Below are 57,671 nucleotides of genomic sequence, written 5' to 3'. Positions count from 1 at the left end.
GACGCTGACCTACGCGCTGGGTGCGGGCCTTGCCGGCTTCACCGGCGTGCTGGCCGCGCCGATCTATCAGGTCTCACCGCTGATGGGCACCAACCTCATCATCGTCGTCTTCGCCGTCGTCGTGGTCGGCGGCATGGGGTCGATCATGGGCGCCATCGTCACCGGCTACATGCTGGGTATCGCTGAAGGCCTGACCAAGGTGTTCTACCCGGAAGCGTCCAACATCGTCATCTTCGTCATCATGGCCTTTGTGCTGCTCATCCGCCCCGCCGGACTTTTCGGAAAGGACGCCTGATATGTCCAAAGCCACTCACAACCCGACAGCCGGCGCGATGCCGCAGGCCGAGGTTTCCGCAACCGCTGGAACCATCAAGACCGTGCTGATACTGGCAGGACTGGCCGTGCTGATCGCTGCACCGATGTTCGTTTATCCGATCTTTCTGATGAAGCTGCTTTGCTTCGCGCTGTTTGCCTGCGCCTTCAATCTGCTGATCGGTTACACCGGGCTGCTTTCCTTCGGCCATGCGGCATTTTTCGGCGGCGCTGCCTATTTCACCGCCTATTCGGTGAAGGAATGGGGCGTCACGCCCGAGATCGGCCTCCTCATCGGCATGGCGGGTGCCGCCCTTCTTGGCCTCGTCATCGGCTTTTTCGCCATTCGCCGGCAGGGCATCTATTTCGCCATGATCACGCTTGCCTTGTCGCAGATGTTTTATTTCTTCTGCCTTCAAGCACCCTTCACCCATGGTGAGGACGGGTTGCAGGGCGTGCCGCGTGGACACCTCTTCGGCCTTCTCGATCTCAACGCGCCGCTGAACATTTACTACACGGTGCTTGCCGCCTTCGTGCTGGCACTTCTCGTCATCTGGCGTTTCGTCAACTCGCCCTTCGGCATGATCCTGAAATCCATCCGCGAAAACGAGCAGCGCGCCATTTCTCTTGGATACAGCGTGCAGCGTTACAAGCTTGGTGCTTTCGTCATGTCGGCGGCGCTTGCCGGTCTTGCGGGCGGCCTGAAGGCGCTGGTGTTCCAGTTCGCAACCTTGACCGATGTGGCCTGGCAGATGTCGGGCGAGGTTATCCTGATGACCCTGCTCGGCGGCATTGGCACCATGATCGGCCCGATCTTCGGTGCGGGGCTTGTCGTCGCGCTGCAGAACTATCTCGCGACATCCGATTTCCCGGTCACCATCATCACCGGCCTCGTTTTCATGGCCTGCGTTCTGGTGTTCCGGCGCGGTCTGATCGGTGAATTTTACGCTTCGCGGCTCGGGCGAAAACTGGGTTTTCAGCACCGGGGATAAGAATTTTTTGAAACAGGGGGAAGGCTCCTCCGCGTCCGGGGCGACGCGGCAAGGGCGCCCCATGGAGAATAGCATGGCGGAATTTGACTATATCGTCATCGGAGCGGGAAGTGCGGGATGCGTTCTCGCCAACCGCCTCTCGAAAGACCCGAACAATCGCGTCCTGCTGCTGGAAGCGGGTGGCAACGATAATTATCATTGGATCCATATTCCGGTCGGTTATCTCTATTGCATCAACAATCCGCGCACCGACTGGTGTTTCAAGACGGCGGAAGAACCTGGGCTTAACGGAAGGTCGTTGATCTATCCTCGCGGCAAGGTTCTCGGCGGCTGCTCCTCCATCAACGGCATGATCTATATGCGCGGTCAGGCCCGCGACTACGATGTCTGGCGTCAACTCGGCTGCGAGGGTTGGGGATGGGATGATATCCTGCCCTATTTCCTGAAGTCGGAGGATTTTTATCGCGGCAAGGGAGACATGCATTCCACCGGCGGCGAATGGCGGGTGGAGAAGGCGCGCGTGCGCTGGGATGTGCTTGATGCCTTTCAGCAGGCGGCAGGTGAGGCCGGCATTCCTGCGACCGAAGATTTCAACCGGGGCGACAATGAAGGGGCCGGTTATTTCGATGTGAACCAGCGGTCGGGCTGGCGCTGGAACACGGCCAAGGCTTTTTTGAAACCGGCGCTTGGCCGCCGGAATTTGACAGTCATGACCAAGGCCCATGTCAAGCGTCTCATTGTCGAAGAGGGCCTGGTCACAGGCGTCGAGTTTCACCACGACGGCGTCTCGAAAAAGATGCGTGCACGGCGCGAAACGGTGCTTTCGGCAGGTGCAGTCGGTTCACCGCACATTCTGGAGCTTTCCGGCGTTGGCCGGGGCGACGTGTTGCAGGCCGCCGGTATCGACACAGTGACGGAAGTTCAAGGTGTGGGCGAGAACCTGCAGGATCATCTGCAATTGCGCATGGTCTATAAGGTTTCAGGCGTCCTGACGCTGAATGAGAGGGCCTCCACCCTGTTCGGAAAGGCAAGGATCGGCCTCGAATATGCTCTGACCCGCTCCGGGCCGATGTCGATGGCGCCGAGCCAGCTTGGTGTCTTCACCCGTTCCTCTCCGGAAAAGGAGACGGCGGATCTGGAATATCATGTCCAGCCGGTGTCACTCGACAAGTTTGGTGATCCGGTTCACACTTTTCCCGCCATTACAGCAAGTGTCTGCAATCTGCGGCCGGAAAGCCGAGGCTCAGTGCATGTGAAAGGACCGGATTTCGCCATGCAGCCGGAAATCCGACCGAATTATCTGTCGACGGAAGGCGACCGCCGGGTAGCCATCGATTCCATGCGGCTGACGCGCCGCATCGTCAACCAGCCCGCCTTTTCGCGGTTCAAGCCGCAGGAATACAGGCCCGGCCCTACTTTTGAGAATGACGACGATCTGGCCCGCGCTGCGGGCGATATCGGCACGACCATATTCCACCCCGTCGGCACCCTGCGCATGGGCTCCGATGCCGAAAGCGTTGTCGATACGCGGCTGAAATTCCGCAAGCTTGCAGGGCTGCGTGTGGCGGACGCATCCGTCATGCCGAGGATCACGTCCGGAAATACCAATTCGCCAACGATCATGATTGCCGAAAAGGCTGCCGACATGATCCTTGCGGATAATCGCTAAGAGGAGCGTTCCCATGAAGACCGTCGCTTTTATCGGACTTGGCCATATGGGCCTGCCGATGGCCGCCAATCTCGTCAAGGCCGGTTATGCCGTCAGGGGGTTCGACCTTTCCGAAGCATGCCGCGCGGCGGCGAGGGAGGCCGGAATTCCCGTCGCTTTTGAACCTGCCGAAGCCATTGATGCGGCAGAAGTGATCGTAACCATGCTGCCGAAGGGGGAACATGTTGTTTCGGTATATGGTGATCTGGTGCAGAAAATAGCTGCCGGAACGCTTCTCATCGATTGCTCGACGGTGGATATGGACAGCGCCCTGAAGGCACACGAGCTTGCCGCTTTCGCCGGTTGCCCCTCCGTCGACGCGCCTGTATCTGGCGGTACGGGCGGTGCCAGTGCCGGCACCTTGACCTTCATGTGTGGCGGCGAGGCCGAGGCTTTCTCGGCGGCCAAGCCGGTGCTGGAAGCCATGGGCAAGAAGATCGTCCATTGCGGCAAGGGCGGCAACGGCCAGGCGGCCAAGATCTGTAACAACATGATCCTCGGCATTTCCATGATTGCGGTTTCCGAGGCCTTCGTGCTGGGCGAAAAACTCGGCCTTTCGCATCAGGCGCTGTTCGATGTCGCCTCCACCTCATCGGGTCAATGCTGGTCGCTCACCACCTATTGCCCGGTGCCGGGACCAGTGCCGACATCACCTGCGAACAATGATTATCAACCGGGTTTCGCTGCGGCGCTGATGCTGAAGGATTTGCTACTCTCGCAGGCGGCCGCGAGTGGAGCCGGCGTTGCCACTCCACTTGGCGCCGCAGCATCGACGCTTTATGAGAACTTCGTGGGTGAGGGCGGTGGCGCGCGTGATTTCTCCGCAATCGTCGAAATGCTACGCGGAGGCGAGGCATGATGGACGCCACGCCGTCGGATATTCTGTGGGTACCGCCAATGGAAAGGCTGGAGCACTCGGCGCTTTTTGCCTTTGCCACAAGGACCGCATCGCTGCATGGGCTTTCGGCTGATGATTATTCCGGCCTGCTGCGCTGGTCCATTGAGGCACCGGATGCCTTTTACAATGCCCTGTGGGACGAGCTGGGGATCATCGGCACGCGCGGCGAAAGGGCCTTCAAGCCTGGCGCGACCATGCGGGAAGCCGAGTTTTATCCCGGCGCGAGGCTCAATTATGCCGAAAACCTGCTGCGCGATGCCGATGAACGCTTGGCGATCATCGCCCATCGCGATGATGGCACGCGGCGTGAAATCAGCCGCAGGCAGCTTTATGCGGATGTCTCCCGCATGGTGCAGGCGCTTGTCCACGCTGGCGTGAAGGAAGGCGATCGTATCGGCGCTATCGTCACCCACGATATCGAGGCGGTCGTCGGTTATCTGGCAACGAGCGCCATCGGAGCCATCTGGTCGTCCTGTTCACCGGATTTCGGCCCGGCGGGAGCGTCCGACCGGCTCTCGCAGATCGATCCGAAAATCCTCATCGCCGTGCCGGAATACGGTTATGCCGGCAAGCGGATCGATGTCGGACCGACCATCCGCGCGGTGGTGGAAAGCGCTGCCCCTCAAAAGATCGTGCTGATTGGTGACGTTGTTCCCGCCAGCCTTTCCGATCTCGGCTGCGTGACGTTGAATGATTTCGTTTCGCCCTTTGAGCCGGGTGAAATCGCGTTCAACCGGCTGCCGGTCAAGGCGCCGCTGGCGATCCTTTATTCCTCCGGCACCACCGGCAAGCCGAAATGCATCACCCATTCCGGCGGTGGCCTGCTTCTTCAGCATATGAAGGAGCAGAAGCTGCAATGTGATATCAGGCAAGGCGAACGTTTCTTCTATTTCACCACCTGCGGCTGGATGATGTGGAACTGGCAGGTGTCCGGCCTGGCGCTTGGCGCCACCCTCGTCACCTATGACGGCAACCCCGGTTATCCGTCGCCCGCGCGGCTGATCGATCTCATCGACGCCGAACGGATCGCGACCTTCGGAACATCGGCCAAATTTATCGACGCATGCCTGAAGGCAGGGTTGAAACCGCGCGAAACCCATGACCTTTCATCCCTTCGGACAATCCTTTCCACCGGCTCGCCGCTCATCCCGCAATCCTTCGATTATATCTATCGCGACTGGAAGGCCGATCTGCATCTCGCCTCCATTTCCGGCGGCACGGATATATGCGCCTGTTTCCTTGGCGGCAATCCGCTGCAACCTGTTCACCGTGGGGAGCTGCAGGGCGCGATGCTCGGTATGGATGTCGATACCCTGGACGATGAAGGCCATCCCGTTCGCGGCGTGGCGGGTGAGCTCGTCTGCCGCAATGCCCATCTTTCCATGCCGGTCAAATTCTGGGGCGATGAGGACGGTTCTCGTTATCAGGCTGCCTATTTCGATCGCTTCCCGGGCATCTGGGCGCATGGCGATTTTGCCGAAATGCGTGCCACCGGCGGATATGTCATCCACGGGCGCTCGGATACGACGCTCAATCCCGGTGGGGTTCGCATCGGTACGGCGGAAATATACCGTCAGGTGGAAGCAGTGCCGGAGGTCGAGGAAGCGATTGCCGTGGGTCAGGACATTGACGGTGACCAGCGGGTTATCCTCTTCGTGCGCCTTAAAGAGGGTGCAGCGCTGACGGAGGAACTCGAAAAGACCATCCGTACGCGCATCCGCTCGGGTGCTACGCCACGGCATGTTCCGGCAAGGATCATTGCCGTCACGGCCATTCCCCGTACCCGCTCGGGCAAGATTTCCGAAATCGCAGTTCGCGACACCATTCATGGCAGGCCGGTGAAAAACACCGACGCGCTCGCCAATCCCGAAGCGCTCGAGCTTTTCCGCAACCTGCCGCAACTGAAGGATTAGGATGATGGAGGATCAACCGAAAACCGTTCTGGTCACCGGCTCCACCAGCGGCATTGGCCTTGCCATCGCCAAACGTTTTGCCGAGGCGGGATTTCTCGTCGCCGTCCACGGCATAGAAACCGTGGAGGCGGCGACGCAGGCACTGGAGGCGGTTGCGAAGGTAGCGCGGCACCGGCCGGTCTATTTTTCTGCCAACCTCGCCAATTATGAAGAGAGTGCACATCTGCCGGAAACCGTCATTGCCGAATTCGGTCACATCGACGTGCTCGTCAACAATGCCGGTATCCAGAAGGTCGCGCCGATCGACGAATTCGATTTCGCCGATTTCTCCCATATTGTCGCGATCTCCCTCGACAGCGCTTTTCATACGATCCGTGCAGCCCTGCCGGGCATGAAGGAAAGGGGTTGGGGGCGCATCGTCAATATTGCTTCCGCGCACGGGTTGCGCGCCTCACCCTTCAAGGGTCCCTATGTGGCGACGAAACATGCCGTGGTGGGCCTGACGAAAAGCGTGGCGCTGGAAGTGGCCGAACTTGGAATTACCTGCAACGCCATCTGCCCCGGTTACGTCTGGACGCCACTCGTCGCGGCGCAGGTTGCCGATCAGGCGCGCCTGCATGGCATGGGCGAGGATGAGGTGGTGAAGAAGGTGATGCTTGCGCCGCAGCCGACTCGACGTTTCGTGCAGCCGGAGGAAGTGGCGGAGATGGCGCTTTACCTCACCGGCGATATGGCGCGCTCCATCACCGGCACCACCATTTCCATCGATGGCGGCTGGACCGCTAAATAATTTTCGCGCATCCGGCTCAAGCGAACGATCTGCCATCCTTCCGGTATTGTGAGGCGATTTCAATACTGTATAGTTTTGCGTGCGGCGGGGTCAGCGCCGTGTTCACGGAACAGCGGTATTATGAACACAGGGTTTTCGGAAGCTCCGCTAGCGCGCTCGCGTTTCGATACACGCCATGTGCCGAAGCGCGACGCCATGGCGCTGTGGCGGGATTCGATCAACGTGCTTTTTGATGCCCGCCTGCGCAGATCGCAGGATGACGGGTTTTTTGCCAGTGTCGATGCCGCCTTCATCGGCAATGTCGCGCTTGGCCGCACCCAGTCCTCGGCACAGGATTTCGACCGCTCGCGCCACAAGATTGCCCGGGACGGGATGGACGGCTTTCTCCTGCAATTTTACGCCAGCGGCCAAAGCATGTCGCGGCGCGGAGCGGGCGAGACTGCCGGCCCGGGCGATCTCTACATCATTGACATGGCGCAGCCGCTGGCCACAGCCACAACCGATCACGATCATCTGAGCCTTGTCGTGCCGCGCCGGCTGCTGGAAGGCAGGCTCATCGGTTCCGGCAATAATCACGAGCGCGTGCTGCCGGCCGGTTTGCCCCTGGTATCTCTGCTGCGGGAAACGATGACCAGCGTTTACCGCCACTTTGACGTCATGAACGCCAATGACGGCGCGGCCACGGTCTCGCCATTGCTGGAGCTTGCCGCGGCTGCCATCAATAATCATGTCCGGGAAGACAATGCGCAGGGTGTTCAGCGGGCGCTGCGAGCATCCATCAGGCGCTATATCGACAATCACCTGCTCGATCCGGCCTTGTCGGTGGAAAAGGTCATGGGCGAGTTCGGCGTATCGCGACGCACCGTCTACCGGCTTTTCGAACCTCTGGGCGGGTTTTCGGCCTGCATCACCCATAGGCGCCTCGAACGGGCAATGGATTTCCTGCGGGCGCCGCAGTCGGCCCATATGACGATAGCTGAGGTGGCGGCGTCCTATGGCTTCACCAACCCGGAAAATTTCAGCCGCGTTTTCAAGAAGACCTTCGGCCTGTCGCCGCGTCAGATGCGGCATTTCGCATCCGAAAACCGCGATACCATACCGGATATTATCAAACCGGATAGCGCAGAATGGACACGCTGGATCGTGCAGCTCGGTCGCTGACGCGATTGTTTCGAAGCCGATCTGACACTGTATGACGGAATGTTGGCACAATCCGACCATTCGTTCCGCTTGTACCTTCGCGGGGATGCGCTTGCGCGGCGGGCGTGCCACAGTGCGGACGTTGTTTTTAATAGATATTTCGCCTGACAATCATGATGATACGAATTCTCAATTTTCTGGAGATGCTGCCCGTATGGCGGGTGCGTCGCCGCGACACGACAAGATACCTCGAAGCCGCCGGCGACCAATGCGACTTTGAAACGGCGGGACCACCGCTGTGGCTGTCGATTTCTGAAAACCCGCCGGACATCCAGTGCGAAACCGAAGACGTCAATCGCCGGCCACCATTCTCGTGGCTGGGGATTGGGCAAAGTTTCAGTGCGGTCGATGAGTTCGACGGTGCCGGTTGCGATAGACTTGCGGTCGCAGAGTACGGCTAAGCTGATTTTGCTGTCTGGAACAAACTGTGTCCCTGTGAATTAAATCACCAGGGTTATAGGGAGTGAGAGACATGGCCAGAGAAAATACCAGCTATCTTGGCGGTCGGCATGATCCGAAAAATGAAACGGCAACGCGGGCGCGGCAAGGGGTAAAAGGACGTCCGGTTCTTGTCATCCTGGTTGTCAGTCTGCTTCTCGCGCTGGTGGTCTGGACGGTCGTCGAATATGCGGTTTTCGAACCCGACGAGAACCGGCCGCAAAACGCTCAGACGGAGACTGTGCCGGCGCCACAAAACCCATAACCAGCATGCCGTGAAATTTTTCACGGTGAATGTTGAGTTTGTATGGAACCAGATTGCCCCCAATTCCATTTCACGCAAAGTGACAGGAATCGGGGGTTTCATTCATGGCAGTCACCGTTACTGCGGTTATTCTATCGCTGATCGGCCTTGCGCTGTTCGGTTTCGGCTCTCAGCTCGTCATGTTGGGCGGGAGCTTCTATTACGTCCTTTCCGGTATGGCCTTCCTGTTGACAGCCATTCTGCTGTTCAAGCGTAACCGGGCAGCTCTCCACGTCTATGCCGTCTTCATTGTCGCGACACTCGCCTGGGCACTCTGGGAAGTTGGTTTCGACTGGTGGCAGCTTGGGCCGCGGGGTGGCATCGTCATTCTTATCGGCCTGTGGTTGCTGGTGCCTTGGGTCAGGAAGCCTCTCGGTTTTTCAAGCCCGACAGGGCTGAATTACGGCCCGAATGCCTGGCCACTCGCGCTCTCGGTTCTCGCCTCCATTGTGGTGGCGGGATATTCGATGGCGCAGGATCCGCATGACCAGGCAGGGTCCTTGCCAGAGGAGAAGGTGGCGTCCGCTCCGATCTATGGCGGCGACGTGCCGGATGGCGATTGGCATCAATACGGCCGCACGCCTTATGGCCAGCGCTATTCGCCGCTGACGCAGGTCAATGTCGATAATGTTTCGCAGCTGAAGGAAGCGTGGCGGTACCAGACCGGCGACGTGAAGCTACCGGATGATGTGGGTGAAACCACCTATCAGGTAACGCCGCTCAAGATCGGCAATACGCTTTATATCTGCACGCCGCACAATTGGGCGATCGCCATCGATGCCGCCACCGGCAAGGAAAAATGGAAATACGACCCCAATGTCGGTCTTAACCCGGACCGCCAGCATCAGACGTGCCGCGGTGTTTCCTATTATGCCGAACCCAATGCCGCACAGGGCACCGCCTGCGCCCAGCGCGTTTACCTGCCGACCTCGGATGCGCGGCTGATTGCGCTTGATGCAGCGACCGGTCAGATCTGCACATCCTTTGCGGATCAGGGCGTGCTGCATCTGGAACAGGGCATGAAATACAATCCTGCCGGTTATTATTATTCGACCTCGCCGCCCGTGATCGCGGCGGGCAAGATCATCATCGGCGGTGCGGTGAACGATAACTACTCCACGCAGGAACAGTCCGGCGTCATCCGTGCGTTCGATGTGAACAGCGGCGCACTCATCTGGAACTGGGATTCCGGCAATCCGGAAAAGACCGAGCCAATTGCCGCAGGCGAAACCTACACTACAAACTCGCCTAACAGCTGGTCCGTGTTGAGTTACGACGAGGGGCTTGGCCTCGTTTACGTACCCCTCGGCAATCAGGTGCCGGACCAGCTCGGTATGGGTCGCAGCGAGAATGTGGAGAAATATTCCTCCTCCATCGTGGCGCTCGATATCAATACCGGCAAGGATCGCTGGGTGCGCCAGACGGTTCATCACGACCTCTGGGATATGGATGTGCCGGCCCAGCCGGTGCTGCTCGACATCACCAAGAACGGTCAAAGCGTTCCCGCACTCGTCGGCCCTACAAAGCAGGGCGATATCTACGTTCTGGACCGGCGCACCGGTGAGCCGCTTCTGCCGATTACGGAAGAACCGGCACCGGGCGGTACAATCCCTGAGGACTTCAGCTCCCCGACTCAGCCAACCACCGCGCTGTCGTTCAAGCCGGAGCCGCTGAAGGAAAAGGACATGTGGGGCGTCTCCATGTTCGATCAGCTCGCCTGCCGCATCCGCTTCCATCAGCTGAACTATCAGGGCCGCTATACGCCGCCCTCGCTGAACGGCTCCATCATCTATCCCGGCAATTTTGGCACGTTCAACTGGGGCAGCGTCGCGGTCGATCCCGAACGTCAGGTCATGTTCGGCATGCCGACATACCTTGCCTTTACCTCGCAGCTCGTGCCGCGCGCCGACATCCCGCCGAAGGGCCAGGACGAGAAGGGCAGTGAGCAGGGGCTGAACCGCAATGACGGTGCGCCCTATGGCGTCTTCATGGGACCGTTCCTCGGTCCGCTGAAAATCCCCTGCCAGGCACCGCCGTGGGGTTATGTCGCGGGTGCCGACCTGCGCACCGGCGATATCGCCTACAAGCACAAGAACGGCACGGTCCATGACATGACGCCGCTGCCGTTGCCCTTCAAGGTGGGCGTACCGGGCATTGGCGGGCCGATGATTACCAAGGGTGGCGTGGCCTTCCTCGGTGCTGCCGTCGACAACTATCTGCGCGCCTACAACCTCACCACCGGCAAACAGCTCTGGGAAGCACGTCTGCCGGCTGGCGGGCAGGCAACGCCCATGACCTATGCGCTGGATGGCGGCAAGCAATATGTTGTGATGGTTGCGGGTGGTCACGGCTCGGTTGGAACCAAGCCGGGCGACTATGTGATCGCCTATACCCTGCCGTAAAACGAGGCGGATTCAATCAAACAAAAAAAACCGGAATGGGTGACCATTCCGGTTTTTGCTTGTGCAGTTGGAAAAGGCGATCAGGCCGCCTTTTTTTGTGCTGCGGCATTGATCGATGTCTTGGCAAGCGCGCTCAGCGCATCGTCCGTCTTGGACTCTTCCTTTAGCGTCGCATCCAGCAGGGTAACGGCATTGGCATGACCAAGCTTTTCGGCCCATGCCTTCAGGGTGCCATAACGGGCGATTTCGTAATGTTCGACCGCCTGAGCCGAGGAAATGAGACCGGCATCGAGAGCTGCTGTGCCCTTGAAATCGTCCATGATCTCTTCACCCTCGGCAATGATGCCCTGGATGGCCTCGCAGGTCTTACCCTGCGCCCGCTTGCCGATGATCTCGAAAACTTCCTGCAGGCGTTCGATCTGGGCCTGCGTTTCTTCCTTGTGCTTTTCGAAGGCCTGTTTCAGCTTCGGGTCTGTCGCTGCCCGCGCCATTTTCGGCAGAGCTTTCAGGATCTGCCTTTCGGCGTAATAGATATCCTTCAGCGTATCGTAAAACAGGTCGTCGAGTTTTTTCTCGGCCATTGGTTCTTCTCCCATGGTGTGAAAGTGCGTGATGTACGCCATTGCGCACTGGAGACAAACCTTTCGGAGCCCCTATGGTTCCGGCTCTGTTGCGCGCAACGTTTTATATTCCAGCAGACGCTCCGCCGCATACGGGATGACGAGGGGGCATCAGTCGAAACGGAAGAGATCGGCGTCGGGATCCTTGCCACCATTAACGGCGGCGGCGACTATCTCGGCGGCGATCTGGCTGAAGGTGATGCCGTTGCCGCCAAAGCCCATGACGGCATAAACGTTCTTCATGCCGGGAACCGCGCCGATCAGCGGCAGGCCCGTGGTGGTCGTGCCGAAGCCGGCCGCCCAGCGATATTCGGGTTCGCCGATGTCGACGCCAAGAAGCTTTTCGATCTTGCGTTTGATTGCATCCGCCTTGGAGGCAAGCTTGCTCTCAGACAGGTAGGATGTGGAGTTCTCTTCATCCTCACCACCGGCAATAAGGCGCCCGTCCCGGTCGGTGCGCAGGTAGAGATAGGGATCTGAAGCCTCCCAGAGGATGTGGCTATTCAGCCAGTCCGGCAGATCGATACCCTTCGCACTCGCCAGCGCCCAGGTGGAGATGATCTGGTGTTTCGGGCTTTCGAGCGATTTCAGGAATTCGTATCCGGTGCAGAAAACGATATTGCGCGCGGAAATGATTTTGCCCTGTGCTGTGGCGACGACCACCTCGTCACCGAGATTTCGAAGATCAGTGATTTCAAGTTGTGAAACGATCTCCGCGCCGGCGCCTGCTGTGTGGCGCAACAGGCCCGCCGTCAGCTGCGCCGGATTGGCGGAAGCGGAGATATCGCTGAGGATCGCCCCTGTCCGCTCAATCGCATAGTCGTTTTTAAGTTCTGCGGTGTCGAGAAAGCGGGCTTTGATCCCGGCCTCTTCGCGCGCTGCCGCTTCGGCCTTCAATGCACGCAAACCCATTTCGTCTCCGGCAAGATAAAGCGCCTGTTTGCGCGCCATGCTGCAGGAAATGCCAAGCGAAGAAACGATTTCCTCCAGCCGCAGCACGGCGCGCGCGGAGCGCTGCCACGCCCGATCAGCAGCATCCTTGCCGATCATCTTTCTGAGCTCGATGAGGGGTGTGTCGATCTCGTGCTGTATCATCGCAGTGCTGGCGACACTGCTGCCCATCACCGGATCACGCCGGTCGACGATCAGCATGGATTGCCCCGGTCTCTGCAACGCATGGGCGGCAAGCGCGCCGCTGATGCCGGCGCCGACGACGATCGTATCGTAATGGTCGGAACTCGGGGTATTTCTGGTGCGGAGGCCTATGCGTGGCGTGTCGGCCCAAAGGGGTTTCGATTCCCTGAGGTCGCGTTCCTTCGTCAGTTCCGATGTGGGCATAGAGTTTTCCTGAAAGGTGCAGGGCATTTACGGTGGAAACGCCTGGCGGGTTACGTCTGGAAAATGCGAACAAACAAAGACAGAGAGCGCATCCAGCCATTTTGGATAGGCCGGATGCGCTCTGGTTTTTTTCCGCTTTACTGCCCTTAGGCAGCGCGGCGCTCGTGGTTGCCTTCTTCGACCTCCTCGATGATTTTGGCGACGAAGGCGTCCAGATCATCGGGGCTGCGAGACGTGATGATGCCCTTATCGGTCACAACCTTTTCGTCCTTCCAGTTGGCGCCGGCATTTTTCAGGTCGGTTTTGATCGACCAATAGGAGGTCGCGTCACGACCGCGCAGGGCATCTGCTTCAACCAGAAGCCAAGGGGCATGGCAGATGGCAGCCACGACCTTGCCGGATTTGACGAAATCTCGCACCACGTGCATTGCATCCTCGTCATGACGCAATACGTCCGGATTGATCTGGCCGCCGGGCAGGACGAGTGCATCGAAATCATTGGCGCTGACGTTCTTCGCGGACATATCGACGGCGATGCTGTCGCCCCAGTTCTTTTCGTCCCAGCTTTTGATCTCACCATCCTTGATCGAGGCGATCTTGACGTCCGCGCCCTTGGCCTTCAGCTGATCATAGGGCACGCGCAGTTCCGAACGCTCATAGCCGTCCGTTGCGAGAATGACGATTTTTGCATTGTTGATGGTAGTCATGTCTGTTTCCTTCCTGTTTATCTGTTTTCGTCTTTGTCCGAATTCACGGAGGGCAGAAAAAACTCCACATCCTCACGGCGCTCCGGATCGAGCTTTTCGATATTCGTTTGCCAGAACGTCTCGGCTTCTGCCGGTTCGTCTTCCCATTGGCGCACGAAGGTCTTGTTGTCGTCGATCATGACCTGACGGGTGCCGCCGAGCCGCAGATATTCTTCTGCAAGTTTACGCGTTTCGGTCTTTTCCATGTCGCGGTTCCTTGTGCGTGAAAAGCGGGGACGGAGGGCGCCGGATGGGTAAGAAGCTCGGCTGCCATTTCGTTGGCCACCGGGAGAAAACGGAAAAATCCCGATGTTCTTCAGCTCCATCGTGTCCGTTTGACACGGCGGCCCTCCTGCCAGAACAACGTGAGCTTTCCGGTATGGTTCCGCATTTTTTCAGGCGGATTCTTGCCGAGGACAAATGTATCGCGCGCAATTTTTATCGGAACAAACCGGCAAGTCGTGCTGTTTTACCCTAGATGCAGGGGAGGCAGCATGACAGCCAGACACAGTGACGGCGAGTATCGCGGCAACGACGAAAACAAGGGTTTCTGGTCGATCGACTTCGGCAATTCACCGATCATCGGCACGGCCATTCATGATGGTCATCTCATTCGCCCGGACATAGCCTCCCTGATGGCTCTTTCCGCCGACCAGCGGCTGAGAGAGGAAGACCCTTTTACCGGCGAGATGATCGCGGGAATGACAAACCGCATTGTCGTTCACCATTCGCGTTTCGAAATCGATCTCAACCGGTCCGCCGATCAGGCAGTTTATCTGAAGCCGGAACAATCCTGGGGGCTGGAGGTCTGGAAACAGGAGCCGCCGGAAGAAGCCACCCGGCAATCGCTCGATTTTCATGCCGACTATTACGCAATGCTCGAAGCAGTTCTTTCAACCGTCGAGCGGCGGCATGGTGCTTTTGTCGTGCTGGACATACACAGCTACAATCATCGCCGGCAGGGCGCTACAGCGCCGCCAACGCCACAGGCGGAAGCGCCTGATATCAATATCGGCACATTTTCCATGGATCGCAGCCGCTGGAGTGACGTCGTCAGTGCGGTGGGCCATCATTTCGCGACAGCCACCATCGGCGGACGCCGCCTTGATGTACGCGAGAACGTCGCCTTTCAGGGCAAGGGTGAGCAGACCCGGTTTATTCACGAGCGTTTTGCGCAGAACGGCTGCGCCATCGCAGTGGAGTTCAAGAAATTCTTCATGGACGAGTGGACCGGTAAGCCGGATAAGCGCGTTGTTTCCGATATTGGCGACGCTATCACCGCACTTCAGCCGGTACTCGAAGAGTGCCTGAGGGCGCGGCGATGAACGTCTCCTCGGCGCGTAGTGAACCGTTACCGGTTATCGAGCTGGTAGACGATGTCGTCGCCTGCCTTGAGGCCGGCAAAGCCGTCCGTCGTGATGTCGGAAAGAACGGCCGGCTGCATATCGACCGGCCGCTGCCGTTTCTTTGCCTGCATCTAACCGGTGGCTCGAAGGACCTTGCGGCCCGCGATATCGCCTCTGCGCATGCATCTTATCTGATCGCATCGAGCATTCAGGAGGCTGCACCCCTGATTGCAGCCGTCGGCACGGCCATGCGCGAACGTTTCGGCGCCTTCATGGTTCTCGATATCGGCGAACTGGAACACGACATTCTGCTCGCTGACGATTCACCTTTCCTGCCGCATTATGAGGTTTCCGTCTCGGCAACATCTGAGCCGGAAACGCAAAGTGCCCGCCGTGTTTTCATTAAGGCGGTTTGTGATGCCGAAGTGCGTTTCCGCACGCCCCGCATAACCCGGCCGGAACCGGATGCCGATCCGATCCTCAGATTTCAAAATGCCGGGCTTGATTTTCCCTGCATCAGCGTGCGTTTCGCGCCGATCTACCGACAGCCTGAATCCGGCGCCGATTATCCCGGCCTGCGCGAGACGATGATTGCGGATATTTTCGATGCCGGCCTTCAGGCCTTCTCGTCATTCGCTGCCGGTAAAGATGCACTCAAGGTTACCAGCCATCGCGCGCTCGGCCGCAAGGCCTTCGTTGATGCCGTCAGACGCGCCGATCGCTCAATAGACGACATCGTCTCGTCCTTTGATTTTCTTCTGTCCGTGACGCCGATCAATGCCCGCCGGGCCTTCGAGGAATTTCGCGACGGCAGCTTCCAATATGCGCCGCGCCTGCTTTACCGGCCGCTCGGCGTTGACGTCGAGGAGCAGAAACGCAAGCTCTATTCCGTCGTTTTCGATCATCTGGAAGACCCGGTGCTCTATCATCTCTACCGGGAGAAACAGCAGGAGATCGATCTGCAACTGACCATGCTCGCCAATCTGCATCGCCGTACTTTCACCGATTTCTCCCGCGCCCTTTACGGTGCCGTCGAACCCGCGCTTCTGACGCTGGCGCTCAAGGTGCTTGCCGATTGCCCACGCAAGGATGAGAGCGGCGAAATCGCCATGGTCGATTGTTATGCGGTCGCCAAAAAATCGCGCGAGATGATCGAGACCTATCTGGCAGAGGAGCCCGAATTCAAGGCGCGTGTCGAGATCAGGGATGACCTGCCGCCTGGCCTGATGGTGACGGGCGAGAAGCTCCTGATTTCTCGCCACACCGTCATGGAACAGCGCCGGGTCGAGGCCCTGCTGTCGCATGAGATCGGCGTGCATCTCCTCACCTATTTCAACGGTTCGTTTCAGGGCCTCCGGCTCTTCCGCACCGGCCTTTCCGGTTACGAGGGCGTGCAGGAAGGGCTGGCGGTGCTGGCGGAACATCTGGCCGGCGGCATGACTCGCGAGCGCCTGCGGCTGATCGCCGGCCGTGTCGTCGGCTGCGCCGCCATGCTGGACGGCGCGACTTTTGTTGAGACGTTCCAGACTATGACCCGCGATCATGGTTTCGACGAGGCCGGCGCCTTCAACATGGTGCTGCGCATCTATCGTGGCGGCGGTCTTTCCAAGGACGCGATCTATCTGCGTGGGCTTGCGGAGGTGCTGGAGCATCTGCGCAAGGGTGGCGCGCTCGATCCGTTCTGGATGGGCAAGATCGCCGCTGCCCATTTCCCGGTGATGCAGGAGCTTGCCTTGCGCGGCCTCTTGCGTCCGCCGGGCGTACGTCCCGCTTTTCTGCTGCCGGCCAAGGCCAATGAGCGGCTGGAAAAGATACGGGCCGGATTATCCATCGCCGAACTGGCGACATTGTAATATTACAGGAGGGGCTTATGCGTATCGCATTTTTCGTCAATTCCATCGAAACCGAGGGGCCTACTTTCGCAACCGGCCTGCTGGCCATGGCGGCGCTCAATCGCGGTCACGAGGTGGTGTATCTGACGCCTGGCGATTTTACCTTGCGCTCGGATGATAGCCTGACCGTACACGCCACCGTTCTACCGAAGGCCAAATACAAGAAAGCCGATGCTTTTCACGCGGCACTTCAGGACAAAGCACTGGAACGGCGTACCATGGATGTAGAGGAAATCGACGCGCTGATGCTGCGCAACGATCCCTCGCTGGATCAGACGACGCGGCCATGGGCGGTGCATGCCGGCATTCTGTTCGGGCGGCTGGCAGAACAGCGCGGCGTTGTGGTTCTGAACGACCCGGAAGGATTGGCGCTGGCGCAGAACAAGCTCTATTTCCAGAGCTTTCCGGAAATCGTACGCCCGACCACGATCATCTCGCGCAATGTCGATGAAATACGCGCATTTGCGGATACCCACCCTAAGGGTGTCATCGTCAAGCCGCTGCAGGGTTCAGGCGGCAAGAACGTCTTCAAGATCGGCTCCAGCAAGGAGGCCAATCTCAACCAGATTTTCGAGGCGGTCAGTCTCGAAGGTTACTTGATCGCACAGGCCTATCTGCCGGCCGCCAAGGACGGCGATATTCGGTTCTTCATGATGAATGGCAAGCCTCTGATGCGCGACGGACAATATGCGGCTTTGCGCCGCGTTCCGGCAAAAGGCGATCTGCGCTCCAACATTCACGCCAAGGGCACTGCCGAGGCCGTGAAGGTGACGGATGAGATCGTGGCGCTTGCCGAAATGATGCGGCCGAAGCTGGTGGAAGACGGTATGTTCCTGGTCGGGCTTGATATTGTCGGCGACAAGATACTGGAGGTAAACGTGTTTTCGCCCGGCGGTCTCTCCAACATTCGCGACCTCACCGATGTCGATTTCAGCGATACGATCATCGAAGCCGTGGAAACCAAGATCGCCATGCAGAGCGCCTCCGGCGGTATGCTTTCAAATCGTCTTCTAGCGACGCTTTGATTTATTCGCGCAGCTCTGTCGACTGCATGTCACGATACCAGGCGACGAGGGCCTTGATGCCCTCCTCGACCGGGGTTTGCGGCACATAGCCCGTCAAGGCCCTCAGAAGATCGGGTGAAGCGAAGGTGCGGGGGACGTCTCCCTTCTGCATCGGCAACATGTTGCGGATTGCCGGCCTGCCGACCGCCTTTTCGACCGTTTCGACAAAGTGCATCAGCTCTACCGGCTGGCCGCCGCCAATATTGACGATGCGGAACGGTGCGTGGTGCGACAGCGTGTCGGTGACGCCTTCCTCAGTGACCCGGTTTTCCTCGGACGGAATGACCTGGCTCAGCCTGACGATACCTTCAACGAGGTCATCGATATAGGTGAAGTCGCGGCTCATATTGCCTTGGCCGTAAATATCGATCGGCTCGCCGTTCGAGATGGCGTCGACGAATTTGATTGGCGCCATGTCCGGCCGTCCCCACGGTCCGTAAACCGTGAAGAAACGGAAGGCTGTGGTGGGCAATTTGTGGAGATGGGCGTAGCTGTGCGCCATCAATTCCATCGATTTTTTGGTGGCCGCATAAAGCGTCATCGGCTCGTCGGCCTTGTCGCTTTCCGCAAAGGGAATTTTTTCGTTGGCGCCGTAGATGGAGGAAGTCGAAGCCAGCATTAGGTGTTTGACACGCAGGTTCTTGGCAAGCTCCAGCATGTTCCACGATCCGATGAGATTGGAATCGATATAGGCGCGTGGATTTTCGAGGCTGTAGCGAACACCCGCCTGCGCGGCGAGGTGAATTATGATTTCCGGTTCGGCAGCCTCTGCCGCGCGCTTCAGCGCATCCGTGTCTTCCAGCATGCCGATTTCGGCCCTGAAACCGTTGGAGCGGGAAAGGATCGCATGGCGTTTTTCTTTCAGGCTGACATCGTAATATTTCGTCATGCCGTCGAAACCGGTTACGAAATGGCCAGCATCAAGCAGCCGTTTGGCAACGTAAAAACCGATGAAGCCCGCGGTGCCGGTAACCAGATAACGCATGATGACTATATCCCAAATCCGTTGGTGCGTTTGCGGCCGAACCGAAGCGCAAAAACCGTTTTAATGAAACTTCGAAGCCGAAACCGCTATTGGCCCTTGTCGGAACTGCTGTCGTGTGGGCGGCCAATGCCGGCATAAACGAAGCCGTGCCCGGTGACCTCGTCCGTGCGGTAGATATTGCGCAGATCAACCAGAACGGGGGTTTTCATGATGGCCTTCAGGCGCGGCAGATCGAGTGCGCGGAACTGGTTCCATTCCGTCACGATCACGACGGCATCGGCGTCTTCGGCAGCCTCGTAGGGACCGCTGGCATAGTCGATATCCTCGATGACATGGCGGGCATTCACCATTCCCTCCGGATCGTAGCCGACCACCTTGGCGCCGCCGTCCTGGAGGGTCTGGATGATGGCAATTGCCGGGCTGTCGCGCATGTCGTCGGTATTGGGCTTGAAGGTCAGGCCAAGGACGGCGATCTTCTTGCCGCGGACGTCGCCACCCACCGCGTTGATGACCTTGCGGCCCATGGCGCGCTTGCGGTTGTCGTTGATGGCAATGGTGGTCTCAATCAGCCGCACAGGGGCGTCATAGTCCTGTGCGGTCTTGGCAAGCGCCAGCGTATCCTTGGGGAAACAGGAGCCGCCATAACCCGGACCGGCATGCAGGAACTTCGCGCCGATGCGGCCATCGAGGCCGATGCCGCGCGAAATATCCTGAACATTGGCGCCGACCTTTTCGCACAGATCCGCCATTTCGTTGATGAAGGTGATCTTCATCGCCAGAAAGGCGTTGGCGGCATATTTGATCAGTTCCGAAGTGCGCCTGGTGGTGAAGAGCAAAGGCGACTGGTTGAGATAGAGCGGACGGTAAACCTCCGTCATCACCGGGCGGGCGCGCTCGTCGGAAAGACCGACGACGATGCGGTCCGGTCGCTTGAAATCCTCGATGGCCGCGCCTTCCCGCAGAAATTCCGGGTTGGAAACCACGGCAAAATCGGCCGAAGGGTTTTCTTCGCGGATGATGCGTTCCACCTCGTCCCCCGTGCCGACGGGAACGGTGGACTTGGTGACGATGACGGTGAAGCCTTCAAGCGAATGGGCGATTTCTTTCGCCGCCGCATAGACATAACCGAGATCGGCGTGGCCGTCGCCGCGCCGCGAAGGCGTGCCGACCGCGATGAAAACGACATCGGCATTGGCAACCGCGGAGGAGAGATCGGTGGTGAAGCTCAATCGGCCCGCCTTGGCGTTGTTGGCAACGATGACCTCCAGACCCGGTTCGAAGATCGGGATATGGCCGCTTTTCAGCGCTTCGATCTTCTCCGGCATCTTGTCCACGCAGATCACGTCATGGCCGAAATCGGCAAAACACGCACCGGAAACAAGGCCGACATAACCGGCACCGATCATCACTATCCGCATTCTTCTTCCTTTCGGTTCGTGAGGCGATGTTCGCGCAGCAAGCTTCAGGCGAAATCAGCGGGTGCAATCACACCACATTGTTTAGCCGCCTTCACGCTTGCCGCCAAGCGCCACGATCAACACGGGCTAACCTCTTTCCGTGACGGTGATATGATGGCGTCAACGGGACAAATTTGCCGCACCTTGCGGCCATCTGCATCGATGCGGTCGGATCGGGTGTTTTTGCGGCTTTTGCGGCTTGCACTCATAGGTAGCCGGGTCTAGCCATAGGGTGAGGATCAAATCTGCCAGACTGTCTGTCCCTTAAGGGGCGTCCGGGTTGCTTTAAGCGGCCGGGGTGCGCTTTGCGTTGCGGTCGCTGTTCGGGGAAGTTCAAATGCAAAAGGGTTTTCTGCTCGGTCTGTTCGCTTATGCGACCTTTTCCCTGGGCGATGCCACGATCAAGTCGCTTGGATCACAGATCAGCGTTTTCGAGATCGGCTTCTTCAGCATCCTGTTTTCCGGCATCTTCATCTTCTTCAGCAAGCCGCGTGAGGAAAGGTGGCGTGAATTCTGGCGCATGAGCCGTCCGTTTGCGGTGCACGGGCGGGCGATTTCCGGCCTGTTCGCCGGTATTCTCGGTATCTATGCCTTCACAACCATTCCGCTGGCCGAAGCCTATGCGCTGATCTTTCTCTCACCGCTGTTCGTGACAGTGCTGTCGGCTGTCGTATTGAAGGAAGATATAGGGCCATGGCGCTGGGCGGCCGTTCTGGCCGGCATCGTCGGTGTTCTGCTCGTCGTGCGGCCCGGCTTCAAGGCGCTGGAACTCGGGCACGTCGCAGCCATCGGTGTCGCATTCCTGGCGGCGATGACCATCGTGCTGCTCCGCTCGCTTGCGGGCAAGGAGAAGCGCACCTCGATCATGGGCGTGCTTTTGGTCTACGGCCTCACCTTCAACGGCATTGCCTCGATTCCCGAGTTCGTCATGCCCAATCTGCACCAGTTCGCCGCCTTTGCCTTCATCGGCCTTTGCACGGCGACGGGGCAGATAACGCTGCTCGTCGCAACACGTATCGCGCCGGCCAGCCAGATTGCACCCTCGCATTATTCTCAGATCCTCTGGGCCGTGGCGATCGGCATGACTTTCTTCCACGAATATCCGGATGCGATCGCGGTGCTTGGGCTGGGTGTCATCGCCGCATCGGGACTTCTGACGATGATCCGCGAAAGGGTCAGGCTCGGCACGGTTCGCTGGAATCCGTTTTTCCGCAATCGGCTTTGAAGTCATCCATCGATCGGAAACAGTGCGTCAACCGAAGCGCGGCTTGCGGGGTGGGTGCAGACGGCCCCATAAGCTTTTCATCGATAGATGAATGGAGAGCCCAAAATGCTCGTGGATGGAAAGTGGACCGCCGAATGGCACCCGGTGCAGGCGACCGACAAGAAGGGTGGTTTCGTTCGCCAGACATCCGGCTTCCGCAACTGGGTAACGCCTGATGGTTCAGCAGGCCCGACGGGAGAGGGCGGTTTCAAGGCCGAGGCCGGGCGCTATCATCTCTATGTCGCGCTGATTTGTCCATGGGCCTCACGCACCCTGATCGGCCGCAAGCTCAAGAAGCTCGAGGATGTCATTTCGGTCTCAATTGTGGAGCCGGCGCTCTCCGAAGAGGGTTGGAAATTCGGCGATTATCCAGGTTCGGATCGCGACGGGCTGAACGGCTTCGCTTATATGCACGAAGCCTATACCAGCGCCGATCCGCATTATACCGGCCGTGCCACCGTTCCGGTGTTGTGGGACAAGAAGACGAAAACCATCGTCAACAACGAATCCGCCGACATTCTCCGCATGCTGAATTCCGGTTTCGGCGATCTTGCCGATAATGAAATCGATCTTTATCCGGAAGATCTGCGGGACGCGATTGATGCGCTCAACGACCATATCTATCCCCGCCTCAACAACGGTGTCTACAGAACCGGTTTTGCCACCACTCAGCTTGCCTATGAGGAAGCCTTTGCCGACGTCTTCGCGACACTTCAGGAACTTGAAACTCGCCTGGCATCAGGCGGTCCCTTCCTCTTCGGCGATCGCCTGACGGAAACGGATGTCAGGCTTTTCGTGACGCTGGTGCGTTTCGATGCCGCCTATTACGGCCTCTTCAAGTGCAACCTTCGCCGCATTGCAGACTATCGGGCCCTGCAGGCCTATATGATGCGGGTGCTGAACATTCCGGGCGTGCGTGACACGGTCAATATCGACCACATCAAGCGCGGTTATTATTCGATCAAGGCGCTCAATCCGACCCGGATCGTGCCGGTCGGCCCCGATCTGCCGGGGCTTGACGAGGTTTCCATCGGCGGCACTGTGTGAATATCTAGGCCGGCTTGCCGACCTGATCGAGAAGCCATGCCTGGAAGGCGCGGGCGAGGACATTGTCCTGCCGCCCTTCCGGCAGGGCGACGTAATAGCTCTTGTCGGTTTGCAGTGGAATGTCGAAGACGATTTCGAGACGGCCGGAGACGAGTTCCGCCTCGATCAGATATTTCGGCAGAAGGGCAAAGCCGATGCCGCTTATGGCTGCTTCAATGATCATCGAAAACTGGTCGAAACGGCTGCCTCTATAGGCATTCTCCGCCGTTACCCCGTTCATCTCCAGCCACTCAGTCCATAGTTTCGGCCGTGTGGTCACGTGCAGCAACGGTTGGCGGTTAAAATCCTCCGGCTCTCTCATTCCCGCGCGCTGAAGCAGAGCGGGGCTGGCGACCGGCACGATCACTTCGTTGCATAAAAAGGTGCAGGTGCCGTGCGCCCAGACCGGCTGGCCGTAATGTATGGCGAGGTCGAAACCTTCCTCATCGAAATCGAAAGGGTGCGAGCGCGAGCCTATGGTGATGGTCATTTCCGGGTTGGCGTCGATGAAGCGGTGCAGACGCGGCATCAGCCAGCGGCTGCCGAAGGTTGGCAGGGTGGCGACGGAGAGCGATGCATGAGATGTTCCGGCCGAGACCGCGCGCACCATCAGCTGTTCGGATTGCTGCAACAGGCGCCGCACGTCTGGCAGGAATTTGCGACCCGCTTCCGACAGGACGACGCGCCGGCGGATGCGTTCGAAAAGCTGCATTCCGGTCTGCGCCTCGAGTTCGCCGATCTGCCGGCTGACCGCACTTTGCGTGAGGTTGAGTTCTTCCGCCGCACGGGTAAAATTCCCATGCCTTGCGGCACACTCGAATGCTTGCAGGGTTACGATATCAGGGACCAGTCTTCTGCGCGGATCCATACCATTCTCGCATCAACTTACCCGCTTTCCTCATTGGAAAAGGGTCGTTATGGCCATATATGATTACGGGAAAGAATGGAACGGTGTTTTGCCGGCTTCGACGGAGGCCCCGTTTCACAAAATGATAAACTCGGGGAAAGAACAGCGACGGGAGTTGAAAGCGCCGTATCAAAAACGGCCTTTCCTCCCCTTTGAGCCAAAAAGGATAATTTGACATGGATGCGACCACGAAGCTTGACGTGAAACAGGAAGCCGCGGCCCTGCTCGACAGAATGGGCGTCGCCCGCGATCTTTATACCGGCGGCGATATGGCGTCGTTCAGCCCGGTAACGGGTGAACAGATCGCAAGCCTCAAGACCATTTCGGTCGAGGGTGTCGCAGCCGTGGTCGATAAGGCCGATGCCGCCTTCAAGGTTTGGCGCAACGTGCCTGCTCCGCGCCGTGGCGAACTGATCCGGCTTCTGGGCGAAGAACTGCGCTTCTTCAAGGCAGATCTCGGTCGGCTCGTCTCGCTGGAAGCGGGCAAGGTCCCGTCCGAAGGTCTCGGCGAAGTGCAGGAGATGATCGATATCTGCGATTTCGCGGTCGGTTTGTCCCGCCAGCTTTACGGCCTCACCATCGCCACCGAACGCCCCGGCCACCGTATGATGGAAACCTGGCATCCGCTCGGCGTTGTCGGCGTTATCTCCGCTTTCAATTTTCCGGTCGCGGTCTGGTCGTGGAACGCGGCGCTCGCGCTAGTCTGCGGCAATTCGGTGGTCTGGAAGCCATCTGAAAAGACCCCGCTGACGGCACTTGCGGTTCAGGGCATCTTCGAACGTGCCGTAGCCCGTTTTGGCGATGCGCCGGAAGGGCTGTCGCAGCTTCTGATCGGCGACCGCGCCGTTGGTGAAGCATTGGTGGACAACCCCAAGGTTCCCCTGGTTTCTGCCACCGGTTCCACCCGCATGGGCCGCGATGTCGGCCCGCGTCTGGCGAAGCGCTTCGCCCGCGCCATTCTGGAACTGGGCGGCAACAATGCCGGCATCGTCTGCCCGTCTGCCGATCTCGACATGGCGCTGCGCGCCATTGCCTTCGGCGCCATGGGCACGGCCGGCCAGCGCTGCACCACGCTTCGCCGTCTCTTCGTGCATGACAGTGTTTACGACCAGCTCGTGCCGCGTCTGAAAAAGGCCTACGCCTCCGTCTCCGTCGGCAATCCGCTCGAAACATCGGCGCTTGTCGGACCGCTGGTGGACAAGGCGGCTTTCGACGGCATGCAGAAGGCGCTCGAAGCGGCCAAGGCGCATGACGGCGTGGTGAATGGCGGCGGGCGAGTGGATACGGGTGCGCCGGATGCCTATTATGTAAAGCCGGCACTTGTCGAAATGCCTGAACAGGCGGGGCCGGTGTTGGAAGAGACGTTCGCGCCGATCCTTTATGTGATGAAGTACAGCGATCTCGATCAGGCGATTGACGCGCATAACGCCGTTGCCGCTGGTCTGTCGTCGTCGATCTTCACCCGTGACATTCAGGAATCAGAACGTTTCCTGTCCTCGGAAGGCTCGGATTGCGGCATCGCCAACGTCAATATCGGAACCTCGGGCGCGGAAATCGGCGGCGCATTCGGTGGTGAAAAGGAAACCGGCGGTGGCCGCGAATCCGGTTCGGATGCATGGAAGGCCTATATGCGCCGCGCCACCAACACCATCAACTACTCCAAGGCGCTGCCTTTGGCGCAGGGCGTTTCCTTCGATATCGAGTAAATCGCTTCGCAAGTTTGCGCGTTCGATAGCGATATTGATCCATCATGCCGGTGCGGCCAGTCCGCACCGGCATTCGTCTGTTAAGCAGGCTTGTTAATGCCTCCTGCGATGATTTGCGGGAAAGAGGCGTCTCTGCGGAATTTTATTCCCGCAATATCGCTGATATTGAATTATCCTCTCTCTATCGTTTTCATCGAAAACCCTAGCATTGCTCCATATCGCAAACCGGCCCCAGGGGTCGGCGACAAGGAGCTAAAATGCCAGCCATTACCCGTCGTGCCCTCTCCGCCAGTTTTCTTGTTGCCGCTGCATTATCCGTGCTGCCCTTGCAGGCGCAGGCGGCGGAAGAGCTGAAGATCGGTTATCAGAAAACCGGCCTGCCGGTGATCGCGAGGCAACAGGGCGTTATCGAAAAGGCGCTTGAGGCCAAGGGCGTCAAGGTTTCGTGGGTCGAATTCACCGCAGGCCCGCCGCTGGTGGAGGCCTTGAATGTTGGCTCCATCAATGTCGGCTGGACGGGCGATGCGCCGCCAATCTTCGGTCAGGCGGCCGGTTCGGCCATCGTTTACGTTGCGGCTCTTCCCTCAAACGGTAAGGGTGAGGCGATCTTCACCAAGCCCGAGAGCGGTATAAAGTCGGTTGCCGATCTGAAGGGCAAGAAGGTCGGCGTCGGCAAGGGCACAAGCGCCCACAATCTGCTGGTGGCGGCAATTGAGAAGAACGGCCTGAAATTTAGCGATATCGACGTGGTCTATCTCAGCCCTGCTGACGCGGCGGCAGCCTTTGCCAGCGACAAGATCGACGCCTGGGCCGTCTGGGATCCGTTCTATGCAATTGCCGAGACCCGCTATAAGCCCGTCACTCTGGCCCGCACCAGCGAGGTTCTCAACGTGAGCACCTATTTCCTCGCCAACCGCGACTATGCCAAATCCCATGCCGACACCATCAATATCACGCTTGATGCCCTGGGCGAGGCGGCCAAATGGTCCGCCGCCAACCGCGACAAGGTTGCGGCAGCCCTGCATGAGGTGACAGGTGTACCGCTGGAAGCGCAGACGCTGGCTGCGAACCGTTCAGAATTCGGTATTTCGAAAATCGATGACAAGATCATTGCCAGCCAGCAGGAAACTGCCGACCGCTTTTATCGCCTGGGCCTGATCCCTAAGCAGATCAGCATCAAGGATGCCGTCTGGTCAGGCGCCACCAACTGATCCCGGATACGGAGGGTTTCGCGATGAGCATCAGAAGGCGTATCGAGGCTGGAAGCATCACGGGCTGGTTGCTTCCTGCCATCATTCTTGCCGGCTGGGAGCTTGCTGCCCGCGTCGGTCTCATTTCGGCAAACGTCCTGCCGGCTCCCTCTGCCGTCGCGGAAGCCTTCTGGCGGCTTTTGCTTTCAGGGGAACTCATCGCCAATATCGGTGTCAGCTCCGCTCGCGCTCTGGCCGGTTTCGCCGTTGGCGGCGCGATTGGCTTCATCTTCGGGCTGGCCAACGGACTGTCGCGGTTTTCCCGCAGCTTTACCGACACGACGCTGCAGATGATCCGCAACATCCCGCATCTGGCGCTCATTCCGCTCGTCATCCTCTGGTTCGGCATCGACGAGGAGGCAAAGCTTTTCCTCGTGGCACTCGGAGTGTTTTTCCCCATCTACATCAACACGCTGCTCGGCATTCAGGGGGTCGATCCGCAACTGGTGGAGATGGGGCGTACCTATGGCATGTCGCCCTTCACCCTGTTCCGGCGAGTGATCCTGCCCGGCGCGCTGCCGTCCATTTTCACCGGCCTGCGTTATGCGCTCGGCATCATGTGGCTGACGCTTATCGTGGCGGAAACAATTTCCTCCTCTTCCGGCCTCGGCTACATGGCCATGCAGGCGCGCGAGTTCCTGCTGATCGATGTCGTCGTGCTGTCGATCCTTATTTACGCGCTTCTTGGCAAGCTGGCGGACAGTTTCGCCCGCTTCCTCGAAAGCATCTTCCTGCAGTGGCATCCAGCCTTCAAGAAAGTCTGAGGTAACCCATGTCGACCAGCAATGTTACGACGTTGAGACGCCCCGATGCCCCATCATCCTCCCCTTCCGGGGCAGAGACCAAGGTTGAGCAGCGCGGCAAGCAGAACGACAGCAAGGTCGCTTTCAGCTTCCGCAATGTGACCAAGACCTTTGGCGATAAACCGGTTCTGCGCGGCATCGATCTCGATGTGCGGGAAGGCGAGTTTCTGGCTATTATCGGCAAGAGTGGATGCGGCAAGAGCACGCTTCTGCGTATCTTGGCCGGTCTTGATGCGCCCACAAGCGGCACCGTTTCGAAAGACGCATCGAGCCGCACTCGCATGATGTTTCAGGAGCCGCGCCTTCTGCCATGGGAGCGGATCGCAAACAATGTATCCGTGGGCCTGACCGGCATCGCCAAAGGTGAGGCGGCCAACGAGCAGGCTCGTGCCATTCTCGAAGAGGTTGGGTTAAAGGACCGGGCGGGCGAGTGGCCCTATGTCCTGTCTGGAGGCCAGAAGCAGCGCGTGGCGCTGGCACGCGCGCTGGTGGCGCATCCGCAAATTCTGGCGCTGGATGAACCCCTCGGGGCGCTCGATGCACTCACCCGCATCGAAATGCAGCTTCTGCTGGAGCGCATCTGGCGCAAGCAGAAATTCACCGCCGTTCTCGTTACGCACGATGTTTCGGAAGCTGTCGCACTTGCAGACCGCATCGTCGTGATTGATGAGGGGCGCATCGCGCTTGATCTCGATGTGAAACTGCCGCGTCCGCGCCGACACGGCACCCCGGAATTCGCGCGGCTTGAAGAGCAGGTTCTGAACCAGCTTTTCGGTCGTGGTGAAATCGGTGGGTGATGTGATGGACCGGCAGGGTCGAGACCCTGCCGGAACCAGATAATCAGCCAATGCTCATCAGGCTGGCATTGCCGCCGGCAGCCGTTGTGTTGACGCTGACGGAGACTTCTTCCACCAGCCAGTCGAGATTGTAGGGCTGGGTTTCACGGTCAAGCGCTTCCGTCGTGGCGGCCTGAACCAGAACCAGAGGACCGGGCAGGGCGGCGATTTTCTTGTTGATCGCAACGACACGTTCCGCATCGCCCTCGATCAGCGCGCCGGCGAACGGTGCGGATTTTTCCCAGCTGTCAGCCCATGTGATGCGCGAGGTGACGGTTGCCGGCAATCCGTAGATCGACTTTTCCAGCCCCGACGCATTATCGATAACGACCGAGTTGCCGGTGGCAAGCGCTGCCGCAAGCTGGCGATAGAGCCCTTGCTCGGTGGCCGGAATAAGCAGCACCTTGCCGCGCGGATGCAGCGCATAGACGTTGCGTTCGCCGACTGGGCCTGCCAGTTCGGTTTCGAAACCGAGGCCGGAGAGGGCTGCGGCCTGTCTTGCGGCTTCGGCTGCAACGCTCTGGCCGTTTTCATCCAGCCAGCGGGCGAGATCGACAGCCGCCTGGTCCTGCTGGCTGGCAACGCGGTCGATCTTCGGCGCGGTTTGTGTGACGCGGCCGAGATAGAGCGGACCGCCCGCCTTGGGGCCGGTGCCGGAGAGGCCACGCCCGCCAAAGGGCTGGACGCCGACCACGGCGCCGATGATGTTGCGGTTCACATAGAGATTACCGGCCGCGACGCGCGACAGGACATGCTGGATGGTATCGTCAAGACGCGTATGCAGGCCGAAGGTCAGGCCATAGCCGGTGGCGTTGATCTCGTCGATCAGCCGGTCGAGATTGTCGCGCTTGAACCGGATGACGTGCAGCACCGGCCCGAAGACCTCTTTCTTCAGATCGGCGAGCGATTTCATCTCGATGATTGTCGGTGGCACGAACGTGCCCTTGCCGGTCTCGCCGGCAAGCGAAATCTGCTCGATCCGGTGGCCGAGTGCGCGCATGTGGTCGACGTGTTTTTCGATGATGCCTTTAGCTTCAGCGGTGATCACGGGGCCGACATCGACGGAAAGGCTATCGGTGCGCCCGATGCGCAATTCGTGCAGCGCGCCTTTCAGCATCGTCAGGGTGCGGTCGGCCACATCTTCCTGCAGGCAGAGAATGCGAAGCGCCGAGCAACGCTGGCCGGCACTGTCGAAGGCAGAGGCGATGACGTCGGCGACGACCTGCTCGGCAAGCGCTGAGGAATCGACGATCATGGCGTTCTGGCCGCCGGTCTCGGCAATCAGGGGAACGGGCTGGCCGTTTGCGAGAACCCGGCCTGCGAGTTGACCCTGGATGAGGCGCGCCACTTCCGTGGATCCGGTGAACATCACACCCGCCGTGAGCGCTGAGCCGACAAGTGCCGCACCGGTCTTGCCGTCACCTGGCAGAAGCTGCACGGCGTCCTGCGGAACGCCTGCCTCATGCAGCAGGCGCACACCCTGCGCGGCGATCAACGGGGTTTCTTCGGCGGGCTTTGCCAGTACCGAATTACCGGCAACCAGTGCTGCCGTTACCTGACCGATGAAGATGGCAAGCGGGAAGTTCCACGGGCTGATGCAGACGACCGGGCCGAGCGGTGTCTCGTCGGCCTTGAAGGTCTTCCGGGCTTCCGCTGCGTAATAGCGCAGGAAGTCAATCGCCTCGCGCACCTCGGCAATGGCGTTCGGCATGGATTTTCCGGCCTCGCGCATGATGAGGCCAAGCAGGGCCGGCATCTCGGCCTGCATCCGGTCGGCAGCGCGCTCCAGGCAGGCGGCGCGCTCCTCGACCGGCGTGGAAGACCAGTGGGAGGCTGCGGCCCGTTGCATTGCCGCCTCGACATCGGCCTCTGTCGGTTCGGTTACATAACCGACGACATCATTGTGGTCGCCGGGATTGAGGACCGGGCGTGTCTTTCCGCCTGCATGCGGTGCTGCGGCTTTCCATTCCGTCGTCGCACCTGCCTTAAGGACGTTGTCCAGCGCGGCAAGTGCCGTTTCATTCGAAAGATCGAGGCCGGCGGAATTTGCCCGTTCGGGGCCGAAGAGACCAGCGGGTGCAGCAATGCGGTCGTGCCGTGCGCCGGGAACGGGGTAGGCCTTGACCACGGTGACCGGATCTTCCAGCAGGGAAGCCACCGGTACGGCGGGATCCGCTATGCGGTTGACGAAGGAGGAGTTCGCGCCGTTTTCCAGCAGACGGCGGACGAGATAGGCAAGCAGCGTCTCGTGGGTGCCGACAGGCGCATAAAAGCGGCAGGGACGATCGAGCTTCTTCTTGCCGACGACTTCGCTGTAAAGCGGTTCGCCCATGCCGTGCAGGCACTGGAACTCATAATCACCGAGTTTGAAGTCCGGACCGGCGAGATGGTAGATGGTAGCCATGGACTGGGCGTTGTGGGTCGCAAATTGCGGGAACACGACGTCACGCGCGGCAAGCAGCTTGCGGGCGCAGGCGATATAGGAGACATCCGTGTGCACTTTGCGGGTGAAGACCGGGAAGTCTTCCAGCCCGTCCACCTGTGCGCGCTTGATCTCCGCATCCCAGTAGGCGCCCTTGACAAGACGCACCATGATGCGGCGACCGGCACGTCGGGCGAGATCGATGATGTAGTCGAGAACAAAGGGGCAGCGGCGGCCATAGGCCTGCACAACGAAGCCTAGGCCGTTCCAACCGGCAAGATCCTTGTCGAGCGCCAGTTCCTCCAGAAGATCGAGCGACAGTTCCAGCCGGTCAGCTTCCTCGGCGTCAATGTTGAGGCCGATATCGTATTTCTTGCTGAGCAGCATCAGGGATTTCACACGCGGCAGAAGCTCCGCTATTACCCGCTCTGCCTGCGCACGGGCATAACGCGGATGCAGGGCCGAAAGCTTGATGGAAATTCCGGGGCCACCATAGATGCCACGCCCGGCGGAGGCCTTGCCGATGGCGTGGATGGCGTTTTCGTAGTCCTTGTAATAACGCTCCGCATCCTTGGCGGTGGTCGCCGCTTCGCCGAGCATGTCGTAGGAATATTGGAAACCCTGTTCCTCCAGCGGTTTCGAGCGCTTGATCGCTTCCCCAATCGTTTCGCCGGTCACGAATTGCTCGCCCATCATGCGCATCGCCATATCGACGCCGCGGCGAATGACGGGTTCGCCAGCCCGGGCGATCAGCTTGGTCAGAGCCGCCGAAAGGCCGCTGTCATTGACCGTCGAGGTCAGCTTGCCGGTGATGACGAGACCCCAGGTTGCGGCGTTGACGAACAGCGAGCGCCCGCCGCCAATGTGGGACTTCCAGTCGCCGCGGGCGATCTTGTCGCGGATCAGCGCATCGCGGGTGGCGGTGTCGGGAATGCGCAGCAGTGCTTCGGCAAGGCACATCAGGGCCACGCCCTCATGGCTGGAGAGCGAATATTCCTGCACCAGCCCCTCGACGCCGGTGCCTTTCGTCTTGGCGCGCAACGCCTCGATCAGCTTGGTTGCCGTGGTGCGAATGGCTGCGGCCTGCTCGGGCGTGACGGTCGCAGCATCGATCAGAGGCGCCAGGCACTCTTCCTCTGGGCGGCGGTAAGCGGCGGTAATTGCTTTGCGCAACGGGCTCTGCTCGCGCACGGGCGGTGCAAAATTCTGGAAAATACCGTTCACCGTCTGCTGCGGGTTTACATCGGCTTTGCTTGCACCATCGGCCATTCTGAAAATCCTGAAAAAGCTGTTGAAGACAGACTGTCAGCGGCAGCGTGTCCTCCGCTCGCCGCTTGTCATTCTGCTGTGTACAATATCATTGCCGTAAAAATTGCTATGGTCCTATTTTGAGGATAGAACAGGCCATATGAACTTTTATTATTCAAAATTGGCGTGAAATCACATGGCTAATAGTCATAAAACAGACGATCTGGACCACTTCGATCTCAAGATTCTCGAGGCCCTCAGCGAAGACGGGCGCATGTCGGTGCTGCAACTGTCGAAAAGGGTCGGCCTCTCCAAGACGCCGTGCCAGACGCGGCTCAAGCGGTTGGTGGATGAAGGTTATATTCTGGGCTTCCGTGCGGTGCTCAATCCGCAGAAACTAGGCGTCGACCATATCGCCTTCGCCGAGGTCAAGCTTTCCGACACACGCGAAAAGGCACTTGAGGAATTCAACACGGCGGTGCGCAAGATCAAGGAGGTGGAGGAATGCCACATGATCGCCGGCGCCTTCGATTATCTACTGAAGGTGCGCACCAGCGATATCCGCAAATACCGAAGGGTGCTCGGCGAAAAAATCTCCAGCCTTCCATCGGTTTCCAACACTTCGACATTCGTCGTGATGCAGTCGGTCAAGGAGACCGGTATCTGACAAAGCGGCGAAGAAAAACGGGCAGGCACGAGCCTACCCGTCTAATGCTTTGCGAATTCTGCCAGCTCAGCGCGCGGTGGCTGCGGCGGTAACGGCGCTCATCTGCGCGTCAGGACCGAACTCGTTTTCGTTTTCGATGCCGAGAAGCTCCTGCAGGCGCAATCGCGCGCGGCTGACACGGCTCTTGATCGTGCCAACCGGGCAACCGCAAATCTCGGCTGCTTCTTCGTACGCAAAGCCCGAGGCGCCGATCAGCAAGATCGCTTCGCGCTGATCGTCGGGCAACTTTGCAAGTGCCGTACGAAAATCCTGAAGATCGACCGAACCATGCTGCTCTGGCGGCACCGACAGGCGCGAGGTGTAAACCCCGTCGGTATCCTGTACTTCGCGGCCGGACTTGCGAATCTGGCTGTAGAATTCGTTACGCAGGATCGTCACCAGCCATGCGCGCATGTTGGTTCCGGGCTGGAAACTCTCCTGTTTCGCCCAGGCCTTCATGATCGTATCCTGCACGAGGTCGTCAGCGCGATCCCTCGAACGGATGAGTGAGATCGCGAATGCGCGCAGGTTTGGCAGTGCCGCCAGCATTTCCCGTTTGAAATTGTATTCTGTCTGCTCCGGCTCTTTCGCCATCATTCCCCCGAAGCCTTGTCTTTGGCTCTGTTTTCGGCTTCATCGAGTTTCTCGAGAAGATCGAGGAATTTGTCAGGGATGCCTTCTTCCTGAACAGCATCGTAGAGTTCCCTGAGCTTGCGGGAAATCACCGCACGTCCAGAGTGCGGGACCTGAGGGTTGGCCGGATTGTCCGGAGAATCTTGGTCCGATTGAAATATGTTCATAACGTCCGGTATTCCTTTTGTGTCGTGGCAAGAATGCGCGATGAAAAAAATAGTTCCGGCGATCCGGAACTTTTTTTATGATGCGCACGTTGCTATCGTGGGTTTGCGTTGCAGACCGCATGAAAGGGGAGAATTCCATGTCAGTTTCTACACGCATCGCACCGCACCTGCCATATCTGCGCAGGTTCGCGCGTGCCGTTTGCGGCTCTCAATCCACTGGCGATGCCTATGTTGCAGCAACACTTGAAGCTCTGATCGCCGATATCAGCATCTTCCCGCCGACAAGCAACGATCGGGTTTCGCTTTATCAATTGTTCGTATCGATTTTTAGTTCCGTCACGATCAATATAAAGGCCGATGAAAACCTGTCAGGTTGGGAAAAGCGTGCTTCCGCCAACCTCTCTGCGGTACCAGCGCTCGCCCGCCAGGCTTTCCTTCTGACCACGGTCGAAGAGTTCACAGCTTCGGAAGCAGCAGAGGTTCTGAGGGTAACTGAAGCCCAGATCGGCCAGCTGATCGATGAGGCGGCCTCTGAAATCGCCCGCCAGGTTGCCACCGATATCATGATTATTGAGGACGAACCTCTGATCGCCATGGATATCGAGCAGATGGTCACCGATCTCGGCCATCGCGTTACGGGTATTGCCCGCACGCATGCGGAGGCGATCGATCTCTTCAACCGCACGCAGCCGAAGATGATCCTTGCCGACATCCAGCTTGCAGACGGCAGCTCCGGGCTTGATGCCATGAAGGAGATCCTTCAGATGACGTCTCTGCCGGTGATCTTCATTACAGCCTTCCCTGAGCGTCTTTTGACGGGTGAGCGGCCCGAGCCGACATTCCTCGTTACGAAGCCGTTCAACCCGGACATGGTGAAAGCGCTTATCAGCCAGGCCCTGTTTTTCAACGAAAGCTCTCGCGTCGCGGCGTGAAATTTGCCGAAACCGTAGACTGTCCGGGAACAACTACGGTACCCGGACGTTCGCGGTTACGGTCGTGAGGTGATCTCACGGCTTTTTGCAGGGAGATGAATTTGCATCGGCTGGCATGGCATAACGCGGAGAGGAACGAGAGCGAGCTACACGATTCGCTCGTCCTCGCTTTGCTCGATTCGGGCGAGACAGTCATGTTACAAGACTGGAACCGCGAGTATATATTCGTGGCCAATCTGCCGGATGTGTGGCGTCTGCCGACCGATAGCCATCCCACGGATGAAAATGTGTTTGGCACCGATCTTTCAGAGCGGCTTGCCGAACTAAAAAAAGATATGAATGTGGTGGGCAGTCGGGGCATGCTGGAAGTTAATGCTGGCAATGACCGGGTTTTCCAGTTCCAGATCCATTCCACCTTCAACCAGGCGAAGCAGGCGGTGATGAAAACCACCATTCGCGAGGTGACGGCGGAACGGCGGCGCGAGCAGCTTTTGCGCTCGCTGCTGCGCGAGGTCAGCCACCGTTCCAAGAACCTCCTAGCGATCATCCAGAGCCTTGCGGGCCAGACGGCCCGTTTCAGCCTCACCAAGGATGATTTTCTGCGCAAGTTTCGGGGCCGGTTACACGCTCTTGCCCAAAGTCAGGATCTCATCACGGATTCCGACTGGAGAGGTGCTCGCATATTCGAGCTTCTTCGCCAGCAATTCGATCTCTATGTGCCGGAATATCCTAATCTCATTCACATGGAAGGTGAAAACCTGCTGCTCAATCCGAATGGCGCGCTTTATATCGGTCTGGCTTTCCATGAGCTGGTCGTCAATACGGTCAGCCATAGCGGCAATCTCGCCTATCATCCGCCAATCTCGCTGCAATGCCGACAGGAAGGCGATTTTTGTATCGTTGAGTGGATAGAGCCGATCATGCCATCGAAAGAGCCGGCGCAGGCGAGGCGCGGCAGTTTTGGCAGCGTCGTGCTGGAAAAGGTCGTTCCATCCGCATTGGGCGGGAGTGCCGAATATCACCTCACGCCGGAGCGGATCGTCTACCGGCTTAAATTTCCTTCCGGGGACGTCACCGACATTTGAAATTTCGAAATAATGGCCCTCGGCTGGAGACCTGCCTCATAGGCAGCACTTCGGCCGTTTTTGCGAGAACGCAAAAAAAAGCACGGCCCATGAAAGAGCCGTGCTTTTTTTCTATGACAGGTTTTCAGGGGTGAAACCTGTTTATTGTCAGCCAAGCGTCAGGCGGGGACGGGGGAATTGCTTGGCCTGCAGTAAAAATGCATCCGCCCTAATTCGGTTCCACTAAAACATATTTTTTTTGTGGAGGGCGAAATTAGCTGCTTTTCGTCTGCAGGTACGGGGATCCAGCACGCCATTTTTCAAATCGGGCCTGCCTGATCGGGTCGCTTGGGTATAAAATTGCGCATCGGCGCTTCAAGCGACCATTCGAACCCGGTTTCGCGATACTCCGTCACCACCTGTCCGCCGAATGCGCCTTCCGCATGCCTTTTGATGACCGTGGTACCAAAGCCCTTACGGCTTGGTTCCTTCGCCGGCGGCCCGCCCGTTTCGGTCCAGACGATATAAATCATCTGACGTCCATCTTTTTCGAGCGGCTTCCAGCTCACCGTGATTTTTCCGAGCGCAACCGACAGGGCGCCATATTTGATGGAGTTCGTCGTCAGCTCATGCACCACGAGCCCGAAATTTTGCGCCGCTTCCGGAGAAAGCATGAAATCGTCCCCAGACAGCTCGAAGCGTTCCGAAACGGTGCCGAAAACGTCGAGGTGGGTCTCGATCAGCTTACGGATCGGCAAGCCCTGCCATTGAACCTCCGCCAATGCCCGGATCGACATTCCGAGACCGCGCAGGCGGTGGTCCACCTCTTTCTGGAATTCCGGGATGCTTTTGTTTTCCCGCCCCAATTGCCGGATCATCGCCTGAACCAGCGTCAGAATATTCTTGGAGCGGTGAACCAGTTCGTGCAGCAGAAGTTGCAGCCGTTCTTCCGACTGGCTTCTGTCGAAGGAAGCATTGGAGAGCGCGACTGCGACCTGGTTGGCCTCCTTGATCTTGGTATCGACGGGCGCCACGATCTCGCCTTCACCGATGCGTTCAGCCATGAGCGTGAGATCGCGAATGGAACTGCGCAATTGCCGGCCGACCAGATAGGCGCCGCCGATGGCGATGAGCACCAGCATCGTGCTGCCGATCATCATTTGCCGCCACGTGTCGACCAATGCTGCCTGACTTGCGGCAAGTGGCCCCCACATCACGGTTCGCCATTGCCAGCCCGGCAATTGGGCATAGGCATAGAGGTTACCCTTGTCGTCGAAGAAATTACCGCTGAAGGCCTGCATTTCTGAAAGAATGGCAGGGCTGGCAAATGGCTTGCCCACTTCCACCCCATTCTGCGCACTGGAAACGACAACACGATTGTTACCGTCGATAATGGCGACCGCCCAGTTGCGCGGCAGGTTTTCCGTGGGAATGAGCCGGCTCAGGTCACTTGTATTCTGCGTCAGGATCAGGGCATCTCCGGCGGACCCCAGATTGGGGTCGAGCGGCAAGGTAACGTTGAACACCCACTCCTTGCTCGTCGCGCCGAAAAACATGTCCGAAACGGTGATGCGACGGGATTCGATTGCCTTGGCCAGATTGGCCTCGGCCGGCACCTTGCTGAGAGGCTGGCCAAATGACACCCGGGTATTGAGATACTGTTCGCCTTCCTTGGTAGCCAGAATGGCGTACAGGCCCTCCCGTTTCAGGCTTTCGGCAACACGTCCCTGAAAAGCGGCGAGATTGCCATTCTCGAGTTCCGGGAATTGCGACAGCAGATTGAGGGAGGTGGCGATTTCCTGCAGGCGCCGATCGATGTTGCGGCTGACGACCCTGACATCCTCGATCGTCTCCCGTTGCAGGTCGTCGCGCTTTTCGCTTTCAAGGCGCAGCATCAAGTAGCCGCCGAAAAGGATAAGCGGCAGGGTGATGACGGTTGCCATCACCACCAAATAGGTGCCGATGGAGGCCGTCGGAAAAAAATTCGCACTGCGTCGACGTAAAGCCGAGAACGTGTTTTTCAGTTTTTTGCCGGGTTGAGGCATGCAAAAACTCCGGCAGTTACGGCATTGTTACGTCACGGATAATACCGCGCCATCCTCCTTTAGCAATGCCTGATTTTTCGTTGGGGAGCCGCAAAATGTCGCAATCGCGTCTATGCGACTGAAAAAATCGGAACCATTTCAATGGTCAGCCCGTTTGCAAAGCGAACCGGTCATGGAGTGGAAAGCGAAATTCGTCACCGCCCGGCCAGTCGAAAACGATGAAAGGAAGGTACGAAAATGGCAAAGAAACTTACGATACTCGTCACCGCCGCCCTGATGGGCACGACGGCTTTCGCGCCGCTTGCCATCGCCCAGGGTACAACCCAGCCAGCACCGGCAAATCCGAGTGCTCAGACTGAACCGGCAACGCCTCCCGCCACCCCGATGGCGCCGGCGGCTCCTCTGGCCAATGATAGCGCGGCCGCGACGACAGGCGGTGCTTACATCACCCAGCAGGGTGAAACCCAGATCAGCGCCAATGATTACATCGGCAAGTCGGTTTATACCGCAGCCGACGAGAGCATCGGTAACGTCACCAACCTCATCATGGAAAAAGACGGCGGTCTCGTCGCAGCCGTGATTGGTGTCGGAGGTTTCCTCGGTATTGGTGCCAAGGATGTCGCGGTGCCTATGGACAAGGTAACGATGACCCGCAACACGCAGGACGGCACCATTCGCCTGACGACGACCGAAACGGCGGAAACGCTGAAGGCTGCTCCGGAATTCAAGACGCTGGAACAGCAGGCCAGCGAAAAGAGCGCGGCAGCTCCGGACAGCACCACCACGTCCGCCACCAAGCCCTGATCCCCTTACCTGGGAGGCAGGAGCGGGATCGACCTCAACAGGCGTCCCGCGAGAGACACCGGCCATTGGCCGGTGTCTTTTTGTTTTAAATTGCGTTCGCTCAGTCCCCGGCATTGCGCGAGGAATGCCAGGCCCAGGCGGATTTGATGATATCAGACAGGGAATAACGCGGCTCCCAGCCCAACACCGCCTTTGCCTTGTCGTTATTGGCGACAAGGGTGGTGGAATCGCCATCGCGGCGGTCGGTATATTCTACCGGGAAGGGGCGGCCGGATACGTCCGAAATCGCCGCCAGCAACTCCTTCACAGTCGTGCCGGTGCCGGTGCCAAGGTTGAGTTCAACCGTTTCACCGCCCGCCAGCAGATAGTCCACTGCCCGCACATGGGCGTCGGCAAGATCGAGAATATGGATGTAGTCACGCACGCAGGTGCCGTCGCGGGTGTCATAATCCGTGCCGAACACCTTGAAGCCTTGACGCCGACCGAGTGCCGCCTCGATGGCGAGCGGGATTGCGTGGGTTTCCGGCTTGTGCCATTCGCCGATGCGGCCTTCGAAATCTGCACCTGCGGCGTTGAAATAGCGCAGCATCACTGAGCGCAGCCCCTTATAGGTGCTGTAATCCTTCAGCGCCTGCTCGACTACCCATTTGGTGCGGCCGTAGGGGTTGATCGGCGCCTGACGGTGCGTCTCGTCAATCGGCACCTGTTCCGGCAAACCGTAGGTGGCGCAGGTGGAGGAGAAAACAAATGCCGTGACCCCGGCATCGATGGCGGCAGACAGCAGGTTGAGCGAACCGATGACGTTGTTGTCGTAGAAGGCCACGGGTTGCTTTACCGATTCGCCGACTTCAATCAGCGCCGCAAAGTGGAGTACGGCCTCCGGCTGGTGCTTGGCGAAAACCTCGTCCAGCCGCGCGCGGTCGCGAATATCGCCCTGCTCGAAGGGTCCCCAGCGGACGAATTCCTCATGTCCATTGGACAGATTGTCGAAAACGACCGGTTCATATCCCCGCTCAGACAGGAGAAGGCAGGTATGCGAACCGATATAGCCGGCACCGCCGACGACAAGGACTTTCTTCTTCATCAATCGCCTTTCAGAAAAAAACGGGACGTGCGGGAGACTGTATTTCACTTTGTTCAAATAAGGGCGGCGTGGCACTGAGCACCATCAACCAGTCCATCCATCGCGGGTAACATAAAAAAAACTGCGCATCCATGGTCTGGATGCGCAGCAGCAAATGAGAGTTTGACGAAGAGCCTTAAACGCGCCCGAAGGCGTGCCTATTTCTTTTTCCTGGTGTTGGCTCTGGTTGCCAGAAAGCCGGCGGCCATGGCAACGGCGAGCGTCGCGTAGGGGCGCGCCTGGATCGCCAGAGTCAGCAGCGATTGCAGCGCCAGAGGTGCTGCGGTCAAGGGAGCCGCCGTCAAGGATGCGACGGGTCGTCTTGCGGCATAGGCTCTCGGACGTTTGACGATCGCAAGCGCCACCAACATGATGACACCAAGCAGAAACGCCGTACCGGCTACGACAAGCGCGGCCGGCCCTGCGCCGACATGCCGGGCAAGATAGATGGACCCCGCCACGACAGCAGCTACGAAGGCGATCAGGAAGAATATCCCGGTCAGCACCCAAAGGATCATCGTGGCGCGCAGGCGCCGCGTCACGACGCGTCCTTCACGCTGGGTGTCTCCCAGATAGACCAGCAATGCCTCAAGCATGATGCGGCCTTATCGACGTGTGAGGAGAGCGAGCACGAAACCGACACCAACGGCGATGCCGAGGGACTGCAGCGGGTTCTTCTGGACCTGATCCGTCAGATTGTCGTTCAGCGAGGAAATTTCGTTGCGAACGCTGTCGGCCATCTCGCCGGAAGCGGTCAGTGCGTCGTCGGCCACGCGGGCGGCCTGCGCCTTCAGTTCATGCGAGGCTCCAACGCCCAGCGCCTTAACGCTCTTGGCAAGATTTGCCAGATCTTCGCGAAGTTGGGCAAGCTGTGCTGCCACATCGGCTGCATCGCCGTTTTCGAGGGATTGCTGGATCTTGTCGTTGACGCTGCTACGCACGCTTGCCATGGGTGAAGTCCTTCCTGGAACATCGTTGATGGAAATGGCGTCAGGTCAAAAAGACTGCCGCCGCGGATCAATGCCGACGCTTACGAACTTTCGTTGCGGCAGCCGTAAACCCGATTGTCCGCCATTCAAACGCGCCGATGCCCGCTTGGTTCCGCGGCTTGGCGAGTTTTCTCCCGCGGATTTTGCGGCGGGGGCAATTTTCCGGGAATTCGGTGCCGGACATTTGTTTTCCTGTAACAAGCATCATATAAGGCCCATCATCCAGACGGACCTTGACTTCAATCAATATGTGAAAAGCCATGCTTCAGACGCCCTATTACCTCATCGACAAGACAAAACTTCTTCGCAACATGGAGAAGATTGCCTATGTGCGGGAAAAATCCGGCGCCAAGGCGCTTCTGGCGCTGAAGTGCTTTGCAACATGGTCGGTTTTCGATTTCATGTCGCAATATATGGACGGCACCACCTCGTCGTCGCTTTATGAAGTGCGTCTGGGCCGCGAGAAATTCAGTGGCGAAACCCACGCCTATTCCGTCGCTTATGCCGACTACGAAATCGACGAGGTGATTTCGAACGCGGACAAGATCATCTTCAATTCCATCAGCCAGCTTGAGCGCTTTGCAGAAAAGGCCTCCGGTATCACCCGGGGTCTGCGCCTCAATCCGCAGGTCAGCTCTTCGAGCTTCGATCTTGCCGATCCCGCACGTCCCTTCAGCCGTCTCGGCGAATGGGATGTCGCCAAGGTCGACAAGGTCATGGACCGGATTTCCGGATTCATGATCCACAACAATTGCGAAAACGGCGATTTTTCGTTGTTCGACCGCATGTTGACGCAGATCGAAGAAAAATTCGGATCGCTCCTGTCGCGTGCGGAATGGGTCAGCCTCGGCGGCGGCATCCATTTTACCGGCGACAACTATCCGCTCGACCAGTTCTGCGATCGCCTGGCGGCTTTTTCGGAAAAATACGGCGTTCAGGTCTATCTTGAGCCCGGCGAAGCGTCGATCACCAAGAGCACGACGCTTGAAGTGACGGTTCTCGACACGCTGTTCAATGGCAAGAACCTCGCCATCGTCGACAGCTCCATCGAAGCGCATATGCTCGACCTCCTGATCTATCGCGAAACCGCCAAGGTTTTGCCGAACGAGGGCGAACATCCCTACATGGTCTGCGGCAAATCCTGCCTTGCGGGCGATATTTTCGGCGACTTCCGGTTCGACAAGGAGCTGAAGGTCGGTGATCGTATCTCCTTTGAAGATGCGGCCGGCTACACCATGGTCAAGAAGAACTGGTTCAATGGCGTGAAGATGCCGGCGATTGCCATCAAGGAACTCGACGGCAGCGTGCGTGCCGTTCGCGAATTCGACTTTGCCGATTTCGAGCAAAGCCTGTCTTAAACCCTGTTTTAACATGAAACGAAGCTGATCCCTGCGGGGAAAAGGAGGCATCACCTGAAATGAAGAAGAACGTTCTGATCATCGGCGCCGGTGGCGTAGCACAGGTCGTGGCGCATAAATGCGCCCAGAACAGCGATGTATTGGGAGACATTCATATTGCGTCACGGACTTTGGAAAAGTGCCGCAAGATTGTCGAGTCCGTACGCGAAAAGAAGAGCCTCAAGACAGATGTGAAACTTGAGGCCCATGCGCTTGACGCGATGGATATCGAGGCGACGAAAGCCTTGATTACGAAAACCGGCGTAGAGATCGTCATCAACGTCGGTTCGGCTTTCGTCAACATGTCCGTTCTTCGTGCCTGCATGGACACGGGTGTTGCTTATATGGATACGGCGATCCACGAGGATCCCACCAAGATTTGCGAGGCGCCGCCGTGGTACGGAAACTACGAGTGGAAGCGCGCTGCCGAATGCAAGGAAAAGGGTGTAACGGCACTGCTCGGCGTCGGTTTCGATCCCGGCGTGGTCAATGCCTATGCCCGCCTTGCCAAGGATGAATATTTCGACAAGGTCACTTCGGTCGATATCGTCGATATCAATGCCGGCAGCCATGGCCGCTGGTTCTCCACCAACTTCGATCCGGAAATCAACTTCCGCGAATTCACCGGTGTCGTCTATTCCTGGCAGAATGGCCAGTGGCAGACGAACCAGATGTTCGAGGTCGGCCAGGAATTCGATCTGCCGGTTGTCGGCAAGCAGAAGGCCTATATGACGGGCCATGATGAAGTGCATTCGCTATCCAAAAACATGGATGGCGCCGATGTGCGCTTCTGGATGGGCTTCGGCGATCACTACATCAACGTTTTCACCGTGCTGAAGAACCTCGGTCTTCTCTCCGAAAAGCCGGTCAAGACTGCCGAAGGTCTGGAAGTCGTGCCGTTGAAGGTGGTCAAGGCCGTATTGCCGGATCCGTCTTCGCTTGCACCCGACTATGTCGGCAAGACCTGCATCGGCGATGTCGTCAAGGGCATCAAGGATGGCAAGGAACGCGAAGTCTTCATCTACAACGTGGCCGACCACAAGGAAGCCTACGAGGAAGTTGGATCGCAGGGCATTTCCTACACCGCCGGCGTTCCTCCGGTCGCTGCCGCCATGCTGATTGCTACCGGCGAGTGGGATGTGAAGCAGATGGCCAATGTGGAAGAACTGCCACCGCAGCCTTTCCTGAACCTTCTGAACAAGATCGGTCTTCCAAGCCGTATCAAGGACGAAAACGGCGACCGCGCCCTGACGTTCTGATCCATCAAGACAATAAAAAGCCCCGCAAAAGCGGGGCTTTTTTTGTGATGAAGTTTGCCGGTTACTTGGCATCATCCTCGGCCTTAAGCCGAGGATCCAACGGCACGGTAATGACCCGCGCCTCAGCCCTTTGCCGGCTTCGGTCCGCGCTTTTCGAAAGGCCGGTCCTTCTTGCCTTCGAATTTGGGCTTGTCGCCGAAGGTCTTTTTCTTTTTCCAGGGCTTGTCGTCGCCCTTGCGGTCGTCGGCTGCGCCGCCAGCATTATTGGGTTTGTTGAACTTCCGCTGGGCCGTGGCCGGGCGGGTGTCCTCACGAACACTGCCGGTCATTTCCGGCTTGCCTTCCAGCGCCTTCAGACGAATGCCCTTTTCAAGCATCATGTCCTTGCCGATGGCGGAGGTGAAACGATCGACGGCATCGGCCGCGAGTTCCACAAAGGTCTCCGTCTGCTGCATGCGGATGGCGCCGATATCCTGACGGGTGATCTTGCCGAAGCGGCAGAGCATGGGGATGAGCCAGCGGGGTTCGGCGCTCTGCTTGCGGCCCACCGAAAGCGAAAACCAAGCGCTGTCGGAAAAGTCGGAACGTTCGCGGCGCGGCGCGTCGTTTTCAGGGGTTTCGAAGCTGTCGCGGCGCGGTTTGCGGGTATTGTCCAGCGCGACTTCGGTGATGTCTTCCGGGGCGGAACGTCCGGCGTGATAAAGGCGCACGAAGGCGGCTGCTACTTTTTCCGCGCCATGCTGCTCAAGCAGCTGCTTGACGAAATCACGCTCGTCATCGGCCACGGCCTCGGTGAGAGCCGGATCGGCCAGGAGACGGGCGCCGTCGCGTTCAACGATCTCTTCGACCGAAGGCGGGCGAACCCATGCTGCGCTGACCTTGGCACCTTCCAGAAGACGTTCGGCCTTGCGGCGCTGGTTGACAGGCACCACGATGGCGCTGACGCCCTTCTGCCCGGCGCGGCCGGTACGGCCGGAACGGTGGAGAAGCGTTTCCGAATTGGTCGGCAGGTCGGCGTGGATAACCAGTTCGAGGCCAGGCAGGTCGATGCCGCGTGCAGCAACGTCAGTCGCCACGCAAACCCGGGCGCGACCGTCACGCATTGCCTGAAGCGCATGCGTGCGTTCGTTCTGGGTCAGTTCGCCTGACAGAGCCACGACGGAAAAGCCGCGATTGTTCAGACGGGCCGTCAGATGGTTCACGGCCGCACGGGTGGAGCAGAAAACGATGGCGTTGCGGGCTTCGTAAAAGCGCAGCGCATTGATGATGGCGTTTTCGCGGTCGGAGCCGGTCACCAGCAGGGCGCGGTATTCGATGTCCACATGCTGCTTCTGTTCTGAGGCGGTGGCGATGCGAACGGCGTTCTTCTGGTAGCTTTCGGCAAGCTTGGCGATGCTGCGCGGGACGGTGGCCGAGAACATCAGCGTGCGGCGGTTATCCGGCGATTCTTCCAGAATGAATTCCAGATCTTCGCGGAAGCCGAGATCGAGCATCTCGTCGGCCTCGTCCAGTACCACGGCGCGTAGCGACGACAGATCGAGCGCGCCGCGCTTGATGTGGTCGCAGAGGCGGCCGGGGGTGCCGACGATAATATGTGCGCCGCGCTCCAGTGCGCGTCGTTCGCTGCGGATATCCATGCCGCCAACACAGGACGCAATCGATACGCCGGCGAATTCATAAAGCCATTCCAGCTCGCGCTTGACCTGCATTGCCAGTTCGCGGGTTGGCGCAATGGCGAGTGCCAGCGGCGCGGAAGCCTGGCCGAAACGGGTGTTTTCCGACAGTAGCGTGGTCGCGAGCGCAATGCCGAAGGCAACTGTCTTGCCGGAGCCGGTCTGCGCGGAAACCAGCGCGTCCTTGTCGGCGAGTTCCGGCGAAAGCATGGCCTTCTGCACGGGGGTCAAATCTTTGTAGCCGCGTTTTTCCAACGCCTGCGCGATCGCCGGGGCGATACCCTGGGTGTCTGTCATCTACCGTCTTTCGGATATGAAGCTGCCTGCATCCGCCCGAAACCAATAGGTCCTAAAGTCTCCGGGGCAGCCGATGCAGGCCATTACGGCCATCTGGCCGGTTGCATTGCCGCGCTCCATACTGCGAATAGGCCCGTTTGTACAGTGCACTGCGGTACGCTCTTTCACAACGCCGCATGCGGTCGCCCATTCCATCCCGACATCTTCTTTCGCCGGGGCTATAAAAAAAGGCGTACCGCATGGTTCATAAACGGCATTGCGTGCCCCCCGCCTTTTCGCTAAGAGACCCGCAACTTGAGGCTCTTTATCAAAAAAAGAGCCGACTGGGTTTGTTCTTGTCCGCACCTGAAAAATGGCTGGCGGAAAAAAGGGATGGTACTGGTCAAGGCTATGGCTCGCATTGTCATGAAATTCGGCGGCACGTCCGTCGCGAACCTCGAACGCATTCACAATGTCGCACGGCATGTGAAACGCGAAGTGGATGCCGGCCATGAAGTGGCCGTGGTCGTTTCCGCCATGTCCGGTAAAACCAACGAGTTGGTGGACTGGGTGCAGAATGCTGCGAAGGTGGCCGGCGCCAACGCCGCCTCCTTTTACGATGCACGCGAATATGACGCGGTCGTTGCATCCGGCGAGCAGGTGACATCGGGTCTTCTGGCGATCACGCTGCAATCCATGGGCATCAATGCGCGCTCATGGCAGGGCTGGCAGATTCCGATCCGTACAGACAATGCACATGGTGCCGCCCGCATTCTCGAGATTGACGGTTCGGATATCGTTCACCGCATGGGCGAGGGCCAGGTTGCCGTTGTTGCCGGTTTCCAGGGCATCGGCCCGGATAACCGCATTGCGACGCTCGGTCGCGGCGGTTCGGACACATCAGCCGTTGCCATCGCCGCCGCCGTCAAGGCGGACCGTTGCGATATCTATACCGATGTCGATGGCGTCTATACCACCGATCCGCGCATCGAGCCCAAGGCTCGCCGCATGAAGAAGATCGCTTTCGAGGAAATGCTCGAAATGGCGTCTCTCGGTGCGAAGGTTCTGCAGGTTCGCTCCGTCGAGCTTGCCATGGTACACAAGGTGCGCACCTTCGTTCGCTCCAGTTTCGAGGATCCCGATGCGCCGGGCATGGGCGACCTCATCAACCCGCCCGGTACTTTGATTTGTGACGAGGAAGAAATCGTGGAACAGGAAGTCGTAACCGGCATCGCCTATGCCAAGGATGAAGCACAGATCTCGCTGCGCCGCGTGGCCGACCGTCCGGGCGTCTCCGCCGCGATCTTCGGGCCACTGGCCGAAGCGCATATCAATGTCGATATGATCGTGCAGAACATCTCCGAAGATGGGTCGCGCACCGACATGACCTTCACCGTTCCTTCGGGCGATGTTGCCAAGGCTCTGCGCGTTCTGGACGACAACAAGGCCCAGATCGGCTTCGACGTTGCGCAGAACGAGACCGGCCTTGCCAAGGTTTCGGTCATCGGTATCGGCATGCGCAGCCATGCTGGCGTTGCTGCCAGCGCCTTCAAGGCGCTTGCCGAGAAGAACATCAACATCAAGGCCATCACCACCTCCGAGATCAAGATTTCGATCCTGATTGACGGTGCCTATGCCGAACTGGCCGTTCGCACTTTGCATTCTGCTTACGGTCTCGATAAGAACTAAGTTCGAGACATCGGTTCCCGATGCTCCGATTCTTCGGGGTTGCGTTCTTCCGATGTGGCGTTTCATGAAAGCGTGTCCCTTGCGGGACGCGCTTCTCGCGCTATAAATTTTTTAAATGACGTTTTGATTCTCGAATATTATGACATTCGGATCGGAAGCGTCGGGGAGCAAACGCGATGAGAGACCTTTCTGCAGGTCCGCGCGTCCTGCTAAAGCGGCTGCGCGAAATGATGGCGGAGCACCTTGAGCCGCAGGACCGTCTGGACCAGATCGTCCGTCAGATAGCCAGCAACATGGTGGCGGAGGTTTGCTCGGTCTACGTGCTGCGTTCCGACAGCGTGCTGGAGCTTTACGCCACCGAAGGTCTCAACAAGGATGCCGTGCATCTTGCCCAGCTGAAAATGGGGCAGGGTCTTGTCGGTACCATTGCCGCTTCCGCCCAACCTCTCAATCTTTCCGATGCGCAGGCGCATCCGGCTTTCCGCTATCTTCCTGAAACGGGTGAGGAAATTTATCATTCCTTCCTCGGCGTGCCGATTTTGCGCTCCGGTCGCACTCTTGGCGTTCTTGTGGTCCAGAACAAGGTCAGCCGAACATACCGGGAGGATGAAGTTGAAGCGCTCGAGACAACCGCGATGCTCATCGCTGAAATAGTGGCGAGCGGTGAATTGAAAAAAATCACCCGCCCCGGTGTGGAGCTGGACCTGACGCGTGCCGTTTCCATTGATGGCGATGCTTATGGCGAAGGCATCGGTCTTGGTCATGTCGTGCTGCACGACCCCCGAATCGTTGTCACCAATCTGCTGAATGAGGATGCCGATACCGAAATCCTGCGTCTTGCCGACGCTATCGGTTCGCTGCGCCTGTCGATCGACGACATGTTGCAGCGCCGCGACGTCCCGACCGAAGGCGAGCATCGCGAGGTTCTTGAGACCTACCGCATGTTCGCCCACGATCAGGGCTGGGTGCGGCGCATGGAAGAAGCTATCCGCAACGGCCTGACGGCGGAAGCTGCGGTCGAGAAAGTGCAGAGCGACACAAAGGCGCGCATGATGCGTCTGACCGATCCCTATCTTCGCGAGCGCATGCATGATTTCGACGATCTCGCCAACCGGCTGCTGCGCCAGCTGATCGGTTTCGGCGGTCGAAGCCCCGAGCATGATTTTCCGCTGGACGCCATCGTTCTGGCGCGTGCCATGGGTGCCGCCGAATTGCTGGATTACCCGCGTGAGAAATTGCGCGGCCTGGTGCTCGAAGACGGTGCGGTGACGAGCCACGTCGTGATCGTGGCGCGCGCCATGGGCATTCCGATCATCGGGCAGGCGACAGGCATCGTCGCCCTCGCTGAAAATAACGATCCCATCATTATCGACGGCGATGACGGCCAGGTGCATTTGCGCCCGATGTCGGATTTGCAGCGCGCCTATGAGGAAAAGGTGCGCCTGCGTGCCAAGCGCCAGGAGCAGTTCCGCGCGCTTCGTAATGTCGAGCCGATCACCAAGGATGGCCAGAAGGTCAACCTCAAGATGAATGCGGGCCTTCTCGTAGATCTGCCGCAGCTCGAGGAATCCGGCGCCGATGGCATCGGCCTGTTCCGCACCGAGCTGCAGTTCATGATCGCCTCCAACATGCCCAAGGGCGAGGAGCAGGAAGCGTTCTATCGGTCCGTCTTGCGGCAGGCCAAGGGCAAGAGCGTTACCTTCCGCACGCTGGATATTGGCGGCGACAAGGTCGTTTCCTATATGCGCGGCCAGGAAGAGGAAAACCCGGCGCTCGGCTGGCGGGCGATCCGCCTGTCGCTCGACCGCCCGGGTTTGATGCGCACGCAGATGCGCGCGCTTCTGCGTGCTGCCTCAGGTGCTGAACTACGCATGATGTTGCCGATGGTGACGGAGGTTTCCGAAATCCGCGCGGCGCGCGATCTGCTTCAGAAGGAAGTGCAGCATCTTTCGAAATTCAGCCATGCGCTTCCGAAAAAGCTGCAATTTGGTGCGATGCTGGAAGTACCTTCGCTGATGTGGCAGCTCGATGAGCTGATGCAGGAAGTGGATTTCGTCTCCGTCGGTTCGAACGACCTGTTCCAGTTTTCTATGGCGGTGGATCGCGGCAATGCAAGGGTTTCGGATCGTTTCGACAATCTTGGCAAGCCGTTCTTGCGCATTCTGCGTGATATCGTGCGCGCTGGCGAAAAGCACCACACCTCGGTCACGCTTTGCGGCGAAATGGCAAGCAAGCCACTTTCGGCCATGGCTTTGATCGGCCTTGGTTTCCGTTCGGTTTCCATGTCGCCGACGGCGATTGGCCCCGTCAAGGCCATGCTTCTCGGGCTTGATGCCGCGAGCCTTGCCGATGAGCTGAACGCTGCGCTCGACGATCATAATTCGCTGGAAAGCGCGCGCGAGGTGTTGTTACGCTTTGCCGCGACGCATTCCATTCCCATTTAAAAGACCTGTTTCATAATCGGAGTGACTGGTGGCGAAGCTTCCCGTCGAAAAAATGCGCGAGTTGGAAAGGCGTTTCGGAGAGATCGAAGCGCGGATGTCGGCTGGTCCGGCAGCGGATGTCTATGTGAAGCTGGCTTCGGAATATTCCGAACTTGAGCCGGTGGTGAAAAAAGTCCGCGAATACGAAAAGGCGGTTTCCGAGGCCGGCGATCTCCAGGCGCTGCTTGCCGACAAGACGACCGACAAGGACATGCGCGATCTGGCGGAAATGGAGCTGCCGGAGGTCGAGGCCCGAATTGGCGAGCTTGAGAAGGAAATGCAGGTCCTGCTGCTTCCCAAGGATGCGGCGGACGAAAAAAGCGCCATCCTCGAAATCCGCGCCGGCACGGGCGGATCCGAAGCGGCACTTTTCGCCGGCGATCTGTTTCGCATGTATGAGCGCTTCGCTTCAGCCAAGGGCTGGAAAGTTGAAGTTCTTTCCGCAAGCGAAGGCGAGGCGGGCGGTTACAAGGAAATCATCGCCACGATCAGCGGGCGAGGGGTGTTTTCCAAGCTGAAATTCGAATCCGGCGTGCACCGGGTGCAGCGCGTGCCGGAAACAGAAGCGAGCGGCCGCATCCACACCTCGGCAGCCACTGTTGCCGTGCTGCCGGAGGCGGAGGATATCGATGTCGAAATTCGCCCGGAAGACATTCGTATCGACACGATGCGCGCTTCGGGCGCAGGCGGCCAGCACGTCAATACCACTGACTCCGCCGTTCGCATCACCCATCTTCCGACGGGTTTGATCGTTACCAGTTCTGAAAAGTCGCAGCACCAGAACCGCGCCAAGGCCATGCAGGTTCTGCGTTCGCGTCTTTACGACATCGAGCGCCAGAAGGTGGAAAGCGAGCGTTCAGCCGACCGCAAGAGCCAGGTCGGTTCCGGCGACCGTTCCGAGCGTATCCGCACTTACAATTTTCCGCAGGGACGGGTCACCGATCACCGCATCAACCTGACCCTCTACAAGCTCGACCGGATGATCGAAGGCGAGATCGACGAGCTTGTCGACGCGCTGATTGCTGATTATCAGGCCGGCCAGCTTGCCCAGCTTGGCGAACAACAGCTTTGAGTGGCGGCGCTGACGGGACCGTTTCGACCGAGCTTGCCGCAGCCCGCAAACGGCTGCAGGCGGCGGGCATCGCCGATCCGCTGCTTGATGCGCGCCTGCTGGTCGCCGACGTTACCGGTTTTTCACTGACCGATTTCGTGATGAAACCGGACCATCCCGTCACCTGGGAAGAAAGCGCCCGCATTGCCGCCATGGTCGAAAGGCGCGCAGGCGGAGAGCCAGTCCATCGCATTCTAGGCCATCGCGAATTTCACGGGCTCGATCTTCTTTTATCGACGGAGACGCTCGAACCCCGCCCGGATACGGAAGTTCTCGTCGATACGCTGTTGCCTGCGTTGAAAAAAATTGTTGCCGACAAGGGCAGTGCGCGCATTCTGGATCTGGGTACGGGCACGGGTGCGATCTGTCTAGCGCTTCTCAAGGAATGTCCGGAAGCAACTGGCGTCGGCAGCGATATCTCCGCCGATGCGCTGGAAACCGCAGCGAAAAACGCTGCCCGAAATGGTCTCGCCTCGCGTTTTGAAACCATGCGTAGCAACTGGTTCAAAAAAATCTCTGGCAGGTTTGACATAATTGTGTCTAATCCGCCTTATATAAGAAGTGACATCGTCACAACGCTAGACCGAGAGGTTCGCTATCACGATCCGATGGCGGCGCTGGACGGAGGTCAGGACGGCCTTGCACCGTACCGCCTCATCGCTGCCGACGCAGGCCGCTTTCTTGTGGAAAACGGGATTGTCGGTGTGGAGATCGGTTTCGATCAAAGGCTTGATGTTTCCGCTATATTTGCTTCCCACGGCTTCTCTCTTCTCGACGCCGTGAAGGATTATGGCGACAACGACAGAGTTTTGACCTTCCGGAGATAGTTGTTCGCGATACGTCTGCGGATTATTTGCAAGGATATTTTGCACAGCAAAAGAAAAGGCTTGGATTTCCGCATGAAGCGGGATAGTTTGCCGCCACATGCCGGGTGGCTGAGGACGAATTTAGATTCGTCAGGGTATGGGTCAGTCCCGAAGCGGGTTCTTTTGAGAACCCTGAAGGCTGGGCGTTTCCGGCATGTGAATCAGTAAACTTTGTTCGCAGGTGGCTCGTTGCAGCATTTTGCGCGACCGGTCGTCATACGCGGGGTCTTGTCTGGGGTTATCTCCAGCAGGGCGCGTAATGGAGCAATTTCAGGAAAAGTTTCCAGCGGTTTTCCGCCCGGAATTGCATGAAAATAACCAGATTGTCAGCAAAACAGAATTCAGGTGAGCAATTGATGAGGCCAGGACAGCAAAACAAGCGCGGCCGGGGGCGTGGAAGCAACAACAACAATAACAATGGTGGCGGTAACAACAACAACTTCAACCGCAAGGGCGGTAACCCGCTCACCAGGACTTATGACAGCTCCGGTCCCGATGTTAAAATTCGTGGCACAGCCCAGCACATAGCGGAAAAATACGCCACCCTTGCGCGGGACGCGCAGAGTGCTGGCGACCGCGTGATCGCTGAAAACTATCTGCAGCACGCTGAACACTACAATCGTATCATCGCCACCGCTCAGGCCCAGATGCAGGAGCGTTTCCAGCGCGACGACCGTGGCGAATACAATGCTTCGGATGCCGACGATATGGATATGAACGACGGCGACGATGGTGCACCGCAGCAGCAGTTCGAACAGCCGGAACGGGTTCAGCAGCCGGAGCGCCAGGAACGGCAGGAGCGCACCGAGCGTTCCGAGCCGCGTCAGGAACGTCGTGAGCGCCCGGACCGCCGCGAACGGCAGGAGCGCCAGCCGCGCCAGCCGCAGGCTTCGGACGAACGGCAGCAGCCGGTATACGACGCCAGCCAGGCGCCTCAGCCCGTCATCGAAGGCACGCCTATGGAAGTGGCCGTCGAGGAACAGCAGCAGCAGACGGAAGCACCAGCGACTGAACGCGCACCAAAGGCCCGCCGCGCCACCGGCCCACGCCCGCGTCGCCCACGCCGCGCCGCAACCGCGGAAGGTGCTGAGGGTGCCGAAGGCGAAGATACGCCAGCCGGTGATGAGGCAACAGCTGCCACGCTCGAAAACGCTGCTGAATAAGCAGGGTTTTCAAAATACCACGCGATTGAAAAAACTCCGGCTTGCCGGAGTTTTTTTGTTTTTGGGGTCGGGTGTAAAAGCTTGGGCGCTGTTCGAAGGGGGCAATCGCGGCAAACAGTCGTGACGCTTATCAAGTCCGGCTAAAATTTCCCCGGCAGTTGTTTTCCTCCCCTTTAAACCGATGAAAATGCCTCCCATATTCGTGCAGTAAGGACGGATGCCGCATGCAGCGGTAACCGCCCATCAAGAGGCGGCAATCGTGAAATCTGTTAAACGCGACTGCCGTAGCGGGGCTTGCCTTTGAGGGAGCCTCAACCCTAACACCCGGATCCGTGCCGAAAGCGGGCGGGCCGGTATATGGAGGTTCGACTATGAATATTGAAAAATACTCCGAGCGCGTTCGCGGTTTTCTGCAATCGGCGCAGACGTTTGCGCTTGCGGAAAATCACCAGCAGTTTTCTGCCGAACATGTGCTGAAAGTTCTGCTTGATGACGAGCAGGGCATGGCAGCATCGCTGATCGAGCGGGCTGGCGGCGACGCCAAGGAAGTGCGCTTGACCAACGATGCGGCACTGGCGAAATTGCCCAAGGTTTCCGGCGGCAATGGCGGCCTTTCCCTAACGGCTCCAATTGCGAAAGTGTTCTCGACTGCGGAAGAACTCGCCAAGAAGGCTGGTGACAGTTTCGTCACCGTCGAGCGTCTTTTGCAGGCGCTGGCGATCGAAAACTCTGCTTCCACCTCGGCGTCCCTGAAAAAGGGCGGCGTGACGGCGCAGGCGCTCAATCAGGTCATCAATGAAATCCGCAAGGGCCGCACGGCTGACAGCGCCAATGCCGAACAGGGCTTCGACGCGCTGAAGAAGTTCGCGCGCGACCTGACGGAGGAAGCCCGCGAAGGCAGGCTCGACCCGGTGATTGGCCGTGATGACGAAATCCGCCGGACCATTCAGGTGCTTTCACGCCGCACCAAGAACAATCCCGTGCTGATCGGTGAACCCGGCGTCGGTAAAACGGCGATTGCCGAAGGTCTTGCGCTGCGCATCGTCAATGGCGATGTGCCCGAAAGCCTTAAAGACAAGAAGCTTATGGCACTGGATATGGGTGCGCTGATCGCTGGCGCGAAGTATCGCGGCGAGTTCGAGGAGCGTCTGAAGGCGGTCCTGAACGAAGTGCAGGCGGAAAATGGCGGCATTATTCTGTTCATCGACGAGATGCACACGCTGGTCGGTGCCGGCAAGGCCGATGGCGCCATGGATGCGTCCAATCTGCTGAAGCCCGCTCTTGCCCGAGGTGAACTGCACTGCGTTGGCGCCACCACGCTGGATGAATATCGCAAGCACGTGGAAAAGGATCCCGCCCTTGCCCGTCGTTTCCAGCCGGTTCTCGTAGATGAGCCGACCGTTGAGGACACGATCTCGATCCTGCGCGGCCTGAAGGAAAAATACGAACAGCACCACAAGGTCCGCATTTCGGATTCGGCCCTGGTTGCAGCTGCAACGCTTTCCAACCGCTACATTACCGACCGGTTCCTGCCCGACAAGGCAATCGACCTGATGGACGAAGCCGCTTCGCGCCTTCGCATGCAGGTGGATTCCAAGCCGGAAGAACTGGACGAACTGGATCGCCGGATCATTCAGCTCAAGATCGAACGCGAAGCCTTGAAGCAGGAGACGGATCAGTCATCCGTCGACCGCCTGAAGAAGCTCGAGGACGAACTGGCCGACACCGAAGAAAAGGCCGATGCCCTGACGGCCCGCTGGCAGGCGGAAAAGCAGAAGCTGGGCCATGCCGCAGACCTCAAGAAGCGGCTGGACGATGCCCGCAACGAACTGGCAAGTGCCCAGCGTAACGGCCAGTTCCAGCGCGCCGGTGAATTGACCTATGGCATCATTCCGGGCCTCGAAAAGGAACTGGCTGCAGCGGAAGCGCGTGACAGCAGCGGTGCTGGCTCGATGGTTCAGGAAGTGGTGACGGCGGACAATATCGCCCACATCGTTTCCCGCTGGACCGGCATTCCTGTCGACAAGATGCTGGAAGGCCAGCGCGAGAAGCTGCTGCGCATGGAAGACGATCTTGCCAAGTCCGTGGTCGGGCAGGGCGAGGCCGTGCAGGCCGTTTCCAAGGCGGTTCGCCGTTCGCGCGCGGGTCTTCAGGATCCGAACCGGCCGATCGGCTCGTTCATCTTTCTCGGCCCGACGGGCGTGGGCAAGACCGAGCTGACCAAGTCGCTCGCCCGGTTCCTGTTCGACGACGAGACCGCGATGGTTCGCCTCGACATGTCGGAATTCATGGAGAAACACTCCGTTGCCCGGCTTATCGGTGCGCCTCCCGGCTATGTCGGTTACGAAGAGGGCGGTGCGTTGACGGAAGCGGTTCGCCGCCGGCCCTATCAGGTCGTGCTGTTTGACGAGATCGAGAAAGCGCATCCGGACGTGTTCAACGTCCTGTTGCAGGTGCTGGATGATGGCCGTCTGACCGATGGCCAGGGCCGCACCGTCGATTTCAAGAACACCATCATCATCATGACCTCGAACCTCGGTTCGGAATTCATGACGCAGATGGGCGACAATGACGATGTGGATTCGGTTCGTGACCTGGTGATGGAGCGTGTCCGGTCGCATTTCCGGCCGGAATTCCTCAACCGTATCGACGACATCATCCTCTTCCATCGCCTGCGGCGCGACGAGATGGGTGCGATCGTGGAGATCCAGCTCAAGCGCCTCGTCTCGCTTCTGGGTGATCGCAAGATCACCCTCGAACTGGATGAGGATGCCCGCAACTGGCTTGCCAATAAGGGTTACGATCCGGCCTATGGCGCACGTCCGCTGAAGCGTGTGATCCAGAAGACCGTTCAGGACAGGCTCGCCGAAATGATTCTCGGCGGCGAGATCCCGGACGGATCGCGGGTCAAGGTGACCTCTGGCACCGACCGGCTGCTTTTCAAGGTCAAGCCCCCAAAGGGTGAGGCCGAGACTGAAACCGCCGATGCGGCATAAAACGAAAGGGCTCCGGTAACGGAGCCCTTTTTCGTATAGCGGTCCCTCTGGTCACGAGGCCCGGCGGACTAGCGGCTCGCCACCTGATTGGGTTTTTCTTCGATGTTGAGTAGATTGTCGATCCGCTTTCTCTCGTCGGAGAACCGCGCGAGCGCGACGCCGGAAAGCGATTTGCCGCCCGGCAGACGCACTTTCATCGCGTCCACTTTCGTGCCGTTAACGATCAGCTCGTAATGCAGATGCGCGCCGGTCGAAAGGCCGGTCGAACCGACATAACCGATTACCTGGCCCTGCCGGACCTTTGAACCCTCGGTGACACCCTTGGCGATGGCGCTCTGGTGGTTATAGGAGGAGACGTAGCCATTGGCGTGGCGGATCAGGGTCTGGTTGCCGTAACCGGAGGCCCAGCCGGCCTTTTCGACAGTGCCGTTGCCTGTCGCGATGATCGGCGTGCCGCGCGCTGCCGCCCAGTCGGTGCCGGTATGCATGCGGCTGAATTTCAAAACCGGGTGGCGGCGCATGCCGAAACCTGATGTCATGCGGCCGTTCGGAACCGGATTGCGCAACAGGAACTGCCGGATGCTCTTACCGTTCTCGTCGAAATAGTCGATGCTGTTATCGTCCGGGTTCTGGAACCGGTAAAACCGCGTCTCGTTATCGCCGAACTTGGCGTTGACGTAGAGCAGTTCGGACTTGTCCGTCGCCTTGCCATCCGCATCTTCCACGGAGAAGAAGGCCTCCAGCGTATCTGCCGGTTTCAACTGCGCCTGAAAATCGACGCTGCTGGCCAAAAGCTTGATGAGCTGGGAGACCATGCCCTGATTCATGCCATAGGCCAGAGCCGCCCGGTAAACGCCATCGTAGACGCTGGGCAGATCGCGGCCGGCGGCCGGTGCCGGGGTGCTGTCAAAGGCCGTCGCCACCGCGTCGAGCTTCGGCGGTTCGCTGGCCTTGATGAAATTCTTGCGATCGTCCACGGCCATGGTGACCATGTGGCGACCCTTGCGATAAAGGCTTACGCGTACGATGTCGCTTTTGTCGTCTTCCTGAATAATGCCGACGCGGAGCACATCGCCGCTTTCGACATTGTTCGACTGGAGTTGCGGTGACAACAGGCCAGCGATTTCGGAGGATTGCGCCTTCGAATAACCCGCGCCGAATAGAGCGGCTTCGATGGTTTCGGTCTGGCGGGCAGGGATAACGTCGTCGGCATATTCCTTGACCGGAACCGAGGGCGATTGAGGGGTCGAAACCGACATATTCTGTTCGACGACACGGGCGGCAAGACCGGCGGTGATATCGACATCACCCTCATCATTATCGAAACGACGGGGGTCGATGTAATATAGCGCTGCAAGCTGCTCGTTACCATCTGTCAGGATCGAGCCGTTCGAGCGCACTGCCTCCTCAACCTCGTCGAAGCTCAGGGAGCCGGCGAAGGGATACTTGGAGTGCTGGATCGGAAAGGCGACCGTTTTCAGGCTGACTTCGGATTCGACCTCGGAGCCGTAGATTGTGCCCGTGCGGCTCGGCGCCGGCGCCGGGGCGTCCTTGTCGTCGCCGCTTGCGAAAATGTTCAGGGGATCGAAGGCGGGATAATCGTCCTGTTTGGCGTAGTTGGACGCCAGCGGAATCTTGACGTGTGAGAAGGGAACCTTGCGGACCACTTCCTTGTCGCCCTCGTTGATAACGGTGGAGACTTCCATGATCGAGCGGTCCGAGGGCCGGGCCGCAATATTGGGCGCAATGAGGCGTGTGCCGCGGCGTGCCGCTTCCGCGGTATTGTTGCCCATATCCGCCTTGGCGAAGGCCTCGGCCGGAATGGCAAGCTGCTGGCGGCCATCAAGAGCTGCAAAGAGCGCAACACCCATCAATATGGAAGAGGTAATGCCGGTAAGGAACGTGCCGGAAAGCCATCTGAGCGAAATCTCACGGCGATCGGGTGCACGGCGCCCTTCCGCCAGAATTGGCGGTTCCGTGCCTAGCGACCGGATCACGTTGCGATCCGCAGTCATACTAGCTGTGCCCCGTGGGTCATGCGCTCTCCAGAAACTTCAGGCGAAGGTGTGCAACTTTCAAAGCCGTGAGTCAAATTGATCGGCACCCTCAATAGATATGCCGGCAACAGGCTCGCGCGCGTGCCCGCATTAACGTTTTGTTGGCAAAGCAATTAGCGAGGAGTCGGGCCAAAACAAGGCGCAGCACCATTCATATGGGTTCAGGCTGCATTCCCTTGTTAAAAATCGGTCCGTTGGTGGAGGCCAATGGGAGGCAGAATCCCGAAAAATCAAAACTCTCCTTTAAAATCAATGCTTTGAATGTTTTTTTTAGAATTTGTATTTTGGTGTGTTGACTTGTTTGAGGGTGA

General features: G+C 58.7%; 48 protein-coding genes (1 of these 48 running past the window's edge). 31 read left to right on the top strand and 17 right to left on the bottom strand.

Annotation, left to right across the window (positions count from 1 at the left end):
- From AC5SEO_RS21685 to AC5SEO_RS21640, 10 genes are all read left to right on the top strand, one after another.
- A protein-coding gene (locus AC5SEO_RS21685) for a branched-chain amino acid ABC transporter permease (protein ID WP_019566514.1) crosses the window boundary here: on the top strand, nt 1-295 show its end. Its footprint begins 593 nt before the window's first position; 295 of the gene's 888 nt are visible here — the last part of the coding sequence; its start codon lies beyond the left edge, outside the window; it ends in the stop codon at nt 293-295.
- 1 nt (nt 296) lies between these two features.
- The gene (locus AC5SEO_RS21680; RefSeq protein ID WP_019566513.1) at nt 297-1,304 is read left to right on the top strand and encodes a branched-chain amino acid ABC transporter permease; all 1,008 of its coding nucleotides are present in this window, start codon (nt 297-299) and stop codon (nt 1,302-1,304) included.
- 73 nt (nt 1,305-1,377) lie between these two features.
- Nucleotides 1,378-2,973, top strand: coding sequence for a GMC family oxidoreductase (locus AC5SEO_RS21675; RefSeq protein WP_174069004.1), 1,596 nt, complete (start codon nt 1,378-1,380; stop codon nt 2,971-2,973).
- A gap of 13 nt (nt 2,974-2,986) precedes the next feature.
- Nucleotides 2,987-3,871: a 3-hydroxyisobutyrate dehydrogenase gene (gene mmsB, locus AC5SEO_RS21670; RefSeq protein WP_174069005.1), complete on the top strand. Its 885-nt coding sequence runs from the start codon at nt 2,987-2,989 to the stop codon at nt 3,869-3,871.
- Nucleotides 3,868-5,823: an acetoacetate--CoA ligase gene (locus AC5SEO_RS21665; RefSeq protein WP_174069006.1), complete on the top strand. Its 1,956-nt coding sequence runs from the start codon at nt 3,868-3,870 to the stop codon at nt 5,821-5,823. The genes mmsB and AC5SEO_RS21665 overlap by 4 nt, the downstream gene beginning before the upstream one ends.
- Before the next feature lie 4 nt (nt 5,824-5,827).
- The gene (locus AC5SEO_RS21660; protein WP_121557598.1) at nt 5,828-6,613 is read left to right on the top strand and encodes a 3-hydroxybutyrate dehydrogenase; all 786 of its coding nucleotides are present in this window, start codon (nt 5,828-5,830) and stop codon (nt 6,611-6,613) included.
- Nucleotides 6,614-6,730: 117 nt separating this feature from the next.
- Complete coding sequence (locus tag AC5SEO_RS21655) at nt 6,731-7,774, top strand: helix-turn-helix domain-containing protein (protein WP_050923926.1); 1,044 nt, start codon at nt 6,731-6,733, stop codon at nt 7,772-7,774.
- A 155-nt stretch (nt 7,775-7,929) separates the two neighbouring features.
- Entirely contained in the window at nt 7,930-8,214 is a 285-nt protein-coding gene (locus AC5SEO_RS21650; protein WP_076844523.1) for a hypothetical protein, read from the top strand.
- Nucleotides 8,215-8,285: 71 nt separating this feature from the next.
- Complete coding sequence (locus tag AC5SEO_RS21645; RefSeq protein ID WP_174069007.1) at nt 8,286-8,516, top strand: hypothetical protein; 231 nt, start codon at nt 8,286-8,288, stop codon at nt 8,514-8,516.
- Nucleotides 8,517-8,620: 104 nt separating this feature from the next.
- The gene (locus AC5SEO_RS21640) at nt 8,621-10,957 is read left to right on the top strand and encodes a glucose/quinate/shikimate family membrane-bound PQQ-dependent dehydrogenase (protein ID WP_111802023.1); all 2,337 of its coding nucleotides are present in this window, start codon (nt 8,621-8,623) and stop codon (nt 10,955-10,957) included.
- Between the two features lie 80 nt (nt 10,958-11,037).
- Here the strand turns inward: AC5SEO_RS21640 and AC5SEO_RS21635 are convergent, their stop codons facing one another.
- The 4 genes from AC5SEO_RS21635 to AC5SEO_RS21620 all read right to left on the bottom strand — a co-directional run bounded on the left by AC5SEO_RS21635 (nt 11,038) and on the right by AC5SEO_RS21620 (nt 13,867).
- Nucleotides 11,038-11,538 (bottom strand): YciE/YciF ferroxidase family protein, encoded by a 501-nt coding sequence (locus AC5SEO_RS21635; protein ID WP_121557367.1) that lies wholly within the window; start codon nt 11,536-11,538, stop codon nt 11,038-11,040.
- A gap of 150 nt (nt 11,539-11,688) precedes the next feature.
- Nucleotides 11,689-12,915 carry an NAD(P)/FAD-dependent oxidoreductase gene (locus AC5SEO_RS21630; RefSeq protein WP_174069008.1) on the bottom strand — a complete coding sequence of 409 codons (1,227 nt, stop codon included), beginning with the start codon at nt 12,913-12,915 and terminating at the stop codon, nt 11,689-11,691.
- 146 nt (nt 12,916-13,061) lie between these two features.
- Nucleotides 13,062-13,622, bottom strand: coding sequence for a type 1 glutamine amidotransferase domain-containing protein (locus tag AC5SEO_RS21625; RefSeq protein WP_174069009.1), 561 nt, complete (start codon nt 13,620-13,622; stop codon nt 13,062-13,064).
- 17 nt (nt 13,623-13,639) lie between these two features.
- The gene (locus AC5SEO_RS21620; protein ID WP_004431991.1) at nt 13,640-13,867 is read right to left on the bottom strand and encodes a hypothetical protein; all 228 of its coding nucleotides are present in this window, start codon (nt 13,865-13,867) and stop codon (nt 13,640-13,642) included.
- Between the two features lie 288 nt (nt 13,868-14,155).
- On the opposite strand from AC5SEO_RS21620, the gene AC5SEO_RS21615 reads away from it, so the two are divergent.
- The 3 genes from AC5SEO_RS21615 to AC5SEO_RS21605 are packed head-to-tail and all read left to right on the top strand — an operon-like array spanning nt 14,156 to nt 17,924.
- Nucleotides 14,156-14,986, top strand: a complete 831-nt coding sequence (locus tag AC5SEO_RS21615; protein WP_065688873.1) for an N-formylglutamate amidohydrolase — start codon at nt 14,156-14,158, stop codon at nt 14,984-14,986.
- Nucleotides 14,983-16,860: a flavohemoglobin expression-modulating QEGLA motif protein gene (locus tag AC5SEO_RS21610; RefSeq protein WP_013762119.1), complete on the top strand. Its 1,878-nt coding sequence runs from the start codon at nt 14,983-14,985 to the stop codon at nt 16,858-16,860. Before AC5SEO_RS21615 ends, AC5SEO_RS21610 begins: the two co-directional genes overlap by 4 nt.
- A 17-nt stretch (nt 16,861-16,877) precedes the next feature.
- Entirely contained in the window at nt 16,878-17,924 is a 1,047-nt protein-coding gene (locus AC5SEO_RS21605; protein ID WP_004432010.1) for a glutathione synthase, read from the top strand.
- 1 nt (nt 17,925) lies between these two features.
- On the opposite strand, the gene AC5SEO_RS21600 is transcribed toward AC5SEO_RS21605, so the two are convergent.
- On the bottom strand, nt 17,926-18,948 hold the full coding sequence (locus tag AC5SEO_RS21600) for an NAD-dependent epimerase (protein ID WP_174069011.1): 1,023 nt from the start codon (nt 18,946-18,948) through the stop codon (nt 17,926-17,928).
- An 86-nt stretch (nt 18,949-19,034) separates the two neighbouring features.
- Nucleotides 19,035-20,366 (bottom strand): UDP-glucose dehydrogenase family protein, encoded by a 1,332-nt coding sequence (locus AC5SEO_RS21595; protein WP_174069012.1) that lies wholly within the window; start codon nt 20,364-20,366, stop codon nt 19,035-19,037.
- A gap of 376 nt (nt 20,367-20,742) precedes the next feature.
- Between AC5SEO_RS21595 and AC5SEO_RS21590 the strand changes: the two genes are divergently transcribed.
- Nucleotides 20,743-21,630: a DMT family transporter gene (locus AC5SEO_RS21590; protein WP_004432025.1), complete on the top strand. Its 888-nt coding sequence runs from the start codon at nt 20,743-20,745 to the stop codon at nt 21,628-21,630.
- A 105-nt stretch (nt 21,631-21,735) separates the two neighbouring features.
- Nucleotides 21,736-22,716, top strand: coding sequence for a glutathione S-transferase family protein (locus tag AC5SEO_RS21585; protein WP_174069013.1), 981 nt, complete (start codon nt 21,736-21,738; stop codon nt 22,714-22,716).
- A gap of 4 nt (nt 22,717-22,720) precedes the next feature.
- Here the strand turns inward: AC5SEO_RS21585 and AC5SEO_RS21580 are convergent, their stop codons facing one another.
- Nucleotides 22,721-23,623, bottom strand: coding sequence for a LysR family transcriptional regulator (locus AC5SEO_RS21580; RefSeq protein ID WP_004432029.1), 903 nt, complete (start codon nt 23,621-23,623; stop codon nt 22,721-22,723).
- A gap of 215 nt (nt 23,624-23,838) precedes the next feature.
- Between AC5SEO_RS21580 and amaB the strand changes: the two genes are divergently transcribed.
- From amaB to AC5SEO_RS21560, 4 genes are all read left to right on the top strand, one after another.
- Entirely contained in the window at nt 23,839-25,368 is a 1,530-nt protein-coding gene (gene amaB / locus AC5SEO_RS21575) for an L-piperidine-6-carboxylate dehydrogenase (RefSeq protein WP_035199970.1), read from the top strand.
- A 257-nt stretch (nt 25,369-25,625) separates the two neighbouring features.
- Nucleotides 25,626-26,579 carry an aliphatic sulfonate ABC transporter substrate-binding protein gene (locus tag AC5SEO_RS21570; protein WP_004432036.1) on the top strand — a complete coding sequence of 318 codons (954 nt, stop codon included), beginning with the start codon at nt 25,626-25,628 and terminating at the stop codon, nt 26,577-26,579.
- 23 nt (nt 26,580-26,602) lie between these two features.
- Nucleotides 26,603-27,382: an ABC transporter permease subunit gene (locus tag AC5SEO_RS21565; protein ID WP_004432039.1), complete on the top strand. Its 780-nt coding sequence runs from the start codon at nt 26,603-26,605 to the stop codon at nt 27,380-27,382.
- Between the two features lie 8 nt (nt 27,383-27,390).
- Nucleotides 27,391-28,218, top strand: coding sequence for an ABC transporter ATP-binding protein (locus tag AC5SEO_RS21560; protein WP_013762128.1), 828 nt, complete (start codon nt 27,391-27,393; stop codon nt 28,216-28,218).
- Nucleotides 28,219-28,261: 43 nt separating this feature from the next.
- Here AC5SEO_RS21560 and putA read toward each other — a convergent pair whose 3' ends face one another.
- Nucleotides 28,262-31,948, bottom strand: a complete 3,687-nt coding sequence (putA, locus tag AC5SEO_RS21555; RefSeq protein WP_174069014.1) for a trifunctional transcriptional regulator/proline dehydrogenase/L-glutamate gamma-semialdehyde dehydrogenase — start codon at nt 31,946-31,948, stop codon at nt 28,262-28,264.
- 175 nt (nt 31,949-32,123) lie between these two features.
- Here putA and AC5SEO_RS21550 point away from each other — a divergent pair, with 175 nt between their 5' ends.
- The gene (locus tag AC5SEO_RS21550) at nt 32,124-32,594 is read left to right on the top strand and encodes an Lrp/AsnC ligand binding domain-containing protein (RefSeq protein WP_004432060.1); all 471 of its coding nucleotides are present in this window, start codon (nt 32,124-32,126) and stop codon (nt 32,592-32,594) included.
- Between the two features lie 66 nt (nt 32,595-32,660).
- On the opposite strand, the gene AC5SEO_RS21545 is transcribed toward AC5SEO_RS21550, so the two are convergent.
- Both AC5SEO_RS21545 and AC5SEO_RS21540 read right to left on the bottom strand, forming a co-directional pair.
- The gene (locus tag AC5SEO_RS21545; protein ID WP_004432061.1) at nt 32,661-33,227 is read right to left on the bottom strand and encodes an RNA polymerase sigma factor; all 567 of its coding nucleotides are present in this window, start codon (nt 33,225-33,227) and stop codon (nt 32,661-32,663) included.
- Nucleotides 33,227-33,433, bottom strand: a complete 207-nt coding sequence (locus tag AC5SEO_RS21540; RefSeq protein WP_004432062.1) for a NepR family anti-sigma factor — start codon at nt 33,431-33,433, stop codon at nt 33,227-33,229. Before AC5SEO_RS21540 ends, AC5SEO_RS21545 begins: the two co-directional genes overlap by 1 nt.
- A 137-nt stretch (nt 33,434-33,570) precedes the next feature.
- On the opposite strand from AC5SEO_RS21540, the gene AC5SEO_RS21535 reads away from it, so the two are divergent.
- The gene (locus AC5SEO_RS21535; RefSeq protein WP_004432063.1) at nt 33,571-34,365 is read left to right on the top strand and encodes a response regulator; all 795 of its coding nucleotides are present in this window, start codon (nt 33,571-33,573) and stop codon (nt 34,363-34,365) included.
- A gap of 95 nt (nt 34,366-34,460) precedes the next feature.
- Nucleotides 34,461-35,450: a sensor histidine kinase gene (locus tag AC5SEO_RS21530; RefSeq protein WP_035252645.1), complete on the top strand. Its 990-nt coding sequence runs from the start codon at nt 34,461-34,463 to the stop codon at nt 35,448-35,450.
- 299 nt (nt 35,451-35,749) lie between these two features.
- On the opposite strand, the gene AC5SEO_RS21525 is transcribed toward AC5SEO_RS21530, so the two are convergent.
- Nucleotides 35,750-37,474: a sensor histidine kinase gene (locus AC5SEO_RS21525; RefSeq protein WP_174069015.1), complete on the bottom strand. Its 1,725-nt coding sequence runs from the start codon at nt 37,472-37,474 to the stop codon at nt 35,750-35,752.
- 237 nt (nt 37,475-37,711) lie between these two features.
- Here AC5SEO_RS21525 and AC5SEO_RS21520 point away from each other — a divergent pair, with 237 nt between their 5' ends.
- Nucleotides 37,712-38,278 (top strand): PRC-barrel domain-containing protein, encoded by a 567-nt coding sequence (locus AC5SEO_RS21520; protein ID WP_174069016.1) that lies wholly within the window; start codon nt 37,712-37,714, stop codon nt 38,276-38,278.
- A 100-nt stretch (nt 38,279-38,378) separates the two neighbouring features.
- Here the strand turns inward: AC5SEO_RS21520 and galE are convergent, their stop codons facing one another.
- The 4 genes from galE to AC5SEO_RS21500 form a co-directional block, all read right to left on the bottom strand.
- A complete protein-coding gene (gene galE / locus AC5SEO_RS21515; RefSeq protein WP_004432073.1) occupies nt 38,379-39,362 on the bottom strand; it encodes a UDP-glucose 4-epimerase GalE in 984 nt (327 codons plus the stop codon).
- Between the two features lie 197 nt (nt 39,363-39,559).
- Entirely contained in the window at nt 39,560-39,997 is a 438-nt protein-coding gene (locus AC5SEO_RS21510) for a hypothetical protein (RefSeq protein WP_174069017.1), read from the bottom strand.
- Nucleotides 39,998-40,006: 9 nt separating this feature from the next.
- A complete protein-coding gene (locus tag AC5SEO_RS21505) occupies nt 40,007-40,351 on the bottom strand; it encodes an ElaB/YgaM/YqjD family protein (protein WP_004432077.1) in 345 nt (114 codons plus the stop codon).
- Between the two features lie 67 nt (nt 40,352-40,418).
- Nucleotides 40,419-40,652, bottom strand: coding sequence for a hypothetical protein (locus tag AC5SEO_RS21500; RefSeq protein WP_004432079.1), 234 nt, complete (start codon nt 40,650-40,652; stop codon nt 40,419-40,421).
- On the opposite strand from AC5SEO_RS21500, the gene nspC reads away from it, so the two are divergent.
- Entirely contained in the window at nt 40,651-41,748 is a 1,098-nt protein-coding gene (gene nspC / locus AC5SEO_RS21495) for a carboxynorspermidine decarboxylase (protein WP_013762135.1), read from the top strand. The genes AC5SEO_RS21500 and nspC overlap by 2 nt on opposite strands.
- A 59-nt stretch (nt 41,749-41,807) precedes the next feature.
- Nucleotides 41,808-43,046 (top strand): saccharopine dehydrogenase family protein, encoded by a 1,239-nt coding sequence (locus AC5SEO_RS21490; protein ID WP_013762136.1) that lies wholly within the window; start codon nt 41,808-41,810, stop codon nt 43,044-43,046.
- Nucleotides 43,047-43,168: 122 nt separating this feature from the next.
- On the opposite strand, the gene AC5SEO_RS21485 is transcribed toward AC5SEO_RS21490, so the two are convergent.
- Complete coding sequence (locus AC5SEO_RS21485; RefSeq protein WP_004432087.1) at nt 43,169-45,016, bottom strand: DEAD/DEAH box helicase; 1,848 nt, start codon at nt 45,014-45,016, stop codon at nt 43,169-43,171.
- Nucleotides 45,017-45,406: 390 nt separating this feature from the next.
- Between AC5SEO_RS21485 and AC5SEO_RS21480 the strand changes: the two genes are divergently transcribed.
- The 6 genes from AC5SEO_RS21480 (at nt 45,407) to clpB (ending at nt 55,303) form a co-directional block, all read left to right on the top strand.
- On the top strand, nt 45,407-46,684 hold the full coding sequence (locus tag AC5SEO_RS21480) for an aspartate kinase (protein ID WP_174069024.1): 1,278 nt from the start codon (nt 45,407-45,409) through the stop codon (nt 46,682-46,684).
- A gap of 176 nt (nt 46,685-46,860) precedes the next feature.
- Nucleotides 46,861-49,128, top strand: a complete 2,268-nt coding sequence (gene ptsP / locus AC5SEO_RS21475) for a phosphoenolpyruvate--protein phosphotransferase (protein ID WP_004432101.1) — start codon at nt 46,861-46,863, stop codon at nt 49,126-49,128.
- 28 nt (nt 49,129-49,156) lie between these two features.
- The gene (prfA, locus tag AC5SEO_RS21470) at nt 49,157-50,239 is read left to right on the top strand and encodes a peptide chain release factor 1 (RefSeq protein ID WP_174069018.1); all 1,083 of its coding nucleotides are present in this window, start codon (nt 49,157-49,159) and stop codon (nt 50,237-50,239) included.
- A complete protein-coding gene (gene prmC, locus AC5SEO_RS21465) occupies nt 50,236-51,105 on the top strand; it encodes a peptide chain release factor N(5)-glutamine methyltransferase (protein ID WP_174069019.1) in 870 nt (289 codons plus the stop codon). Before prfA ends, prmC begins: the two co-directional genes overlap by 4 nt.
- A 395-nt stretch (nt 51,106-51,500) precedes the next feature.
- Nucleotides 51,501-52,307, top strand: coding sequence for a DUF4167 domain-containing protein (locus AC5SEO_RS21460; RefSeq protein WP_174069020.1), 807 nt, complete (start codon nt 51,501-51,503; stop codon nt 52,305-52,307).
- Nucleotides 52,308-52,678: 371 nt separating this feature from the next.
- The gene (gene clpB / locus AC5SEO_RS21455; protein ID WP_174069021.1) at nt 52,679-55,303 is read left to right on the top strand and encodes an ATP-dependent chaperone ClpB; all 2,625 of its coding nucleotides are present in this window, start codon (nt 52,679-52,681) and stop codon (nt 55,301-55,303) included.
- A gap of 68 nt (nt 55,304-55,371) precedes the next feature.
- On the opposite strand, the gene AC5SEO_RS21450 is transcribed toward clpB, so the two are convergent.
- Complete coding sequence (locus AC5SEO_RS21450; RefSeq protein WP_004432116.1) at nt 55,372-57,318, bottom strand: M23 family metallopeptidase; 1,947 nt, start codon at nt 57,316-57,318, stop codon at nt 55,372-55,374.
- Nucleotides 57,319-57,671: the final 353 nt, after the last annotated feature.

The organism is Agrobacterium sp. K11, assembly GCF_059429395.1.
This window is presented reverse-complemented; position numbering and strand designations above follow the sequence as displayed.

Coding starts and splice junctions, on each gene's coding strand:
- AC5SEO_RS21680 (WP_019566513.1), top strand. CDS start 297: ATGTCCAAAGCCACTCACAACCCGACAGCCGGCGCGATGCCGCAGGCC.
- AC5SEO_RS21675 (WP_174069004.1), top strand. CDS start 1,378: ATGGCGGAATTTGACTATATCGTCATCGGAGCGGGAAGTGCGGGATGC.
- mmsB (WP_174069005.1), top strand. CDS start 2,987: ATGAAGACCGTCGCTTTTATCGGACTTGGCCATATGGGCCTGCCGATG.
- AC5SEO_RS21665 (WP_174069006.1), top strand. CDS start 3,868: ATGATGGACGCCACGCCGTCGGATATTCTGTGGGTACCGCCAATGGAA.
- AC5SEO_RS21660 (WP_121557598.1), top strand. CDS start 5,828: ATGGAGGATCAACCGAAAACCGTTCTGGTCACCGGCTCCACCAGCGGC.
- AC5SEO_RS21650 (WP_076844523.1), top strand. CDS start 7,930: ATGATACGAATTCTCAATTTTCTGGAGATGCTGCCCGTATGGCGGGTG.
- AC5SEO_RS21645 (WP_174069007.1), top strand. CDS start 8,286: ATGGCCAGAGAAAATACCAGCTATCTTGGCGGTCGGCATGATCCGAAA.
- AC5SEO_RS21640 (WP_111802023.1), top strand. CDS start 8,621: ATGGCAGTCACCGTTACTGCGGTTATTCTATCGCTGATCGGCCTTGCG.
- AC5SEO_RS21635 (WP_121557367.1), bottom strand. CDS start 11,538: ATGGCCGAGAAAAAACTCGACGACCTGTTTTACGATACGCTGAAGGAT.
- AC5SEO_RS21630 (WP_174069008.1), bottom strand. CDS start 12,915: ATGCCCACATCGGAACTGACGAAGGAACGCGACCTCAGGGAATCGAAA.
- AC5SEO_RS21625 (WP_174069009.1), bottom strand. CDS start 13,622: ATGACTACCATCAACAATGCAAAAATCGTCATTCTCGCAACGGACGGC.
- AC5SEO_RS21620 (WP_004431991.1), bottom strand. CDS start 13,867: ATGGAAAAGACCGAAACGCGTAAACTTGCAGAAGAATATCTGCGGCTC.
- AC5SEO_RS21615 (WP_065688873.1), top strand. CDS start 14,156: ATGACAGCCAGACACAGTGACGGCGAGTATCGCGGCAACGACGAAAAC.
- AC5SEO_RS21610 (WP_013762119.1), top strand. CDS start 14,983: ATGAACGTCTCCTCGGCGCGTAGTGAACCGTTACCGGTTATCGAGCTG.
- AC5SEO_RS21605 (WP_004432010.1), top strand. CDS start 16,878: ATGCGTATCGCATTTTTCGTCAATTCCATCGAAACCGAGGGGCCTACT.
- AC5SEO_RS21600 (WP_174069011.1), bottom strand. CDS start 18,948: ATGCGTTATCTGGTTACCGGCACCGCGGGCTTCATCGGTTTTTACGTT.
- AC5SEO_RS21595 (WP_174069012.1), bottom strand. CDS start 20,366: ATGCGGATAGTGATGATCGGTGCCGGTTATGTCGGCCTTGTTTCCGGT.
- AC5SEO_RS21590 (WP_004432025.1), top strand. CDS start 20,743: ATGCAAAAGGGTTTTCTGCTCGGTCTGTTCGCTTATGCGACCTTTTCC.
- AC5SEO_RS21585 (WP_174069013.1), top strand. CDS start 21,736: ATGCTCGTGGATGGAAAGTGGACCGCCGAATGGCACCCGGTGCAGGCG.
- AC5SEO_RS21580 (WP_004432029.1), bottom strand. CDS start 23,623: ATGGATCCGCGCAGAAGACTGGTCCCTGATATCGTAACCCTGCAAGCA.
- amaB (WP_035199970.1), top strand. CDS start 23,839: ATGGATGCGACCACGAAGCTTGACGTGAAACAGGAAGCCGCGGCCCTG.
- AC5SEO_RS21570 (WP_004432036.1), top strand. CDS start 25,626: ATGCCAGCCATTACCCGTCGTGCCCTCTCCGCCAGTTTTCTTGTTGCC.
- AC5SEO_RS21565 (WP_004432039.1), top strand. CDS start 26,603: ATGAGCATCAGAAGGCGTATCGAGGCTGGAAGCATCACGGGCTGGTTG.
- AC5SEO_RS21560 (WP_013762128.1), top strand. CDS start 27,391: ATGTCGACCAGCAATGTTACGACGTTGAGACGCCCCGATGCCCCATCA.
- putA (WP_174069014.1), bottom strand. CDS start 31,948: ATGGCCGATGGTGCAAGCAAAGCCGATGTAAACCCGCAGCAGACGGTG.
- AC5SEO_RS21550 (WP_004432060.1), top strand. CDS start 32,124: ATGGCTAATAGTCATAAAACAGACGATCTGGACCACTTCGATCTCAAG.
- AC5SEO_RS21545 (WP_004432061.1), bottom strand. CDS start 33,227: ATGGCGAAAGAGCCGGAGCAGACAGAATACAATTTCAAACGGGAAATG.
- AC5SEO_RS21540 (WP_004432062.1), bottom strand. CDS start 33,433: ATGAACATATTTCAATCGGACCAAGATTCTCCGGACAATCCGGCCAAC.
- AC5SEO_RS21535 (WP_004432063.1), top strand. CDS start 33,571: ATGTCAGTTTCTACACGCATCGCACCGCACCTGCCATATCTGCGCAGG.
- AC5SEO_RS21530 (WP_035252645.1), top strand. CDS start 34,461: ATGAATTTGCATCGGCTGGCATGGCATAACGCGGAGAGGAACGAGAGC.
- AC5SEO_RS21525 (WP_174069015.1), bottom strand. CDS start 37,474: ATGCCTCAACCCGGCAAAAAACTGAAAAACACGTTCTCGGCTTTACGT.
- AC5SEO_RS21520 (WP_174069016.1), top strand. CDS start 37,712: ATGGCAAAGAAACTTACGATACTCGTCACCGCCGCCCTGATGGGCACG.
- galE (WP_004432073.1), bottom strand. CDS start 39,362: ATGAAGAAGAAAGTCCTTGTCGTCGGCGGTGCCGGCTATATCGGTTCG.
- AC5SEO_RS21510 (WP_174069017.1), bottom strand. CDS start 39,997: ATGCTTGAGGCATTGCTGGTCTATCTGGGAGACACCCAGCGTGAAGGA.
- AC5SEO_RS21505 (WP_004432077.1), bottom strand. CDS start 40,351: ATGGCAAGCGTGCGTAGCAGCGTCAACGACAAGATCCAGCAATCCCTC.
- nspC (WP_013762135.1), top strand. CDS start 40,651: ATGCTTCAGACGCCCTATTACCTCATCGACAAGACAAAACTTCTTCGC.
- AC5SEO_RS21500 (WP_004432079.1), bottom strand. CDS start 40,652: ATGGCTTTTCACATATTGATTGAAGTCAAGGTCCGTCTGGATGATGGG.
- AC5SEO_RS21490 (WP_013762136.1), top strand. CDS start 41,808: ATGAAGAAGAACGTTCTGATCATCGGCGCCGGTGGCGTAGCACAGGTC.
- AC5SEO_RS21485 (WP_004432087.1), bottom strand. CDS start 45,016: ATGACAGACACCCAGGGTATCGCCCCGGCGATCGCGCAGGCGTTGGAA.
- AC5SEO_RS21480 (WP_174069024.1), top strand. CDS start 45,407: ATGGCTCGCATTGTCATGAAATTCGGCGGCACGTCCGTCGCGAACCTC.
- ptsP (WP_004432101.1), top strand. CDS start 46,861: ATGAGAGACCTTTCTGCAGGTCCGCGCGTCCTGCTAAAGCGGCTGCGC.
- AC5SEO_RS21460 (WP_174069020.1), top strand. CDS start 51,501: ATGAGGCCAGGACAGCAAAACAAGCGCGGCCGGGGGCGTGGAAGCAAC.
- clpB (WP_174069021.1), top strand. CDS start 52,679: ATGAATATTGAAAAATACTCCGAGCGCGTTCGCGGTTTTCTGCAATCG.
- AC5SEO_RS21450 (WP_004432116.1), bottom strand. CDS start 57,318: ATGACTGCGGATCGCAACGTGATCCGGTCGCTAGGCACGGAACCGCCA.